This window comes from Paenibacillus sp. OK076 (assembly GCF_900110055.1).
Lineage (GTDB): Bacteria > Bacillota > Bacilli > Paenibacillales > Paenibacillaceae > Paenibacillus.
This window is the reverse complement of the sequence record NZ_FOCH01000007.1, coordinates 115,343-173,013: the sequence shown is the minus strand read 5'-3', so window position 1 is coordinate 173,013 and position 57,671 is coordinate 115,343. Positions and strand designations below refer to the sequence as shown.

At 47.3% G+C, this 57,671-nt stretch carries 52 protein-coding genes and 1 riboswitch (2 of these 53 running past the window's edge); of the genes, 43 read left to right on the top strand and 9 right to left on the bottom strand.

The features are described from left to right. Nucleotides 1-108: the start of an amidase family protein gene (locus BMY78_RS30125; RefSeq protein WP_090904918.1), read on the bottom strand. Its footprint begins 1,827 nt before the window's first position; only the first 108 of its 1,935 coding nucleotides appear in the window; its start codon is at nucleotides 106-108; its stop codon lies off the left edge, out of view. A gap of 385 nt (nucleotides 109-493) precedes the next feature. Here BMY78_RS30125 and BMY78_RS30120 point away from each other — a divergent pair, with 385 nt between their 5' ends. The 22 genes from BMY78_RS30120 to BMY78_RS30015 all read left to right on the top strand — a co-directional run bounded on the left by BMY78_RS30120 (nucleotide 494) and on the right by BMY78_RS30015 (nucleotide 26,518). After that, complete coding sequence (locus BMY78_RS30120) at nucleotides 494-2,623, top strand: DNA topoisomerase III (protein ID WP_090904916.1); 2,130 nt, start codon at nucleotides 494-496, stop codon at nucleotides 2,621-2,623. A 58-nt stretch (nucleotides 2,624-2,681) separates the two neighbouring features. Further along, nucleotides 2,682-2,819, top strand: coding sequence for a hypothetical protein (locus BMY78_RS33020; protein ID WP_175480788.1), 138 nt, complete (start codon nucleotides 2,682-2,684; stop codon nucleotides 2,817-2,819). A gap of 129 nt (nucleotides 2,820-2,948) precedes the next feature. Further along, nucleotides 2,949-3,212 carry a DUF1294 domain-containing protein gene (locus BMY78_RS30115; protein ID WP_063568208.1) on the top strand — a complete coding sequence of 88 codons (264 nt, stop codon included), beginning with the start codon at nucleotides 2,949-2,951 and terminating at the stop codon, nucleotides 3,210-3,212. A gap of 187 nt (nucleotides 3,213-3,399) precedes the next feature. Further along, a complete protein-coding gene (locus tag BMY78_RS30110; protein WP_024633549.1) occupies nucleotides 3,400-3,834 on the top strand; it encodes a universal stress protein in 435 nt (144 codons plus the stop codon). Nucleotides 3,835-4,104: 270 nt separating this feature from the next. Then, nucleotides 4,105-4,206, top strand: a riboswitch (purine riboswitch). Between the two features lie 195 nt (nucleotides 4,207-4,401). After that, complete coding sequence (gene purE / locus BMY78_RS30105) at nucleotides 4,402-4,887, top strand: 5-(carboxyamino)imidazole ribonucleotide mutase (RefSeq protein WP_090904914.1); 486 nt, start codon at nucleotides 4,402-4,404, stop codon at nucleotides 4,885-4,887. Then, nucleotides 4,884-6,086: a 5-(carboxyamino)imidazole ribonucleotide synthase gene (gene purK, locus BMY78_RS30100; RefSeq protein ID WP_090904911.1), complete on the top strand. Its 1,203-nt coding sequence runs from the start codon at nucleotides 4,884-4,886 to the stop codon at nucleotides 6,084-6,086. The genes purE and purK overlap by 4 nt, the downstream gene beginning before the upstream one ends. Next, nucleotides 6,083-7,381, top strand: a complete 1,299-nt coding sequence (purB, locus tag BMY78_RS30095) for an adenylosuccinate lyase (protein ID WP_090904909.1) — start codon at nucleotides 6,083-6,085, stop codon at nucleotides 7,379-7,381. The genes purK and purB overlap by 4 nt, the downstream gene beginning before the upstream one ends. Nucleotides 7,382-7,625: 244 nt before the next feature. Continuing rightward, entirely contained in the window at nucleotides 7,626-8,501 is an 876-nt protein-coding gene (locus BMY78_RS30090) for a phosphoribosylaminoimidazolesuccinocarboxamide synthase (RefSeq protein WP_090904907.1), read from the top strand. A gap of 595 nt (nucleotides 8,502-9,096) precedes the next feature. Beyond that, entirely contained in the window at nucleotides 9,097-9,342 is a 246-nt protein-coding gene (gene purS / locus BMY78_RS30080; RefSeq protein ID WP_090904903.1) for a phosphoribosylformylglycinamidine synthase subunit PurS, read from the top strand. A gap of 4 nt (nucleotides 9,343-9,346) precedes the next feature. Beyond that, the gene (purQ, locus tag BMY78_RS30075; RefSeq protein WP_090904901.1) at nucleotides 9,347-10,036 is read left to right on the top strand and encodes a phosphoribosylformylglycinamidine synthase subunit PurQ; all 690 of its coding nucleotides are present in this window, start codon (nucleotides 9,347-9,349) and stop codon (nucleotides 10,034-10,036) included. Next, nucleotides 10,014-12,257 (top strand): phosphoribosylformylglycinamidine synthase subunit PurL, encoded by a 2,244-nt coding sequence (purL, locus tag BMY78_RS30070; RefSeq protein ID WP_090904899.1) that lies wholly within the window; start codon nucleotides 10,014-10,016, stop codon nucleotides 12,255-12,257. The genes purQ and purL overlap by 23 nt, the downstream gene beginning before the upstream one ends. Continuing rightward, entirely contained in the window at nucleotides 12,242-13,720 is a 1,479-nt protein-coding gene (purF, locus tag BMY78_RS30065; RefSeq protein ID WP_090904897.1) for an amidophosphoribosyltransferase, read from the top strand. Before purL ends, purF begins: the two co-directional genes overlap by 16 nt. Before the next feature lie 536 nt (nucleotides 13,721-14,256). Next, nucleotides 14,257-15,297 carry a phosphoribosylformylglycinamidine cyclo-ligase gene (gene purM, locus BMY78_RS30060; RefSeq protein WP_090904895.1) on the top strand — a complete coding sequence of 347 codons (1,041 nt, stop codon included), beginning with the start codon at nucleotides 14,257-14,259 and terminating at the stop codon, nucleotides 15,295-15,297. Further along, nucleotides 15,297-15,914, top strand: a complete 618-nt coding sequence (purN, locus tag BMY78_RS30055) for a phosphoribosylglycinamide formyltransferase (protein WP_090904893.1) — start codon at nucleotides 15,297-15,299, stop codon at nucleotides 15,912-15,914. Before purM ends, purN begins: the two co-directional genes overlap by 1 nt. A 143-nt stretch (nucleotides 15,915-16,057) precedes the next feature. Further along, on the top strand, nucleotides 16,058-17,605 hold the full coding sequence (purH, locus tag BMY78_RS30050) for a bifunctional phosphoribosylaminoimidazolecarboxamide formyltransferase/IMP cyclohydrolase (RefSeq protein WP_090904892.1): 1,548 nt from the start codon (nucleotides 16,058-16,060) through the stop codon (nucleotides 17,603-17,605). 121 nt (nucleotides 17,606-17,726) lie between these two features. Next, the gene (gene purD, locus BMY78_RS30045) at nucleotides 17,727-18,992 is read left to right on the top strand and encodes a phosphoribosylamine--glycine ligase (RefSeq protein ID WP_090904890.1); all 1,266 of its coding nucleotides are present in this window, start codon (nucleotides 17,727-17,729) and stop codon (nucleotides 18,990-18,992) included. A 725-nt stretch (nucleotides 18,993-19,717) separates the two neighbouring features. After that, nucleotides 19,718-21,055: a hemolysin family protein gene (locus BMY78_RS30040; RefSeq protein ID WP_090904888.1), complete on the top strand. Its 1,338-nt coding sequence runs from the start codon at nucleotides 19,718-19,720 to the stop codon at nucleotides 21,053-21,055. Nucleotides 21,056-21,316: 261 nt separating this feature from the next. After that, nucleotides 21,317-22,399, top strand: coding sequence for a hemolysin family protein (locus BMY78_RS30035; RefSeq protein ID WP_090904886.1), 1,083 nt, complete (start codon nucleotides 21,317-21,319; stop codon nucleotides 22,397-22,399). Between the two features lie 302 nt (nucleotides 22,400-22,701). Continuing rightward, a complete protein-coding gene (locus BMY78_RS30030) occupies nucleotides 22,702-23,652 on the top strand; it encodes a ring-cleaving dioxygenase (protein ID WP_371129207.1) in 951 nt (316 codons plus the stop codon). Nucleotides 23,653-23,666: 14 nt separating this feature from the next. Next, nucleotides 23,667-24,272 carry an alpha/beta hydrolase gene (locus BMY78_RS30025; RefSeq protein WP_090904938.1) on the top strand — a complete coding sequence of 202 codons (606 nt, stop codon included), beginning with the start codon at nucleotides 23,667-23,669 and terminating at the stop codon, nucleotides 24,270-24,272. A gap of 351 nt (nucleotides 24,273-24,623) precedes the next feature. After that, on the top strand, nucleotides 24,624-25,916 hold the full coding sequence (ilvA, locus tag BMY78_RS30020; protein WP_090904885.1) for a threonine ammonia-lyase IlvA: 1,293 nt from the start codon (nucleotides 24,624-24,626) through the stop codon (nucleotides 25,914-25,916). Beyond that, entirely contained in the window at nucleotides 25,916-26,518 is a 603-nt protein-coding gene (locus BMY78_RS30015; protein WP_090904883.1) for a GNAT family N-acetyltransferase, read from the top strand. Before ilvA ends, BMY78_RS30015 begins: the two co-directional genes overlap by 1 nt. 132 nt (nucleotides 26,519-26,650) lie before the next feature. Here the strand turns inward: BMY78_RS30015 and BMY78_RS30010 are convergent, their stop codons facing one another. Further along, nucleotides 26,651-27,616: a hypothetical protein gene (locus tag BMY78_RS30010; protein ID WP_090904881.1), complete on the bottom strand. Its 966-nt coding sequence runs from the start codon at nucleotides 27,614-27,616 to the stop codon at nucleotides 26,651-26,653. 287 nt (nucleotides 27,617-27,903) lie between these two features. Here BMY78_RS30010 and BMY78_RS30005 point away from each other — a divergent pair, with 287 nt between their 5' ends. Together BMY78_RS30005 and BMY78_RS30000 are read left to right on the top strand one after the other, a co-directional pair. Further along, on the top strand, nucleotides 27,904-31,065 hold the full coding sequence (locus tag BMY78_RS30005) for a copper amine oxidase N-terminal domain-containing protein (protein WP_177185923.1): 3,162 nt from the start codon (nucleotides 27,904-27,906) through the stop codon (nucleotides 31,063-31,065). A 437-nt stretch (nucleotides 31,066-31,502) separates the two neighbouring features. After that, nucleotides 31,503-32,420 carry an AraC family transcriptional regulator gene (locus tag BMY78_RS30000; protein WP_090904878.1) on the top strand — a complete coding sequence of 306 codons (918 nt, stop codon included), beginning with the start codon at nucleotides 31,503-31,505 and terminating at the stop codon, nucleotides 32,418-32,420. A gap of 335 nt (nucleotides 32,421-32,755) precedes the next feature. Here the strand turns inward: BMY78_RS30000 and BMY78_RS29995 are convergent, their stop codons facing one another. Further along, nucleotides 32,756-33,598: a DUF1129 family protein gene (locus BMY78_RS29995; protein WP_090904877.1), complete on the bottom strand. Its 843-nt coding sequence runs from the start codon at nucleotides 33,596-33,598 to the stop codon at nucleotides 32,756-32,758. A gap of 413 nt (nucleotides 33,599-34,011) precedes the next feature. On the opposite strand from BMY78_RS29995, the gene BMY78_RS29990 reads away from it, so the two are divergent. The 3 genes from BMY78_RS29990 to BMY78_RS29980 all read left to right on the top strand — a co-directional run bounded on the left by BMY78_RS29990 (nucleotide 34,012) and on the right by BMY78_RS29980 (nucleotide 36,284). Beyond that, nucleotides 34,012-34,248 (top strand): hypothetical protein, encoded by a 237-nt coding sequence (locus BMY78_RS29990; protein WP_090904876.1) that lies wholly within the window; start codon nucleotides 34,012-34,014, stop codon nucleotides 34,246-34,248. Nucleotides 34,249-34,487: 239 nt separating this feature from the next. Beyond that, a complete protein-coding gene (locus BMY78_RS29985; RefSeq protein ID WP_090904875.1) occupies nucleotides 34,488-35,318 on the top strand; it encodes an alpha/beta hydrolase in 831 nt (276 codons plus the stop codon). Nucleotides 35,319-35,498: 180 nt separating this feature from the next. Beyond that, nucleotides 35,499-36,284, top strand: a complete 786-nt coding sequence (locus BMY78_RS29980; RefSeq protein WP_090904874.1) for a DODA-type extradiol aromatic ring-opening family dioxygenase — start codon at nucleotides 35,499-35,501, stop codon at nucleotides 36,282-36,284. Nucleotides 36,285-36,462: 178 nt separating this feature from the next. On the opposite strand, the gene BMY78_RS29975 is transcribed toward BMY78_RS29980, so the two are convergent. After that, on the bottom strand, nucleotides 36,463-36,675 hold the full coding sequence (locus tag BMY78_RS29975; RefSeq protein ID WP_076291601.1) for a hypothetical protein: 213 nt from the start codon (nucleotides 36,673-36,675) through the stop codon (nucleotides 36,463-36,465). Nucleotides 36,676-36,833: 158 nt separating this feature from the next. Then, nucleotides 36,834-37,373 (bottom strand): DoxX family protein, encoded by a 540-nt coding sequence (locus BMY78_RS29970; RefSeq protein ID WP_090904873.1) that lies wholly within the window; start codon nucleotides 37,371-37,373, stop codon nucleotides 36,834-36,836. 336 nt (nucleotides 37,374-37,709) lie between these two features. Here BMY78_RS29970 and BMY78_RS29965 point away from each other — a divergent pair, with 336 nt between their 5' ends. From BMY78_RS29965 to corA, 4 genes are all read left to right on the top strand, one after another. Next, nucleotides 37,710-38,777: a DUF3048 domain-containing protein gene (locus BMY78_RS29965; RefSeq protein WP_090904872.1), complete on the top strand. Its 1,068-nt coding sequence runs from the start codon at nucleotides 37,710-37,712 to the stop codon at nucleotides 38,775-38,777. Nucleotides 38,778-38,993: 216 nt separating this feature from the next. Continuing rightward, complete coding sequence (locus BMY78_RS29960; RefSeq protein ID WP_062327047.1) at nucleotides 38,994-39,611, top strand: DUF47 domain-containing protein; 618 nt, start codon at nucleotides 38,994-38,996, stop codon at nucleotides 39,609-39,611. 14 nt (nucleotides 39,612-39,625) lie between these two features. Beyond that, nucleotides 39,626-40,615, top strand: coding sequence for an inorganic phosphate transporter (locus BMY78_RS29955; protein WP_090904871.1), 990 nt, complete (start codon nucleotides 39,626-39,628; stop codon nucleotides 40,613-40,615). A gap of 352 nt (nucleotides 40,616-40,967) precedes the next feature. Beyond that, a complete protein-coding gene (gene corA / locus BMY78_RS29950) occupies nucleotides 40,968-41,927 on the top strand; it encodes a magnesium/cobalt transporter CorA (RefSeq protein WP_090904870.1) in 960 nt (319 codons plus the stop codon). A gap of 361 nt (nucleotides 41,928-42,288) precedes the next feature. Here corA and BMY78_RS29945 read toward each other — a convergent pair whose 3' ends face one another. After that, nucleotides 42,289-43,380 carry a DNA alkylation repair protein gene (locus BMY78_RS29945; protein WP_090904869.1) on the bottom strand — a complete coding sequence of 364 codons (1,092 nt, stop codon included), beginning with the start codon at nucleotides 43,378-43,380 and terminating at the stop codon, nucleotides 42,289-42,291. 182 nt (nucleotides 43,381-43,562) lie between these two features. Continuing rightward, a complete protein-coding gene (locus BMY78_RS29940; protein ID WP_090904868.1) occupies nucleotides 43,563-44,189 on the bottom strand; it encodes a hypothetical protein in 627 nt (208 codons plus the stop codon). A 448-nt stretch (nucleotides 44,190-44,637) separates the two neighbouring features. Here BMY78_RS29940 and BMY78_RS29935 point away from each other — a divergent pair, with 448 nt between their 5' ends. The 8 genes from BMY78_RS29935 to bioC all read left to right on the top strand — a co-directional run bounded on the left by BMY78_RS29935 (nucleotide 44,638) and on the right by bioC (nucleotide 51,962). Beyond that, nucleotides 44,638-44,928 (top strand): YerC/YecD family TrpR-related protein, encoded by a 291-nt coding sequence (locus tag BMY78_RS29935; protein ID WP_017690665.1) that lies wholly within the window; start codon nucleotides 44,638-44,640, stop codon nucleotides 44,926-44,928. A gap of 2 nt (nucleotides 44,929-44,930) precedes the next feature. Next, the gene (locus tag BMY78_RS29930; protein ID WP_090904867.1) at nucleotides 44,931-45,710 is read left to right on the top strand and encodes a sirohydrochlorin chelatase; all 780 of its coding nucleotides are present in this window, start codon (nucleotides 44,931-44,933) and stop codon (nucleotides 45,708-45,710) included. Between the two features lie 331 nt (nucleotides 45,711-46,041). Then, the gene (bioA, locus tag BMY78_RS29925) at nucleotides 46,042-47,400 is read left to right on the top strand and encodes an adenosylmethionine--8-amino-7-oxononanoate transaminase (RefSeq protein ID WP_090904866.1); all 1,359 of its coding nucleotides are present in this window, start codon (nucleotides 46,042-46,044) and stop codon (nucleotides 47,398-47,400) included. After that, nucleotides 47,397-48,131: a dethiobiotin synthase gene (gene bioD / locus BMY78_RS29920; protein ID WP_090904865.1), complete on the top strand. Its 735-nt coding sequence runs from the start codon at nucleotides 47,397-47,399 to the stop codon at nucleotides 48,129-48,131. Before bioA ends, bioD begins: the two co-directional genes overlap by 4 nt. 2 nt (nucleotides 48,132-48,133) lie before the next feature. After that, on the top strand, nucleotides 48,134-49,132 hold the full coding sequence (gene bioB, locus BMY78_RS29915) for a biotin synthase BioB (protein ID WP_079697194.1): 999 nt from the start codon (nucleotides 48,134-48,136) through the stop codon (nucleotides 49,130-49,132). Beyond that, nucleotides 49,122-50,324 carry an 8-amino-7-oxononanoate synthase gene (gene bioF, locus BMY78_RS29910; RefSeq protein ID WP_256222520.1) on the top strand — a complete coding sequence of 401 codons (1,203 nt, stop codon included), beginning with the start codon at nucleotides 49,122-49,124 and terminating at the stop codon, nucleotides 50,322-50,324. Before bioB ends, bioF begins: the two co-directional genes overlap by 11 nt. Further along, nucleotides 50,321-51,118: an alpha/beta hydrolase gene (locus tag BMY78_RS29905; RefSeq protein WP_256222519.1), complete on the top strand. Its 798-nt coding sequence runs from the start codon at nucleotides 50,321-50,323 to the stop codon at nucleotides 51,116-51,118. The genes bioF and BMY78_RS29905 overlap by 4 nt, the downstream gene beginning before the upstream one ends. Next, the gene (gene bioC, locus BMY78_RS29900; protein ID WP_090904863.1) at nucleotides 51,099-51,962 is read left to right on the top strand and encodes a malonyl-ACP O-methyltransferase BioC; all 864 of its coding nucleotides are present in this window, start codon (nucleotides 51,099-51,101) and stop codon (nucleotides 51,960-51,962) included. Before BMY78_RS29905 ends, bioC begins: the two co-directional genes overlap by 20 nt. 2 nt (nucleotides 51,963-51,964) lie before the next feature. Here bioC and BMY78_RS29895 read toward each other — a convergent pair whose 3' ends face one another. After that, nucleotides 51,965-52,525 carry a TetR/AcrR family transcriptional regulator gene (locus tag BMY78_RS29895; protein ID WP_090904862.1) on the bottom strand — a complete coding sequence of 187 codons (561 nt, stop codon included), beginning with the start codon at nucleotides 52,523-52,525 and terminating at the stop codon, nucleotides 51,965-51,967. Between the two features lie 168 nt (nucleotides 52,526-52,693). Between BMY78_RS29895 and BMY78_RS29890 the strand changes: the two genes are divergently transcribed. Both BMY78_RS29890 and BMY78_RS29885 read left to right on the top strand, forming a co-directional pair. Further along, nucleotides 52,694-53,617, top strand: coding sequence for a ketopantoate reductase family protein (locus BMY78_RS29890; protein ID WP_090904861.1), 924 nt, complete (start codon nucleotides 52,694-52,696; stop codon nucleotides 53,615-53,617). 89 nt (nucleotides 53,618-53,706) lie between these two features. Further along, nucleotides 53,707-54,123, top strand: a complete 417-nt coding sequence (locus BMY78_RS29885; RefSeq protein ID WP_090904933.1) for a DUF4395 domain-containing protein — start codon at nucleotides 53,707-53,709, stop codon at nucleotides 54,121-54,123. 175 nt (nucleotides 54,124-54,298) lie between these two features. On the opposite strand, the gene BMY78_RS29880 is transcribed toward BMY78_RS29885, so the two are convergent. Beyond that, nucleotides 54,299-55,015, bottom strand: coding sequence for an NPP1 family protein (locus BMY78_RS29880; protein WP_090904860.1), 717 nt, complete (start codon nucleotides 55,013-55,015; stop codon nucleotides 54,299-54,301). 608 nt (nucleotides 55,016-55,623) lie between these two features. On the opposite strand from BMY78_RS29880, the gene BMY78_RS29875 reads away from it, so the two are divergent. Next, nucleotides 55,624-56,505 carry a diacylglycerol kinase gene (locus tag BMY78_RS29875; protein WP_063568189.1) on the top strand — a complete coding sequence of 294 codons (882 nt, stop codon included), beginning with the start codon at nucleotides 55,624-55,626 and terminating at the stop codon, nucleotides 56,503-56,505. Nucleotides 56,506-56,613: 108 nt separating this feature from the next. After that, a protein-coding gene (gene rlmD / locus BMY78_RS29870; protein ID WP_090904931.1) for a 23S rRNA (uracil(1939)-C(5))-methyltransferase RlmD crosses the window boundary here: on the top strand, nucleotides 56,614-57,671 show its 5' portion. 592 nt of this gene lie beyond the right edge of the window; the window shows 1,058 of its 1,650 coding nt (coding positions 1-1,058); it begins with the start codon at nucleotides 56,614-56,616; the stop codon falls past the right edge of the window.

Here is a 57,671-nt window from a genome sequence, read left to right as displayed (position 1 = left end):
TGTTGCAGCTGAGGCTGAGGGAACCGTTCCTCCCCATGTTGTGGCAACAACTGCTCCGGCCAGTAACAAGGCCCCACTTTTTTTCAATACAGATCCATGATAAGTCATGCATCCACGCTCCCTTCCTGTGTATCAATGATGTGTGTTAGCGAATCTGATATAGTTGCTTTTGTCACATTCTAAATAGATGTAAGGTATTCTTACAATACTCATATATATTCAAAAAAACGTATACATACTATATTATCGCTATTGGACCTACCATTTTCTCTTAATTCCATTCACAGAAGAAAATTGTCGAAGAATATTGTGTTAATTAAACTGACATGAAAGTCGTGGGATAGGCACCATGAGGAAAATCGTTCTTTATGAAGCCAAAGCAAACCGATACCATGAAATGATATAATGGAAAGATAGAAGCAGAAGAATTCTTTTAATCAAACAATAGAAGCAGTGAGGGTCATAGGTTTCATCAAAGAAAGGAAGATATGGAGTGAAAACATTAGTACTCGCAGAAAAACCATCTGTGGCACGCGAAATAGCCAGAGTGATGGGGGCGCGTGATAAACATAAAAGTTATATGGAAGGCCCGAAATATATCGTGACCTGGGCGCTTGGGCATCTTGTTGGGTTGGCTGAGCCAGAGGACTATGACAAAAAGTATGCAACCTGGAATCTGGAGGATCTGCCGATTCTGCCCGATCGGACCAAGCTGAAGGTACTCAAAGAGACAAACCATCAATACAAAGCGGTACAGCAGCTGATGAAACGTCAGGATGTTGGTGAACTAGTCATTGCAACGGATGCAGCGCGTGAGGGAGAATTACTGGCTCGTTGGATTATGCAAATGGCCCAGTGGAAAAAGCCGTTCAAGCGGCTGTGGATATCATCCCAGACGGACAAGGCAATCAAGGATGGATTTGCATCACTGAAGCCAGGCAGCCAGTTTGATCGTCTTTATGAATCGGCACGTTGCCGGGCAGAAGCAGATTGGATGATCGGTCTTAACGTGACGCGTGCATTGACGGTTCGATTTAATGCACAATTGTCAGCTGGACGGGTACAGACCCCCACACTTGGCATGATTATGGACAGGGAAAATGAGATCAACGGTTTCCGTTCGCAGGAGTATGAGACGTTAACGGCCGATCTGGGAGGTTTTCAGGCGGTATGGCGAGCTGCAGGTGGGGATTCACGCATCTTCGATTCGCAAGAGACACAAGAACTGAAGAAACGTATAGAGGGTCGTAAGGGTACAATTGCCCAAGTGAAAAAAAGCGAAAAGGTTGAGCCGCATCCGCTGGCTTATGACCTGACGGAATTACAACGGGATGCCAACCGGAAATACGGTTTTTCTGCCAAGCAAACATCGAATGTGCTTCAGCGCCTTTATGAACAGCACAAGCTGGTAACCTACCCACGTACAGACAGCCGTTACCTGACATCGGATATGACGGGAACGCTGAAAGAACGACTGGATAGTGTTGCGATTGGCCCCTATGCGTCTTTGGCTCGTCCGTTGTTGCGTAAAAATCTGAATATCACCAAACGTATCGTGGATGACAGCAAGGTAACCGATCACCACGCGATCATTCCAACAGAACAGACGGTTCTCCTCAATCAGCTGAATCCAGAGGAACGTAAGTTATACGATCTGATCGTACGCCGTTTTATCAGCTTGTTCTATCCGGCTGCGAAGTACGACTCTGTTGCGATCACTGTTCAGGTGGGTAACGACTCCTTTCATGTGAAAGGCACAACGGTGAAAGAAAGCGGCTGGCGGGAAGTATACGGCGGAGATTATAGCGATGAGGATGATGATCGTGCTGACGATTCTTCGGATCATGAGCGTGCGCTTTTGCCAGATGTGCAGCAAGGTCAGTCCGTGACGGTTCAACGTTGTCATATCAAAAGTGGACGGACGATGCCGCCCAAACGGTATACCGAGGCAGCTTTGCTTTCCCAAATGGAGAAGTATGGACTGGGTACTCCGGCTACCCGTGCGGATATTATCGAGAAGCTGGTAAGTTCCGACACCATCGATCGTCAAGGAAACAGCATGCATCCAACGGGAAAAGGGAAGCAGTTAATTGAACTGGCTGCTCCTCAGCTGCGTACACCGGATTTAACAGCCCGCTGGGAAGCTGAACTGGAGCGTATTGCTCGTGGGCAAGGGAAGCCAGAGCCTTTCCTGGAAAGCATTCGTTCAATGGCGAAAGAGCTTGTGTCTACGGTAAAAGGAAGCAAAGCGGAGTATAAGCCGCATAATGTATCGAATAGTCACTGCCCGGATTGTAATGCACGCTTGCTTGAGAAGAAGGGTAAACGTGGCAAGTTCCTCGTATGTCCAACAGAGGATTGCGGATATCGTCGTTCGGCTGAAAAACGATTATCCAACCGTCGCTGTGCACAGTGTCACAAAAAGATGGAAATTAAAGAGGGTAAGGCAGGTTTGTACGTGCAATGTCTGCCTTGCGGCATAACGGAAACATTGGATAAAGACAAACAGCATGTGAACAAACGTGATCAGCAAAAGTTGGTCAAACAATATGCGAAACAGGAGTCGATCGGCTCCAATCTGGGAGAACTGTTGAAGGCAGCCATGGAGAAAAAGGGAGAGTAAGACTGTCGTATAAGATTCTCCTTTTTCAGGCAACGTAAGCCTAGGAGGTGATACGCAGATGCCACATAACAAACCAGAAAAGATTCATAATCAGCAGAACAAAGACAGCATTCAGGAAGAGAGTATCTCTGTACGTCCCGACAAAGCAGCAAAAAGAGCACCAAACCTGAATGGTATTCCTAAACAGGAGTCATAGGTTCGGTATTCGGGATTCATAGCTTCTAAATATCTTTGCGGTTCCCTTCTCGCGTTGATCATGTTCCTCTAGAGGACTATAATGGAGGTACAGGGAGATGTCCCGGGATAGGGGGACCGCTAAAAGTATATGCAAACCGGATTGATACTGTGGTTTTTATTTATCAATGTCGTAGGTTACCTGGTCATGTCGGATGACAAGAAACGTGCGCAGCGTCGTCGAGACCGTACACCTGAACGAACGTTGTTCCTGCTGGCCTTTATTGGTGGAGCATTGGGAGTATGGATTGCAATGTATCGTAAACGTCACAAGACCAAACATCCCAGTTTTACGATTGGCATTCCGTTGTTGTTATTCCTAAATGCGGTAATCTATGGGTATTTCCTGCAATAAGGTAAGGATTGAATGGTTGGGATCTGCTGTACTCCAGGTGAGTGGCTAGAATGATTATGTAAAATGTTTCTTATAAATGGTTCATTTTGACCTGGGGACGTTTAAGGAGTTACATGGTTCTTGTATTTTATGTCAGACCGAAGCTGGCTTCGAATGTTCTACATATAAAGGAAGGGACGGGATTTACATGTTATTCTCCAAAATATTAGTAGCATATGATGGTTCGAAAGCTTCAAATAAAGCACTTGATCGTGCAATTGAGTTAGCCAAAGTTTCTCCGGGTGCTGTTTTGGATGTTATCCATGCCTTTGACTTTCCGCGTGTATTCATCGGGGAAGGATTGGCACCTTTGCCACCTTCATTGAATAATGACTACTATAATCTGGCTGTGCAAACGACGGATGAAGCGAAAGAGCGGATTCAGGCTGCTGGCGTTACAGCGAACGTGGATCTGATTCAAGGTGCTGCTGCCGAGGTCCTTCTCGATTACGCCAAAGAGAACGGATCGGATATTATTATTATTGGTAGCCGTGGCCTTGGTGGAATCCGGGAATTTGTTTTGGGCAGCGTCAGTCACAATGTAGTGCAGCATGCTCAGGTTCCGGTACTTATCGTGAAATAATTATAGAATGTGTGTGTACACATGAAAGAGAAAAGCCGGCTGTCTTCGATAGGTTGAAGAGGGGTCGGCTTTCTTTTTTGGAATAAAAGGGATGCAGCATCTCCGAATGATCGGTTATTTCCGAACATTACATTTGTCAATATGTTAAATGTTCGTCTTTAAGTTGACATTAGCTGTAGGGGATTGTTAGAATGTTAGATGTGTCGATCAGTTATAATTAAGGTCGAGTAGGTTCGAAAGATGTGGAATCTTCAATATTATTGAAATAATTTGTTGAAATAGATATTTGCTCGTATAACGCCGGGAATAGGGCCCGGAAGTATCTACCCGGGAACCGTAAATTTCCGGACTACGAGGAGATACGGCTGAGAGACGCATGAAATCAGATGCGGACAGCAAGCCTGCCTTTGGCATGCCCAAATGCGGGATACGTATTTCTTGGAGTCCGGTGTCCGGAGAAAATGTGATGTTTTCGCGGGTAGCGGATTTTTTCATTTCACAATTAAACGAGAAACAACAGAACAACAGCATTAAACCAAAACGCTCAGACGGGAGTTGGATGTATTCATGTCAGTACAGGTAGCTGTAATTATGGGCAGTAAGTCGGATTGGGAAACGATGAAGTATGCTTGTGAGGTGCTGGACGAGCTGGAGATTGGTTATGAAAAAAAGGTCGTATCTGCGCATCGCACACCAGATTTGATGTTTGAATATGCGGAGCAAGCGATTGGCCGTGGATTCAAGGTTATCATTGCAGGTGCGGGCGGGGCAGCACATCTTCCCGGTATGGTCGCTTCCAAAACGATGCTTCCGGTCATTGGAGTTCCCGTGCAATCCAAGGCGCTAAATGGTCTCGATTCTTTACTGTCCATTGTCCAGATGCCTGGTGGCATTCCCGTCGCAACGGTAGCGATTGGCAAGGCTGGTGCAACGAATGCGGGATTGCTTGCGGCTCAGATCATCGGTGCTTTTGACCAGGATGTCCAACGTCGCAGCGAAGCCCGCAGAGAGCGAATCAAACAAGAAGTGCTCGAAAGCAGTGACGAAATATGACGAATACCAAAATTCAACCCGGATCAGCAGGCCAAGCAGAACGTGTCTTGCTCCCAGGAAAAACAACCATCGGTGTTCTCGGAGGCGGGCAGCTTGGACGGATGCTGACACTTGCCGGAACAGCGATGGGTTATCGGTTCGTTACACTTGATCCGGCAGCAGATGCTCCTTGTGGACAAATTGCCGATCAGATTGAAGCGGGATATGACGATGAAAAAGCTGCACTCGAACTGGCTCGGCAGTGTGATGTAATCACCTATGAGTTCGAGAATGTAGATGCAGATGTTGCTTCTCTCCTAGAACGGGAATCCTATGTACCGCAAGGAAGTGCGTTATTATACACAACCCAGCATCGTTTGCGTGAAAAACGAGCCATTGAGGCGGCCGGTGTACGTGTTGCCCCTTACCGGGAAATTACAAGCTCGGACACAATGAAGGCAGCAGTGAGTGAACTGGGTGTTCCGTGTGTACTGAAGACGGTGACCGGCGGATACGACGGCAAGGGTCAACGGGTTATTCGCGAAACCAATCAGGCGGTAGCTGCTTATGAAGAACTCGCAGCTACCGGTGCGGAACTAGTGTTGGAGCAATTTATCAAGTTTGACTGCGAGATTTCAGTCGTTGTTGCACGCAGCACGAATGGAGAAATTAAGACGTTCCCACCTGCGGAGAACATTCATGTGAACAACATTTTGCATGCTTCGATTGTACCCGCAAGAGTTGCGACTGAAACTCAGATTGAGGCACAAAAGTTGGCGGCGGCAGTGGCTCAGTCCATACAAGCTGTTGGATTGCTGGCAGTGGAGTTGTTTGTTGCGGCAGATGGAAGACTGTATGTGAATGAGCTGGCCCCTAGGCCGCATAATTCCGGCCACTATACGATGGAGGCCTGTGCTACATCACAATTTGAACAGCATATTCGCGCGATTTGCGGATTGCCGCTTGGAGATACTTCATTATTGAGCCCGGTTGTTATGGTCAATGTGCTTGGAGAACATCTGGAAGGTATTATTGCCAGAACGGGTCAGCCTGACGCAGAAGCGTTGGAACTCGGTGTGATTCCTAAGCTTCATATATATGGTAAAACCGAAGCGAAGACAGGACGGAAAATGGGGCATATCAATCTGCTCTGTCAGGATGTCGAAGAAGGATTACAATGGATTGAACAAACTAATCTTTGGAGGAATACAAATTTATGATCGAACGTTATAGCAGACCCGAAATGAGAGCAATCTGGACGGAAGAGAACAAATTCAAGTCATGGCTGGAAGTTGAAATTTGTGCATGTGAAGCTTGGGCAGAGCTTGGCGTCATTCCTAAGGAAGAAGCAGCATTGCTTCGTCAGAACGCTTCTTTTGACATCGACCGCATTTACGAGATTGAACAGGAAACACGTCATGACGTTATTGCTTTCACACGTACGGTATCTGAAAGTCTGGGTGCTGAGCGGAAATGGGTGCACTACGGACTGACTTCCACGGATGTCGTTGATACGGCTCTGGGATATGTACTGCGTCAAGCGAATGAGATTCTGGAAAAGGATATCGTGAATTTCATTGAAATTCTTCGGGAAAAAGCACTGACGTATCAGCACACACCAATGATGGGACGTACGCACGGGGTACATGCAGAGCCAACAACATTTGGACTGAAAATGGCGCTATGGCATGAAGAAATGAAACGGAATCTGGAGCGTTTCCGCCACGCGGCAGACAACGTACAATACGGTAAAATCTCTGGAGCAGTTGGCACATACGCAAACATCGATCCATTTGTTGAAGAGTTTGTCTGCGAGAAGCTGGGCACGAAGCCTGCACCAATCTCGACCCAAACGCTGCAACGTGACCGTCATGCAGAATACATGGCTACATTGGCATTGATCGCAACATCTCTGGACAAGTTCGCTACAGAAGTACGTGCGCTGCAAAAGAGTGAGTTCCGTGAAGTGGAAGAAGCATTCGCGAAAGGTCAAAAAGGATCTTCGGCAATGCCGCACAAACGTAACCCCATCGGCAGTGAAAATATCTCCGGTCTGTCCCGCGTCATTCGCGGACATATGGTATCGGCCTACGAGAACGTAACCCTGTGGCACGAGCGTGATATCTCGCACTCTTCCGTAGAGCGTATCATTTTGCCGGATGCAACGATGCTGCTGAATTACATGCTGAACCGTTTTGGTAACATCGTGAAGAACTTGACGGTATTCCCTGAAAATATGAAACGCAATATGGAGCGCACCTTCGGCGTTCCATTCTCCGGTCGCGTCATGACGAAGCTGATCGACAAAGGTTTCAGCCGCGAGCAGGCATACGATACCGTTCAACCACGTGCGATGCAAGCATGGGAAGAACAACACCAGTTCCAGGATATCGTGAAATCCACACCGGAAATCACGGAAGTGCTGAGCGAAGAGGAAATCGCAGATGCATTCAACCCATCATGGCACCTGAAGCACGTAGACACCATCTTCAAAAAGCTTGGTTTGAACGACTAATATAATACTCTCATAAGGCTAGAGAACAGAATGATGGGTCAGCAGGGAACGCAGAGGACAGAAATAAGCTGAAGAAGCGAATGCGTTCGCCTTTATCCCCGGGTTTCGACCGTGAAACGGTTCGGAATAATGAAAGAAACCTGGGGATAACAGCGATCGGAAGATTGTTCTGTCATCGGAGTGGAGTGTGCACCATCACGGTTCTGTTTATAGCCTTACATCTCCTGAAAGAAGGTGAGCCTCCATGGCGCTGTCCACTGCGGCAGATCTCGTTAAAGCTCCTTTGTTATATAAGGGAAAAGTACGTGAGTTGTACGATCTGGGTGAACATTTTCTTATCGTGGTTACGGACCGGATTTCGGCATTTGACTATGTGCTGGACCCAGCCGTCCCCGAGAAAGGCAATGTGCTTAATAAACTGAGCAGCTTCTGGTTTGAACTGACGAGCGACATGATGGATAACCACGTGGTGCATACGGATATAAACCAATTGGGCGATATCATAACTGATCCTGAACTGCTTAAAGACCGCATCATGGTGACCCGCAAAGCCGAGCGCATTGATATTGAATGTGTGGTGCGTGGATACATTACTGGAGGCGGATGGAGACAATATGAGAACAGCGGAGAGGTCAACGGCATCAAGCTGCCGGATGGACTTCGCAAAAACGCCAGGCTCGAAGTTCCCATCTTCACCCCGGCAGCCAAAAACGATGTGGGTCACGACGAAGACATCCCGATGGATCGAATGAAAGAAATTGTCGGAGATGCTCTCGCGATTGAACTTCAGGAAAAGAGCCTGCGTCTCTACGAATTCGCTCGCGACTATTGTGATCAGCGAGGTATCATTCTCGCAGACTGCAAATTCGAGTTCGGTATGGTCGATGGCAAAGTCATTCTAATCGATGAAATCTTCACGCCAGACGCTTCTCGCTTCTGGGCCAAAGAGAATTACGCACTCGACATCGAGATCGACAGCATGGATAAAGAACCAGTGCGCACCTATCTGGCAGGCAGCGATTGGGACAAGAACAGCAAACCTGACCCGCTGCCACAAGAGGTAGTGGAGGCCACAACCGCAAGATACGTCGATATTTATCACCGTTTAACTGATAAGTAAGTTTGAGTATGGGACGTTTGAGTGTAGGCTATGGGAAAGTTTTGAGGAGGCTAAAGTTTGAGCGGGCTACGGGAAAGTTTGGCTTTCGATCGCTGTTGCCCCCGGAATGTTTGGATAGGAATCCTTTTTTCAAAAGGAAACATTCCGGTTGCAAAGGCGAACGCTCCGCTTCTCCAGCTCAAATCTTTCCCTCCGCCAGTGTCAAACTGGGATGAGGCAATTAAACCAAGACTTCTATTAAACTGGAAGTTTATCAATATAAAAGAACAGTAAGGTTACTCATTAAACTCGAATACCATTTATTGTTTTAACGTAATGGTCAGGCTAGACCATTACCCACCGTGCAACGTAAAAGGTTTAGGCCTTTAAAAAAACGTCGCATGGACTAGCGGAGGGGCGGAATTGTTCTTAAAGGAGTGATAGCGTTCGCCTTTGTCCCCGGGTTTTGACCGCACAGCGGGCCAAAACAATCCAAAAAACCTGGGGACAACAAGCGACCGGAAAGAACAATCCGCCCCGGAGCAAGCTCCAAAGCCACCTTTTTAACAGCATAAAGCATTTATCCCGTTCATTACTGAGGAGGAACATAAGGATCATGATCAAAGCAACCGTATATGTCACTATTAAGCAAAGCGTACTCGACCCGCAAGGCGTAGCTGTTCAAGGAGCCCTGCATTCCATGGGATTCAACGAAGTGGAAAGTGTACGGATCGGTAAAGTCATGGAATTGAACCTGGATACAACAGATCGTGCGGAAGCGGAGAAACGATTGACAGTAATGTGTGAGAAGCTGCTGGCTAACACCGTTGTTGAAGATTACCGCTACGAATTGGAGGGTTAATCCCATGAAATTTGCAGTTCTTGTGTTTCCTGGCTCCAACTGCGACATCGACTGTTACAAAGCAGTAGAAGATGCGATTGGACAAGAGGTTGATTATGTATGGCACACGGCTACAGATCTTTCGGCGTATGATTGCATCCTTGTTCCAGGTGGTTTCTCTTATGGTGACTATCTGCGCTGCGGAGCGATCTCCCGTTTTGCACCCGTAATGAATGAGGTAGCTAAGGCTGCTGAACAAGGTAAATATATTCTCGGCATTTGCAACGGATTCCAGATCCTCACTGAGGCAGGATTGCTACCTGGTGCATTGATTCGTAATACATCTCTTAAATTCCGTTGTCACGATACGGTGCTGAAAGTAGTGAATGCAGATACACCGTTTACACGTGATTATGCAGCGGGTGAAGAGATTATTATTCCGATTGCTCACGGTGAAGGAAACTATTACTGTGACGAGGAAACGCTCGCGAGTTTGCAGGCAAACAACCAGATCGTCTTTACGTATGGCAGCAACCCGAATGGTTCCCTGGGTGATATCGCGGGAATCTGTAATGAGGGTGGAAACGTGGTTGGCATGATGCCGCATCCAGAGCGCGCGGTGGACTCACTGTTAGGTTCGGAAGACGGCAAACGTATGTTTACATCTATTTTGAAAGCATGGAGGGATCGGCATGACGCAGCAGCTATCCGCTAAGGAACCGACGGCAGAACAGGTCGCAGAACATAAACTTTACGCACAAATGGGCGTGTCTGACAGCGAGTATGAGCTGATCTGTGAGTTCATGGGGCGTAAGCCGAACTACACGGAGATTGGTGTTTTCAGTGTTATGTGGTCGGAGCACTGCGCATACAAAAACTCCAAGCCGTTACTGCGTCGATTCCCTACAAGTGGACCGCGTGTCCTGATGGGTCCAGGTGAAGGCGCCGGAATCGTGGATATCGGTGACAATCAGGCCGTTGTATTCAAAATTGAAAGCCATAACCATCCTTCCGCGGTTGAGCCTTACCAAGGTGCAGCAACAGGTGTAGGCGGCATTATCCGTGATATTTTCTCCATGGGTGCAAGACCGGTAGCATTGCTGAATTCCTTGCGTTTTGGCAAGCTGGAAAGTGACCGAGTGAAATATCTGTTCGAACATGTCGTATCGGGTATCGCTGGCTATGGTAACTGTATCGGAATTCCAACCGTGGCTGGTGAAGTCATGTTTGACGAAAGCTACGATGGTAACCCGCTCGTAAACGCGATGTGTGTAGGTCTGATCGATCATGACAAAATCCAGCGCGGTGTCGCTAAAGGTGTAGGTAACCCGGTGTATTATGTTGGACCGCCAACAGGTCGTGACGGAATTCACGGTGCAACCTTTGCTTCGGTGGAGCTGACGGAAGAATCCGAATCCAAACGGACTGCTGTTCAAGTGGGCGACCCGTTCATGGAAAAACTCGTAATGGAGTCTTGCCTCGAATTGATCGATACCGGTATTGTTCTTGGTATTCAGGATATGGGCGCAGCAGGTCTGACATGCTCCAGTGCGGAGATGGCAAGTAAGGCGGGCAATGGTCTGGAACTGTATCTGGATCAGGTGCCACAGCGTGAAGAAGGTATGACGCCTTATGAGATGATGCTGTCCGAGTCCCAGGAACGGATGCTGTTTGTCGTTGAGCCGAAGGATGAGGCACAAGCGATGGAGATCTTTGAACGTTGGGGCGTTATCTGTGCAAAAGTCGGAAAAGTAACGGACGATGGACGTCTGAAATTGATCCACCATGGCGAAGTGGTTGGAGACATGCCGGTAACGGCTTTGGTTGACGAATGTCCAGTGTATGACAAACCATCTTCTGTACCTGCTTACTACGAGCAAAGTGCTTCCATCGACACGCTTCGTTACGACGAAGTGTCGGATCTCGGCGGTGCATTGAAACAAGTGTTGGCTTCCCCAACAGTAGCGAGCAAGAAGTGGGTCTATGATCAATATGATTACATGGTGCGTACAAGCACTGCGGTTCGTCCAGGTTCGGATGCAGCGGTTGTAACGATTCGCGGGACACGTAAAGGTTTGGCGATGACAACAGACTGCAACGGACGTTATGTATATCTGGATCCAGAAGTAGGCGGACGGATCGCAGTCAGTGAAGCTGCCCGTAACATTGTATGTTCTGGTGCAGAGCCACTCGCGATTACGGACAACCTGAACTTTGGTAACCCGGAGAAGCCGGATATTTTCTGGCAAATGGAAAAAGCGGTAGACGGTATGGCGGAAGCTTGCCGCGTGCTGGATACACCAGTTATCGGTGGTAACGTGAGTCTGTACAACGAAAACGCCAAAGGCTCCATCTATCCAACACCAGTGGTTGGTATGGTTGGTCTTGTTCATGATACAGATCACATCACAACACAGGGCTTCAAAGCCGAAGGTGACGTCATTATCCTGCTCGGTGAAACGAAAGCTGAACTGGGGGGCAGTGAGCTGCAATATGCGGTTCATGGCAAAACGGAAGGCCGTCCACCACAGCTGGACCTCAACACGGAAAAAGCGTTGCTTAATACGGTACTGGAAGCGATCCAGTCCGGCCTCGTTCGCTCTGCGCATGACTTGTCTGAAGGCGGTCTGGCTGTAGCTTTGGCTGAGTCTTGCATCAGCGGTAACGTGGGTGCACAGATCAATGTAGAAACGGCATTGCGTGCAGACCATGCGCTGTTCAGTGAGAGCCAATCTCGTATTCTGTTGTCGGCTTCGCCGGAGCAAGCAGGTAAGCTGGAAGCTTTTGTACGTGAACGTGGTGTGCCTGTAGCTGTTATTGGACGTGTGGAAGGAAGTAACCTGACAATTGAATTGAACGGAACATCAGCCGTGAATGAACCTGTAGGAGGTTTAGCTCAGGTCTGGGAGGATGCGATTCCATGTCTCATGAACTGATGACAGGACCATTGTGGACAGGTGATTATTATAACGAAGGGTCCGGCAAGGAAGGACTCGACAAATTAAAGGAAGAATGCGGAGTATTCGGGGTGTTCAAACACCCTGACGCCGCATCACTATCCTATTATGGCCTGCATGCCCTTCAACACCGGGGGGAAGAAAGTGCAGGAATGTGTGTAAGTGACGGCAACGAGTTTCACTACCACCGTGGTATGGGTCTGGTGAAGGAAGTCTTCACCAAAGATCTGATGCAAACGTTGACCGGGGATATTTCCATTGGACATGTCCGTTATTCAACAAGTGGTGACAGTAAACTGACGAACGCACAGCCATTGGTATTTAAATACCGTGATGGCGATTTGGCAGTAGCAACCAACGGAAATATTGTAAATGCACCAACGATCCGGCGTGAGCTGGAGCAGAGTGGGTCCATTTTTCAAACGACCAGTGATACCGAAGTTATTGCCCATCTAATCGCGAGATCTTCCAAAGGATTGGTAGAAGCTGCGAAGGATGCGTTCCAACGGATTGTGGGTGGTTATGCATTTCTGATCATGACTAACGACAAATTGCTGGTTGCTTCTGATCCCCATGGTCTGCGTCCGCTCACAATGGGTAAATTGGGAGATGCGTATCTGTTTGCATCCGAGACATGTGCATTGGAGACGATTGGTGCAGAGTTGATTCGTGACATTGAACCCGGTGAACTGTTGGTGCTGGATGCGGATGGTCTTCACGAGGACCGCTTCGATCATCACAAACACCGCAAGGCACTGTGCGCAATGGAATATATCTACTTTGCCCGTCCGGATAGTGATATGAATGGAGCAAACCAGCACGCTGCGCGTAAACGGATGGGCAGCCGGATGGCGATTGAGTCATTTGTCGATGCCGATCTGGTGACAGGTGTACCGGACTCCAGTATTTCCGCGGCAATCGGCTACGCCGAGCAGACAGGGATTCCGTATGAGATGGGTATGATCAAAAACAAATACACCGGACGTACGTTTATCCAGCCAAGCCAGGAACTGCGGGAACAGGGCGTGAAGATGAAACTGAGCGCCGTGCGCCGTGTGGTGGAAGGCAAACGCGTGGTCATGATTGACGACTCCATTGTACGGGGAACCACTTCCCGCCGGATCGTGAACATGCTGCGTGATGCAGGAGCAACCGAAGTACATGTACGTATTACCTCACCACCGTTCAAAAACCCGTGCTTCTACGGCATCGATACGCCTGACAGTCGGGAATTGATTGCCTCACAGCTGTCGGTGGAAGAAATTTGCCGTGAAATCAACGCGGACTCTCTGTCGTTCCTCAGTCCGGACGGACTGATTGCATCGATTCAGGGAGATAATCAGGATGACTACAAAGGCGGGCTTTGCCTCGCATGCTTTGATAATGATTACCCAACCCGCCTCGACTTCGGCGGCGAAGAGAAATTCGGCTGCAGCTGCTAGCTGTTATCTGGCGGGACAAAACGTAACTCGCCGCGCCGAGCCCTTAAGCCCCGCCTTGCGGTGCAAGCAGCTGCCCTCCGGGCGCAGCCCGAGCCCTTAGCCCCGCCTTGCGGAGCAACAGGGGCACGGGCAGCAGTGCAAAGCAGCTGCCCTCCGGGCATAGCCCGAGCCCTTAAGCCCCGCCTTGCGGAGCAACAGGGGCCGGGCAGCAGTGCAAAGCAGCTGCCCTCCGGGCACAGCCCGAGCCCTTAGCCCCGCCTTGCGGAGCAACAGGGGCTCAGGCAGCCAGGCGAAGCAGCTTCCCCAGCGGGCTTGCCCCGCAGCGCAGCCGAGCGGGGTTCGCCGACCGATGGCCTTCGGCCAGCGGAATCGGCGAACAACCACGCGAGCACACGAACGAACCAACCATAGCAAGATCATACCAGCCACCCCTGCACCGCTTGTTTGGCGGGTGTCCAGAGGGCCTGCCAAGGTCCTATGGGGTCCTCCCGGGCGGGAGGATTTAGGAGGGGCGAAAAATAAGGAGCTGATTCCACTTGTCCGAAGCATACAAAAACGCCGGCGTCGATATCGCGGCAGGCAACGAAGCGGTTGAACGGATGAAAAAACACGTGAAGCGTACCTTCCGTCCGGAAGTGATGACAGATCTGGGAGGCTTTGGCGCCCTGTTCGGTTTGAACAAAGATAAATATGATGAGCCGGTGCTTGTATCCGGTACAGACGGTGTAGGAACCAAGCTGAAAATCGCATTTGCCATGGACCGTCATGATACCATCGGAATCGACGCAGTAGCCATGTGTGTGAACGACATTGTGGTACAAGGCGCAGAGCCGCTGTTCTTCCTCGACTATCTGGCATGTGACAAAGTCATCCCGGAGAAAATCGAAGCCATCGTTGCGGGAATCGCAGAAGGATGTCATCAGTCGGGCTGTGCGCTGATCGGTGGCGAAACGGCTGAAATGCCGGGCATGTACAGTGAGGGTGAATACGATATTGCCGGATTTACCGTAGGTATCGTGGACAAAGCGAAAATCATTAACGGTACAACGATCGCTTCTGGCGACACGGTGATCGGACTTGCATCCAGCGGAGTGCATAGTAACGGATTCTCCTTGGTACGCAAACTTTTGTTGGAACAAGCCGGATTGGGCTTGCAGGATGAAGTCGCTGAACTGGGTGGTAAGCTGGGTGACGCACTTCTGGAACCAACGAAAATCTATGTGAAACCACTTCTGTCCCTGCTTGAAAAGGTAAAAGTAAAAGGCATGGCGCACATTACAGGTGGCGGCTTCATCGAGAATATCCCACGTATGTTGCCAAACAACGTGAATGTGGATATTGATTACGGCTCTTGGCCGATTCTGCCAATCTTTAATCTGTTGCAAGAAAAGGGCTCCGTTTCGAACCGCGACATGTTCACCACATTTAATATGGGGATCGGACTTGTGCTGGTTGTGAATGAAGCAGATGCAGGTGAAGCATTGGAACAACTGAAAGCATCCGGTGAAGAAGCGTACATCATTGGACGTGTGACCGAAGGAGATGCGCGAGTAACCTTCACGGGAGCGGATGTTTAATGGTTAACTACCGTATTGCTGTATTTGCCTCTGGTGAAGGGTCGAACTTTCAGGCATTGGTGGATGCAGTGCGGAGCGGAGAAGTAGGTGCATCCATAGATCTGCTGGTATGTGACAAACCGTCTGCACGTGTGGTGCAGCGGGCGCAGGATGCAGGCGTGGAATGCCATCTGTTTACTCCTAAAAATTATGATTCCCGCGAAGCCTACGAGGCTGAGATCGTAGAAGTGCTTGAATCCAAAGACATTGACCTGGTTGTTCTTGCCGGATATATGAGATTGTTGACTTCGGTTGTTGTGGATCGCTATGCAGGACGGCTGATCAATATTCATCCGTCCTTGTTGCCAGCGTTTGCAGGCAAAGATGCCATAGGACAGGCACTGGAATACGGCGTTAAAATTACCGGGGTTACCGTCCACTTTGTGGATGGGGGCATGGATACAGGGCCGATTATTGCCCAGCATCCTGTTCCGATTTTGCCAGAGGACACGGCTGAGTCCGTCAGTCGGTCCATCCATGCTGCCGAACAGCAGCTGTACCCTCAGGTTGTATCCTGGTTTGCTCAGGGATGGGTCCAGCTCGAAGGCCGCCAAGTTACTGTAAAGAAAGCGGACTGAAGCCGATTCGGGCAGGAACTGTCGTTTGAAACAAGTATGATCGTCGAAAATTGGTACGCATTTTGTGATATTTCTCGGGAAATAAATCGGTTGTGTTTCGCCATGAAGCGCGAAGCCATGGGACATTAAAGGAGGAGCATATTGTGAGTATCAAAAGAGCGCTGGTCAGCGTATGGGATAAAACAGGCATCGTGGATTTTTGCCGCGAGCTGTCGCAAATGGGTGTGGAGATTATTTCGACAGGAGGTACAAGCAGTCTGTTGTCGAAGGAAGGCGTACCTGTCATCGGAATTTCGGATGTGACCGGATTCCCGGAGATTATGGACGGACGTGTGAAAACATTGCATCCGGGAGTTCATGGTGGTTTATTAGCTGTTCGTGACAGCGAAGAGCACAAGCGCCAGATGGAAGAGAATGGACTGGACTATATCGACCTCGTTGTTGTAAACCTGTATCCGTTCCAAGACACCATCGCCAAACCGGATGTAACGTATGAGGACGCAATCGAGAACATCGATATTGGTGGTCCAACCATGCTTCGTTCTGCTGCCAAAAACCATGCTTATGTTAGTGTTGTTGTAGACACAGCAGATTACGGCAAGGTGCTTGAAGAAGTCCGCAGCAATGGGGACACCACACTCGAGACACGCAAACGGCTTGCGGCAAAAGTGTTCCGCCATACAGCGGCATACGATGCAGTTATTTCCGATTATCTCTCCAACCTGAACGGTGATCCACTGCCAGAGCGTCTGACGGTTACTTACGAAAAACTCCAGGATTTGCGCTATGGCGAAAATCCACATCAGCAGGCGGCATTCTACCGCAAACCGCTGGCAGCCCAAGATACGTTGACAACAGCTGAGCAATTGCATGGCAAAGAGTTGTCCTACAATAATATCAACGATGCGAACGCAGCATTGCAGATTGTGAAAGAATTCGAAGAACCGGCAGTTGTGGCGGTTAAACATATGAATCCTTGCGGCGTGGGTATTGGCGAAAGCATCTACGAAGCTTATGGCAAAGCTTATGCGGCTGATCCAACTTCTATCTTTGGTGGAATCGTGGCAGCCAATCGCATAATCGATAGCGATACAGCGGCTAAACTGAGTGAGATTTTCCTGGAAATCGTACTGGCTCCTGATTTTACACAAGAGGCACTCGACATCCTGACCAAAAAGAAAAATATTCGTTTGCTCAAAACGGGTGAACTGAACGCTGCCCGCAATCGGGAGAGTAAGTTCGTAGTAACTTCAATCGACGGCGGCATGATCGTGCAGCAAAGCGATGTACATTCCATTGAAGCGAGCGAGCTCAAGGTAGTTACTGATCGTGCACCATCCGAAGAAGAACTGAAACAGCTGTTGTTTGGCTGGAAAGTGGTTAAGCACGTGAAATCCAATGCGATCGTGCTTGCAGCAAACGACATGACTGTAGGTGTAGGCGCAGGGCAAATGAACCGTGTGGGCGCAGCCAAGATTGCTATTGAACAAGCTGGAGAACTAGCCAAAGGAGCCATTCTGGCATCCGATGCTTTCTTCCCAATGGGCGATACACTGGAACTTGCAGCGAAAGCTGGAGTTACAGCCGTTATTCAACCAGGTGGTTCGATCAAGGACGAAGAGTCCATCAAAGTTGCGAATGAATACGGTATTGCCATGGTGTTCACAGGCGTTCGTCACTTCAAACACTAAACGACAACTATAATGCTTCCAAACGATGAACAAGCGAATAGGCTTGTTCATCCTCTTTTTCAGCTTTTTTGCCAAGAGAATAGAAAAAAATCCTGAAATTTATGGAGGGGGAACAGCGCTAATGGATATTCTGGTAGTGGGCGGCGGTGGCCGGGAACACGCAATCATATGGGCACTGGCGAAAAGCCCGAAGGCAGGCAAGATTCATTGTGCTCCGGGAAATGCGGGCATTGCACAGCTCGCCGAGTGTCATCCGATCGCGGTTAATGAATTCGATAAACTGACGGCACTTGCCGTGGAGCTTAACGTGGGATTGGTTGTTATTGGGCCAGACGATCCGCTTGCAGACGGCATCGTAGACGCTTTTGATAAAACAGGCATTCCGGTATTTGGACCACGCCGCAATGCAGCAGAGATTGAAGGCAGCAAAACGTTCATGAAAGACTTGCTGCATAAATACAATATTCCGACTGCAGCTTATGAGAAGTTCGACAATTACGAGCAAGCGCAGGCTTATCTGAATGAGCAGGCCATCCCTGTCGTAATCAAGGCCGATGGGCTGGCAGCTGGAAAAGGAGTTACCGTAGCCTATTCACGTGATGAGGCTGATCAGGCACTCCGCAGCATTATGGTGGACAAAGTATTTGGTGAAGCAGGAGCCAAAGTCATCATCGAAGAATTCCTCGCAGGTCAGGAAATGTCGATTTTGGCGTTTGTCGATGGGGAGACCGTTCGTCCGATGGCCGCAGCACAAGATCACAAACCGGTATTCGACAATGATCAGGGGCCAAACACGGGAGGTATGGGTACATACTCACCATTGCCACATATTCAGGCCTCGATCATTGAAGAAGCGGTAGAGACGATAATTAAACCAACAGCCAAAGCGATGGTATCCGAAGGGCGTCCGTTCCAAGGTGTATTGTTTGCCGGGCTGATGATTTCACCAGATGGTAAACCCAAAACGATTGAGTTCAACGCCCGTTTCGGTGATCCTGAAACGCAGGTTGTGTTGCCGCGCTTGAAGAGTGATCTGCTCGACATTTTCCGGGCAACCGTGCACGGGAAATTGGCGGATATCGAGATTGAATGGAGTGACGAAGCCGCTGTATGTGTGGTGCTTGCTTCTGGAGGATATCCTGGTCCGTATTCAAAAGGTGTAGTTATTGAAGGACTGGATCAAGTCGATGAAGCAGTAGTATTCCACGCTGGAACGGCACGCACTGAATCTGGAGAATGGGTCACCAATGGTGGACGAATTCTAGGCGTTGTGGGTCTTGGTTCTGATATTGCCGAGGCCAGAAACAAAGCCTACGCTCAAGCAGAACGCATCCATTTTGACGGTAAACATCAAAGGTCTGATATTGCTGCTAAAGCGTTGGTATAACTAATTCTAATTAATTGTAACTTGATAAAGTGAAGCCTAAGGGCCCGTAAAGATGTACACCGAAAAAAGGTGTTTGCATCCTGCGGGCCCTTTTCAACGTATACATGATTATGGTGTCATTGCTGGACGTGTCATAGTCCGGATACGGCAAAGAAGAATGGTTGTAAATAAAGGCCTGTATCAGGTTTAATCGACTAGAGTAAAGGGTACCATTTCTATAAAATGGTCTATACTAATCTTGTGAACCATATCACATTAAATGAACTGTAGATGCGAGAAAGACCACATACATAAAAGTTTATTTTGTGAACTCATTTTATAATCTACATTCCAAACCATAACGTGCAACTGGATGGTTTGGCGTAGAACATGTTATACTTTTCTGAAACAGGAATGAACAAGAGGGGAGGTGGATATCTATTGGGAAGGCGATATTGTAAACTGTCCAAATGGAGAATTTTGGTGGAGTAAATCGAGAAACAATGACAGCATGAGGGGGAACCCTGTTTTTAGTGAAGTAGTTTCTATAAGTGATTGACTTCATCCTGAATTCCTGTTTTGCAATTTTACAAGGTCAAAGTATAACCTATACACACTTTATCTTTTCGATTTCATATAAGGCATACGCCATATTGAACGTCAATCAGCTGTTGAATGGTTAACCAAATTAACCGATGACGCTGTAACTATCTCTGGAGGTGAATCCCTGAGAAGCGGGGAAATCATTGGACATAATCACCATATTAAATATTGTATTACTCATTATCTTGATTGCATTAACCGCATTTTTCGTTGCATCTGAGTTCGCTGTGGTTAAGATTCGTACATCAAGAGTGGATCAACTGGTTGCCGAGGGGAATAAAAAAGCCATATTGGCCAAGAAAGTAGTCTCGGACCTCGATTATTATTTGTCAGCCTGTCAGCTTGGTATTACCGTAACTGCCCTTGGATTGGGAGCGCTCGGTAAGCCAACCGTTGAAAGGTTGTTATACCCCGTATTTAATTATCTGGACGTATCAGCTTCCATATCGGCGGTTGCTTCCTATGCGATTGCCTTTATCCTTGTCACGTTCCTGCACGTTGTGGTTGGGGAGATGGCTCCCAAAACGATGGCGATTCAATTTTCGGAAAAATTGACGCTGTTGCTCTCGCCGCCGCTATATTGGTTCGGAAAAATTATGTATCCCTTCATTTGGGCGCTGAACGGTGCGTCTCGGGTAATTCTTCGGGCATTTGGCGTAAAGCCTGCCGGACATGAACAGGCCTACTCGGAAGATGAGATCAAAATCATCATGAACCAGAGTTATGAAGGAGACGAGAACAACAAGACCAAGCTTTCGTATCTGGAAAACGTATTCGTGTTCGATGAGCGTGATGCCAAAGACATCATGGTTCCGAGGACAGAGCTTGTGACACTGAATCAGAATATGACTTACGACGATATCATTCCGATATTGGATGAGCATAATTATTCACGTTATCCCGTCATCGAGGATGGGGACAAGGACCGAATTGTCGGTGTAGTGAATGTGAAAAAGATTTTGCCCGACATGGTTGCCCTTAGGGAGCACCAACTTATCGATTTTGTTCGGGAGATTCCTTTCGTATCTGAAGTTACAAGTATCCAGGATGCCATGATCAAGATGCAGCAGGAACGCGTGCACATGGCTGTGGTCGTGGATGAATACGGAGGTACTTCGGGAATCATTACAATGGAGGATATTCTGGAGGAGCTTGTCGGCGAGATTCGGGATGAGTTTGATGCCGATGAAGTTGCTGACATTCAGGTAACCGGAGAGAACCAATATCTCATTAACGGCCGGGTGCTGCTGGATGAGTTGGAGCGACAGTTTGGGCTTGTCTTTGAAGGCAATGAAGAGATGGATACCGTGGCCGGATGGATTCAGTTCCAGAAGGGTGTCGGTGTGGAACAAGGCGATACGGTAGAACACGGTGATTACGTCTGGACCGTTGTGGACGCAGAAAATTTTCACATTAAGCAGGTTCTGCTTGAACGTGTAAACGGAGCTCAGATCGATGAATCTTCCAGTGACCTGGCGTGATCTGATTAGTCTAAAATTGCTTTCTTCACTGCTACTGCCCTCATTATATTTTAACGATATGGCAGCGTAACAGTGAAGGGGGCGGAATCAATTCTGAAGAAGCGAAGCGCTCGCGTTTGTAAACAAATTTTAACCATTGAAAACTATAATCAGAGAAATTTGGAGACAATGGCGATCGGAAGAATGATCCGTATCCGGAGCGTCTCTCGTGCATCACTTAAATAAAACTTGGAGGTGAATCCCTCATTTTGAGGGAAATCATTGGACGGAATAATAGCCTTAAACTTATTTTTAGTAGCCGTATTTATAGGTCTGACCGCCTTTTTCGTTGGAGCGGAATTTGCAATTCTGAAAGTACGGATGTCCCGAATAGATCAGTTGATCTTGGAAGGGAACAAAAAAGCGGTATTGGCCAAAAAAGTGGCTCACAATCTGGATTATTATCTATCTGCGTGTCAATTGGGTATCACGATCACAGCGCTGGTATTGGGCGCATTGGGTGAACCCACTGTTGAGAAAATGCTGCATCCGTTGTTTGAGCGACTGGAAGTCCCAGCGGCGTTGTCTACGGTACTTTCGTACGGGATTGCCTTGGCAATCATTACGTTTCTGCATGTGGTTATCGGTGAATTGGCACCGAAAACACTGGCGATCCAGTTTGCAGAGAAGATGACACTATTGCTTGCACCACCGCTGTACTGGTTCGGTAAGATCATGAATCCGTTCATCTATGCCCTGAATGGGGCTGCTCGTCTATTGCTTGGAATTTTCGGTATAAAACCTGCCGGTCACGATACAGTTCACTCCGAGGAGGAACTGAAGCTGATTATGGCACAGAGTTATGAGAGTGGAGAAATTAATCAGACAGAGCTGGACTACCTCAAAAACATTTTTGCTTTTGATGAGCGTTTGCTTCAGGAGATTATGATCCGCAAAGAAAAAATCGTTACGTTGGACAAAGAAATGCCGCTGGATCGTATGATCGAGGTTCTAAAGCAGCATGAATATACACGTTTCCCGGTGATCGAAAAAGGAAATCAGGATCAATTCATTGGATTTATCCATACAAAGGAAATGCTTACGAGTGTTGCAGCAGGCCGGGAATTCAATATGGATACGTTTGTACACGACATGTTAAAATTTTCGGAGTTATCGCCGATTAAGGATGTCTTGGTCCAGATGCAGCAAAGTCGTTCCCATATCGCTACAGTTCATAATGCAGAAGGGGAAACAGTTGGTCTGGTTACGATGGAGGATATTCTTGAAGAAATTGTCGGGGATATCAAGGACGAGTATGATGGCAAAGATCTGGTTCAACCGACTAAGCGATTAAAATTAACCTAAAAGTAATGCGAGATTATAAGGATCGATGTTGTGCGGCGGCAATTGAATAAGTTTCAAGGAAGACAGGTTTCCGAGTGATCGGGGCCTGTTTTTTTGCCCATCCGAGTATACTCAAGCGGCATTCAGCAGGTTAAAGTCCAGCAATATCTTAACTTTAAAACAAAAGCTTGCAAATCGTGGCTTAATGGATTAATATAAATTTAAAGAATCTTAATTTAAAGATAAAAAACAAAAAGCAAAGCAATGTATAACGAACTGCTAAATATAACAATGATACAAATAAAACCAAGGGAGTGGAGATTATGTTCAGAACTTCAGGAATCCATCACGTAACGGCTTTTGTAGATGATGCACAGAAAAACGTTGATTTTTACGCAGGTGTATTGGCACTGAGAATGGTGAAAAAAACAATTAACTTTGATGCACCGGATGTGTACCATCTGTATTATGGCAATGAGGATGGCGCTCCTGGCACTATTATCACCTTCTTCCCGCAGCAGAATGCTAGAAGAGGTGTCATCGGCGCAGGACAGACTGGAGTAACCGTATATGCGATTCCGGTGGGCAGTCTACCATTCTGGAAAGAACGTCTGGCATCCTTCGATATTCCATTTGAAAATAAAACAAGATTTGGCGAGCAATACATTCGTTTCTTCGATAAAGGCGGTCTGTTGCTCGAGTTGGTCGAGCGTGAAGGAGGTCAGCCAAGTCAGTGGTCATTCAACGGCGTACCCTCTGAACATGCCATCAAAGGTTTTGGTGGAGCTGTTTTATTCAGCCATGTACCTGACAAAACAACGGATGTACTGACAACGATGCTCGGTCTCGAGCAGGTAGGAGAAGAGGATGGAATCATTCGTCTGCAGGCGAGTGGTGACATCGGTCAACTGATCGACATTCAATCCACTGGAATCCAACGGGGAATTGGCGGAGCAGGGACGGTTCACCATATTGCATGGCGCGCAAAAGATTATGTCGAGCACGAACAAATGCAGCAGGAGCTTCAAAAAGCCGGATATCATCCAACTCCGGTCATTGACCGCCAGTACTTTAACGCCGTGTATTTCCGGGAACCGGGAGGTATACTGTTTGAACTGGCTACTGATCCTCCAGGATTTGCACGGGATGAACCACAGGAGAGCATGGGCCAAAAGCTGATGCTGCCTGAATGGTACGAACCACAGCGTGAGCAGATTGAACAGCTGCTGCCACCTATTCAAGTACGTGAATGGAAAGGAGAGTCCAAATCATGAGTACTACTAATACAATGAAACATATCTATAAAGCAGGTTCTCAGCCAACTGCTCCCACCCTTTTGTTACTGCACGGGACAGGTGGAACGGAGAACGATCTGGTAGGTCTGGCCGAGATGATTGCCCCAGGAGCAGGTATTCTGGGGGTGCGTGGTAACGTATCCGAAAATGGAATGCCTCGTTTCTTCCGCCGTTTGGCGGAAGGGGTGTTCGATGAAGAGGATCTCATTGCACGGACAGCGGAACTGGGTTCTTTTGTGGATGCAGCCGCTGTGGAGTATGGCTTTGATCGTGCCAATGTCTTCGCACTGGGCTATTCCAACGGAGCAAACATCGCAGCAAGTCTGATCTTCCATCAGGCTGACGTTTTTAAAGGAGCGATTCTGCACCATCCGATGGTACCGCTTCGCGGTCTGCAATTGCCAGAACTGAAGGGGCTGCCTGTATTCATCGGAGCAGGAGAGAACGATCCAATTGTGCCGAAACGAGAAACGGATGAACTCGCCTCACTGCTTAGTGGAGCAGGCGCAGCCGTGCACATGCACTGGGAGCGTCAGGGACATCAGTTGACTCGTACCGAGGCGGAAGCTGCTGAGGCGTGGTTTAAGACTCAGGCTTAAAAATTGACTAGTTGCTTTAAATACTTCTTTTAAAAGGGATGTCCCATAGGTCATGAAAATGACGGGGATACCCCTTTTTTGCCGTTTATACGGTTTAAGGAACCGAGCAGCATGCTACTCGTGCAATTTCAATGATCCACTTTTTAATGAATCAGAGCGACGCTATGCCTTGTCCTAAAGTATGGAATAATCTATAATCAAGTAATTGATAATGATTTTCAATTAGATACGGTTTGTTTGCGAATGGTAAATGATGCGAGCTCAGGCGCAAGAACAGTGCAAAAGTGATACAATAAAAAGAAAAAGCAATGCTTGCATTGCCAACCAAGATAAGCGGAGTGTGGATAAGAGATGAAACCAGTGGAACAAGAACCAACGGGAACTGCCAATCCCGGCCGTACCGGTGTTGGCATGGAAGATATCGTGCGCGCACATCATGTGCTGCGTGAAGTCATTGTAAGAACGCCATTGCAGCGGGATGCTGTATTGTCGGCCAAATATAACTGTAATGTGTATCTTAAACGGGAAGACCTGCAGGTGGTACGTTCGTTTAAAATTCGTGGAGCTTACAACATGATTCGTAGTCTGACTCCTGCTGAACTGGAGAAAGGCATTGTCTGCGCGAGCGCGGGTAACCATGCGCAGGGAGTTGCTTTTTCCTGTAACGCGCTTAGCATCCACGGCAAAATTTTTATGCCGAGCACAACTCCTAACCAGAAGGTGAAACAGGTACGTCGATTTGGTGGAGATAATGTTGAAGTGGTGCTGACAGGTGATACGTATGATGATGCTTATGAAGAAGCTATGCGTGCGTGTAATGAACAGGGCATGACGTTTATCCATCCGTTCGATCAGCCGAAGATCATTGCGGGTAATGGTACGGTAGCGATGGAAATCATGGAGAGTCTGGATGAAAAAGCGGATTATGTATTCGTCACAATCGGTGGTGGCGGTCTGGCTGCTGGTGTTGGAACCTACATGAAGACGGTTAGCCCGGAAACCCGCATCATTGGCGTAGAACCACTTGGCGCGGCTTCCATGAGTGAGGCCATGTTCCGCAAGCAGGTTGTCACGTTGGATAATATTGATAAATTCGTGGATGGTGCTGCGGTGAAACGCGTTGGTGACCTGACCTTCGACATCTGTAGCAGCACGTTGGATGATATTGTGAAGGTGCCTGAAGGCAAAGCCTGTACAACCATTTTGGAGCTATATAATGAAAATGCGATTGTTGTGGAGCCTGCTGGTTCTTTGGCGGTTGCTGCACTCGAGCAGTATCGCGAACAGATTGCGGGCAAGACGGTTGTCTGTGTGATCAGCGGCGGCAACAATGATATCGATCGGATGCAGGAAATCAAGGAACGTTCGTTGATCTATGAAGGTCTGAAATATTATTTCATGGTCAATTTCCCACAACGTGCGGGAGCCTTGCGTGAATTCCTTGTGGAAGTATTGGGACCCAATGACGACATTGCCCGTTTTGAATATACGAAGAAGCATGATAAGGAAAATGGACCGGCCTTGGTGGGCATCGAGCTGATGTACAAGGAAGATTACCAGCCGCTGATTGAACGTATGAATCGTAAAGGCCTCGCGTATACCGAGCTGAACAAAAATCTCAATCTGTTCAACATGTTAATCTGATGAATCATTCCAATGTGAAGTCGGATCGTAGTGAGGCGCAGCCTTTGTTGAGACCTGCTCGCAAAGAAGATGCGGCACAGGTCATTCCTCTGCTTTATCAGGCGATTGGTGATATTGCCTATGCTTTGGCAGGTGAAGGTGAGCATGAGAAAGCAATGCAGATTTTGCAACAATTTTACGTGCAGGAAGACAATAGGATCAGTTATCGTAATATAACGGTAATGGAGCAGGACGAACAGGTCGCTGGAATCCTGGTAGCGTATGATGGCGGTGAAGCAGATCTTCTGGATCAGCCGATTCTGGATCGGCCTGGTCGGAGTACAGATGAGAAATATACGTTGGTCAAAGAAACCCGTCCCGGGGAGTATTATCTGGATACTTTATCCGTAAGCGAAGCGTATCAGGGGCAGGGCATCGGCAAGGCATTGATGGCTGCTTTTGAGCAGCAGGGAAGGGAACTCGGACACTCCCAGGTGTCCCTCATTGTTGAACGGGACAATGGCCGGGCCTTGATGCTGTACGAACGGCAGGGCTATATCAAGGATGAAGTCATTGTCATTGGTGGACATGAGTATAACCATATGGTCAAGCCAATTCTGTAGTTACTAACTCTGAGTTAGCCTCAAGTAGGAGATTCATTTCATCGATAAAACCAAAAAGAAAACCGACATGGGAGCGAATCCTATGTCGGTTCTTTTGCATTCATTAGGTAGGTGATTAATACCATGAATTATTTAATAGCCGGCATCCGCCCCGGTCGGAACATTCTGTTCCAGCCATTTCTCCACCGCAGCTGTTTTCTCATACTTTGCTTCCTTAACCACATCCATAAAGGCATCCAGCTTGGTGAGAAATTCACTATCCACGGATGCAAGACGCTGCAAGACGCCGTTGTAACCTCTTTGGGCGTTCGCAACCATTTTGTTCGTTTCATAATCAAACAGCGGTGTATTGTTCAGCCCATAAAAGGTATACAGGGTATAACTGTTCAACAGATCCTGTACCTGCTTGGCCCGATTCGATTTCGGATGCAGCTCCAGGAATCTTTCCTGGCTGAGTGCTCGAAGGAGAATTTCCTGGTAACCAATGACCAGAGCTCCGTCATCCGCAGGCAGGTTTTTCGTTTCCTTCGTCATGATATTGATGTAGCTTGAGATATCCTCTGTAATATCAGAGGTATATTTCACGAATGCCGCATAATTCATAATGGGATAGAGGGAGCCTTCGAGCATGACGAGGCGATAGCCGCTGTCACGGGCTTCTTTTAAAAGTACACGCAGATCGGAATCCTGGGTACGCTCCATGAGTTTGGTGAAGCTGTCGTTCGTTTGGTATGCCTTGAGCATCTTGTCCTGAACGTTAGGAACGAGCAAGCGGTCCGTCATGGAGGTTAGGGCCTTCAGACGTGTATTCTCCAATTGAAGGACCATCAGGGTGGCGTGATGCTTTGTTACTTTTTTGATATTGGATTCCAGATAGGTGTCAGCGGCGGGTAAGGCGTTCTTTTTTTTGAGCATGGACTGAAATGTTTTATATATAGCGGTTGAACTGCTGGTGGTTACTTTGGTATCCAGGCTTGAAGGAGCGGCAGTAGCAGCTCCGGATGTAGCTGGGGTTCCTGTAAAGATTGCAGCAATGGTAACGACTGTGATGAAGAATCGCATCCTTTTGCGTTGACCAGATAAATACGATGATGTCATCTGTGTGAACCTCCCGTAATTATAAAGATAATAGGTTGTTATTCACTATACATTAAACGAAATTGGGAAAGATGTTGTTGCGGAATAATGACAAATTCTTCTGTTATTTTTAACCTTTGGAGGGTAGATGGTGCAAGGACATTTCTGCGAAAATATTTTTTGTGGGATTGGAAACTTTTACTCATGTTCATACGTCTTAGATGTGCACAGGAAATTACAGGAATAAATTGAAATTCATCAACGATCACATTTTAACTTAAATATTGAAGAGAATGGGGATATTGGATATGAGAAAAGCGGGAGGACGTCAAGTGAAAAAGGTGATGTCAGCACTGGCCGTATCGGCCATGTTGATGTCTGCACTTCCAACGTCAGTTATGGATGCAGCGGCAAGAATCAGTATTTATATTAACGATGCGGAGTTATCCTCTGCACAGGCTCCTGTGATGAAAGGTGGACGTGTACTGGTTCCATTACGCTCTATTTTCGAAGGCTTGGATGCCACGGTAAAGTACACCAATAAAACCAAAACGATCACGGCGAACCGGGGAGATCAGGAAGTATCGCTGAAACTGGGTTCTAAAACGGCTTACATCAACGGAGAAGCGGTAGCGCTAGATGTACCTGCAAATACCATCAAGGGAAACACAATGGTTCCAATTCGTTTTGTTAGTGAAGCTTTTGGGGAGAAAGTGTTCTGGAATTCCCGCAATCAGCGTGTAGATATCAAAACAACGTCTACTCCTCCTGTGGATGAGACACAATATGCAGCATGGAACATTTACGGTGCTGTGTCAGGAAGCAATGGGGATGGTCGAGATCTGACCGTAAGTTTCACACGTCCGACGTCTGAGAAGGCTGTATCCGCATATCGGATTATGTTGGTAAAAACGCGTGATGTGAACAGTTTCAATGAGTCTGCGGCAACGGCAGTACCATCTAGTAATTACACTTCCATTTCTCCAAATGGCACCGATCCAAGATTGACATTGAATGCTCAGACACGTGACGTGAACGGGGATCTGTTGAATTCAAATGAAACCTATCGATTGTATGTACTTACGGTGGGGAACAGCAACAACAGCTACAAAAATCAGCTGGCCTGGTCTACCCAGTCCATAAAACTAAACAATGTGAAAACGACGGTGCAGCCTGTCACAGGCCTGCGGATCGCAGATATCAGCGACTACGGAGATGGACGTGATCTGGAAATTAACTTCACACAGCCGAGCACCACATCGAATATTACGTATTACCGTGCTTTTGTAGTTAAGGCGAAAGACGCTTCTTCATTCAATCTAACTACGGCCAATAATGTGTCCAGTTCGAATTCAACCATTATTTACAAAGGTAACAGCGCAGCGGTCAAAACCCAGCTCAGTTCCTCGACGCGTGATACATCCGGGGAATTGATCAAAAACGGCACATCTTATGTCGTTTACATTGTATCCGTGAGCTCCAATGCGGCAACAGCAGACAATAAACTGTCCACAGTATCATCTTCACTTACGCTGGGCGTAAACACAGCAACAGCGCCAGTCATCACGCAAGTAAAAGACAATTCGGATTATGGAGACGGTCGTGACATTCAGGTGAGCTTCAACCGTTCATCCGATGAGTCCAAAGTTGCTAATTATCGAATTTTTGTAGTGCGGAACTCGGTATCCAGCAGCTTTAATCTGACTACGGCGAGCAATCTGTCTTCCAGCTTGTACTATAACGTGAACAAAACAGGCAACAACATTACAACAACACTGCCATCCTCCATGAAGGACACAAGTGGTTATAACGTAACGAATCTGCAAGATTATCGAATCTACGTTATGGCTGTAGGCAACCAGCAGAATGGATATACTAATGCGCTGTCTTCGTCGTCAACGCTGTTGAGACTGACAACGAATAGTAATGCTGGAGTCGCAAGTAACATTGGGGTTGCTGATGTGAGTGACTACAACGATGGACGTGACCTGAAAGTTTCGTTTAATAGAGCTTCGGATGAATCTAACGTTTCCGCGTATCGGGTATATGTGGTACGTTCTGCTTATGCAGGCAGCTTCACACTGAGCGCGGCTAATGCATCGAACAATTATTATCAGGTGAGCAAAACGGGTGGAAATCAGTCATTTACTCTTCCGAGCAGCGCGGTAGATACTAATGGATCTCGAATCTCTAATGGTGTTTCTTATCGTGTGTTCGTCCTGTCGGTAAGCAATAGCGGCAATTCCAGCCAGAATGCATTGTCATCTTATTCTTCACAAATTACGCTAGTACAGAACTCGACTGTGGCCGCTCCGACCTACGTGAATGCAGCGGACATCGGAGATAATGGAGACGGTAGTGATTTGCAGGTGACATTTAATAGATCGTCTAATGAGACGAATGTTTATCATTATCGTGTTTTCGCAGTCAAAACGGCGAATTTGGGTGGGTTCGATTTGGCCGAAGCAAATCGGAACTCAAACTATAAGGTTGTAAATAAAGCTAGCGGAAGCGGAAATTATACTTTGACTTTAAAGGATGTAAAAGCAACAGATGGTACAGATATTCGCAATGATGAGAACTATCGTATATTTGTGCTTGCAGTAAGCAATACCAGCAACTCTTCCAATGTGCTGTCCACGGCGTATGCTGATATTAAATTGTCTGTAACAAGTGCCGTTGGAAAAGTTAAAATCACTGATGTAGAAGTTAAAAATGAAGAGCAAGCTGCTGGCGATGCAACGGATGTAACTTTGAGATATACGGAACCAGCTTCAAAAGTAGGGATCAGTCGTTATGTTGTAATGATTGCCCCGACTGGAAGCGGATTTAATCTTAATTTGGCGAAAGCTATTGCAAAAGAAAACAATTCTAACGTGATCAAGTCAGTGGACACGACAGGGGGCTATTCCATACTTCCGAATGCACTGAATGATATCAACGGCCAACCTATTGTACCGGGCAAGTCGTACACGGCTTACATTTTATCAGAATCCTCCGACAGCAAACGTGAATCAAACATAGATTCAGCTACTTTCAGAATTAATGCTAAAAAACAGTCACCAACATCTGTAGAGAAGGTAGCAGATGTGAAGGCAACGGCAACCGATACTTCGATTAGTGTAAGTTTCACCAAGCCTGGCAATGAAACAGGAATTTCTCGTTATGATGTGTACGTTGTTAAAGCTAAGAGTGGTTCAGGTGATACTGGAAAAGCTTTAGAAAGAGTGAATATTGGTAGTAACCCAAGAACAGCAACTGTGAATATTGGAGTTTCCTCCAATGATTCTGACGGTTCAGTTTTTGAAGCGGGAGAATACAAAGTTCTGGTAGTTTCTGTGGCTAGTGATAATACTAAGTATAAAAACAATTCAGAAGTAGCTACATTTCCAATTTCGGTAGCTCCTACGGGTACAGACCAAGGGAGCAACAATACACCAGCACCAGCTGGAGATACACCATCTTCATAATAATAAAGTAAGATTAACGTTAAACAAGGTAAGTAGTTCGTTTTGAGCTCCAGAAGTAGTGGAGGGGACGGAATCGATTCTGAAGAAGCGGTAGCGCTCGCCTTTGTCTCCGAATTTAAACCTTATAGAGGTTGAATCAAAAAAAATTTGGAGACAACAGCGATCGAAAGAACGATCCGTAACCGGAACGGCCACTCCAAGAACCAACAATCTTATCTTTCAGTTATGTTAACACTCAGCCTCCCTTTCCAAATGAGAAGGGGAGTTTTTTTATTTATCATCTTAAAAGTTGTTGTGTCATCGCAGTAGATTTTGTGAATCGTATGTAATCCATTTTAAAAATCCTGTCACCAAAAAGGTTCCTTTGACCGTTGCTGCAACGAGTCAACCGATGGATAATAGGAGGAAGAAGAGCATGATCCGAAAGGAATGATGGAATGCTTGCATTTCGCTTGACCGGCCTGCCAGATTCCCGGTTGCCTCTGTATCTGTATTGTGTGGGAACACAAGAAGAGAAGGTCCAGTTCAGACCGGATGGATTTCCGGTGTATCAGCTTTTTTTGTTACGCAGTGGCAAGGGGGAATTTAAGGTACCAGGTGAAGGAGCGTGGACAGTGTCGGCGGGTGAACTGTTCGTGATGGAACCAGGGGTGGCCCATGAGTATATACCACATTCCAGAACACACGGAGAGCTTGGATATATCGGCATTGGTGGAGAGGCGGCGGGGGCGGTGCTTCGATCGGCAGGACTGCTGCCGATGGGGCAACGGCGTTTGTCCGAATTTGAACACTTCTGGTCAAGATTGACGGACATCTGGCACTCGCTGGACGATGGAATGACTGAAATGTGGAACAGCTCAACGATCATCTACCAGCTTATTCTGGACATGTCCCGTTACATCCTCCCGCTGTATGATGAGACAGAAGAGCGAGAAGCAAGGCGTAGGTCGTTAACACGTTCTGAGCGCGAGTCGGAATCGGCAAATGAAGCATTCACTCGAGCAGTGTCGCTGATGCATACACACTACCAGGATGATCTGCTGCTGAAGCATGTAGCTGAAGCTGTTGGTTATTCAGTGCAGCACCTGAACCGATTATTTCACCAGAGACATGGGGTGACGGGACATCAGTACATGCAGCGATTACGTCTGCACAAGGCATCGGAATGGCTGGACAAGCACCCACGAGCAAGTGTAAGAGAGGCTGCGGAGACGGTTGGTATGGAAGTGAACTACTTTATCCGCATGTATAAGCGAGAATTCGGAGAGACCCCGGGCAAGGAAATCAAACATCGCATTCAGCTCAAAATGGAGAGAGACTCTACGGGTTCTGTGGATCATCTATATGAAGTATGATAAGCCCTTCCTTTCGGGAGGCGGGATCAGCTTCATACGAGCTACTGACTGTATGTAAGGTTACTCATAAGGTGTGGCACATGATCACCTTTACCTCTGATAGATAAAGAGCATTATGAGCTTTTTCTGAACGGTTTGAAAATAAAAATAGCTGTCGAGAATTTCTCAACAGCTGGCCAGGGGCCATTATGGCCCCTTTTTGGACACTCGATAATCTATCTCATCACCGAATGTCGTACTTCAAATGTCGTACTTCATTCGTACTTTAATCTTCGCACACCACATTACTGTACGATATACCCAATGCTACTGCCCCACCAAGGGCATCAGCATCCTTATGCTTTCTTTTGTCCAAAGAGTGGTCTCAACGTAGCCAAGCCCACAATACCGATCACAAGACTTATCCACGGAGCCAGCGTAAATACGGGAAGGCTGTCACGCAGCGGATATCCTACAAATAAGACAAGCACAACGATAACGATATAGATGGCGATCCCACGAAGGTTGATCTGTGGTCTGGCCGTCTTGTCTGCTCCCTGATCATCTGGACGCTCAGCGAGGCGACGAAGCATTTCAACCAGTGCAATACCTCCAACCGCCGCAACGATGAGGGAGAACAGGCTGATATGGCTAAATGGTTCCGTATCTCCACCCGTCCAGCCAATAAATAGCCCAACTGCACCTTGAATCAGCATGACAAAAGACAAAGCTGCCCAAGAGATCATGAAGTACCATTTAGGCGTCCGTTTCACTTGATCCGGAGTCTCCGCGGGTTCCACTTCAACCGCTGCTGTCTTTTTGGCTGAGGTACTGGTTGTTTTATTGGATTTGCTTCCGGAGCTCTTTACAGCCTTACTTGAAGCTCTGGATGAGTCCATATGAATTTCGCCAGCAGTTGCAGCCGGATTATTATCATCTGCTACTCCTAGTTGTGAATAGATATGTTGTTCCAGATTAGGTCCATATAACTCGCGAGCAGGCTTACCGTCACGCTGAGCTTGTACGATGGCTCTTCCAGCCGAGAGAATCCATTCTTCCTGCGTTCTCTCATCGGCAGGTGCTTGGCGCGCAATGGTGCTGATCTGATCAAACAGTTTTACATGCTCCGGTGTCATTTTACTCATTTCGGTCATTTGCCGATTCTGTATTTCTTTCAACTTTTTATAGGAAATCCCCAATGATTGCTCCCCCTGTCTACACACGTTCTGATCCCCGTTGATCTGGAGACCCTGACGGTATTTTAGTATACGGGAAGGGCTCTCGTTTCGCAAAGTCATTCCTTATAAAACAACTGTTTACGATTCGACCATAGCCCTGCACAGGCCAGAATGACACAGGTGCATAACAGCACCAGTTTTCCGTGACTACGAATCCATTCCAAGATGTGTTCCATGAATTCAACCCTTTCGCCAGAAGGAATCAGAGGCAAATGTTGGCTATAATATTTTGCTTAGGTTCTCCGTGATTCGCCATTAATATGCGTAAGTGCTCGTCAAGTTCTAACGATTGTGTGAAGAATGAATAAAGTACAGCCGATTCCACCACAATAGTAGCATTTCCAACAGAAACCAGGGATTGGAGTGTGGCAGGTATGGATCAACAAACGGATAAACTAACAAGGAAGCTGCTGCTGAATAGCAACTCCCGTGGAGTAACGGATGAGGTTGTGCCAATGGAGGAGACGTTGGAGGATGTTGAATATGCGGAAGAGTATACAGATGGAACCTTTCAGTCAGGGAGCTTCTGGGGGAGCTCGAATTCGGTTCATGAACATGAATGGCAGGGTCGAGTGGAGACTCATGAGATGTTCCGTCGCAGTTATGAGTAGTGACTTTAAGTATTAGAAATAATTCGAGTCAGCTGTGGTCAGCTTGGCTCATTTTTTTTGCGAAATTACCGATAAAATGTAGACAAGGTACGTCTGGAAATGGACATTTCCTCACGTTGACTTGAGGTTCACAGGATGATAATATACTAATATCATCTTAATACACATTAAACTTATCGGTTTTATATATAATTAACAAATTGAACATGAGCAGGGAAGAATGGAAAGGGGAAATGGGCATGGAGCGTCAGATCAGTATTCGTCATGGGCAAGAAGAATTAACAGCCACGATTCATTATCCTGTCGTCAAAGACATCAAGGAGGGAAATCACCAACAGCGCGTGCCTCTTGCTATCATCTGCCATGGATTCGTAGGAAGTCGGATCGGTGTAGATCGTCTGTTTGTGAAGACCGCCCGTGAGCTGGCCGAAGATGGGTATTTGGTGCTGCGCTTCGATTATATCGGCTGCGGGGAGAGCAGTGGTGAGTACGGAGCTGAAGGACTGGAATCCATGATTACCCAAACACGTTCTGTGCTGGACTATGCGGTAAACTGCAGTGATGTAGATCCAAGCCGTGTAACGCTGATCGGACATAGTCTGGGTGGAGCTGTTGCGCTGCTGACTGCTGTCCGTGACAAACGGGTCAAGAATCTTGTGATGTGGTCATCTGTGGGATACCCGTTCAATGATATTGTGAAAATTACGGGACGTGATGTGTACGATGAAGGGGTGAAACTTGGGGCTGCTGATTATCTCGGCTACAAGTTTACACCAACATTCTTTGAATCACTGGCTGAACATCAGCCATTCCAGGAAGCCGTTAAATTTAACGGGGATGTGCTGGTGGTGCACGGTACGTCGGATGAGATCATTCCTGTCGATTACGCATTCCTGTATCAAAAGGTATTCTGGATGCGCCAGGAAGGCCGCTGCGACAAGGAGATTATTTTCCAGGGCGATCATACCTTCTCTTCCGGTAAAGAGCGTGAACAGCTGATTACGCGTACGAGAGAATGGCTGGGAGAACGTCAGAAGATTGAACAGGATTGGCAGCACTGGATGATCTAAGAGGGGTTATATAGCAATCTTTATCTTTAAGCTTGAACATTCTATATCCAACATGGATTGTTCTATAAGGCCACATGCGCGTCCAGATTGCATCTGATTGGGATGTTAGCTTGGAAAAGCGCCTTCTTCGGGGTAAAATAGAAGGGTAAGCATCCTATCCGTGTCTGGAGGTTGGCAGCAATGACATTACCCGCACTATTCATTGCGCATGGTTCTCCCGCTCTGGCGGTGGAGAGCAATGATTACACTCACTTTTTGAACCAGCTTGGAGACAGGCTGCCGGCTCCGAAAGCCATTGTTGTATTTACGGCGCATTGGGATCGTCCCGAACCGTCCGTGACAATGGATGATACACATCAGACCTTGCATGATTTTTACGGATTTCCCTCTAATATGTATACAATGAATTACCCCGCGCCTGGTCAGCCAGACCTTGCGAATGAGATCTGCGCTCTGTTCACTCGTAGTAATCTTCCACATCAACCGGTTCGAGGCCGGGGATTGGATCACGGTGTATGGGTACCGCTGTTACACATGTATCCAGAGGCCAATATTCCTGTAATTGCGGTATCTGTCGATTCGCTGCGTTCCCCGCAGGAACAGTATGATATTGGTCGGATGCTGGAGCAGTTGCGTCATGATAATGTGCTGATTATTGGCAGCGGTGGAACCGTTCATAACTTGCGTATGCTTGGCAGTAATGATGAGCCGCAAGACTGGGCAGTGGAATTCGATAACTGGATTGGCGAGCGGCTGGAGCAGTGGAATACGAGAGAGCTGTTTCAATATGACAAAAAAGCGCCCCATGCCCGCACAGCAGTTCCATCTTATGGAACGGAGCACTTTGCGCCTTTGTTCTATGCCATGGGTACGGCCGATATGTCACGATCTGCAAAACGTCTATTCCAGTCGTATCCTTACGGTACGCTCAGTTTGAACTGCTGGCAGTTTGGTGACGGCGCATAACTTGGAACAGACAAGAGGATGTGAACAGGTCCGCGGGTTGTATTTTGCAAAAACACGCAGTTCTTTGACCAGATAGAGCTAGGTTATGAATGAGCTGAACCAAAAAGGTTTCTGCGGCCAGCGTAATGGGCCTCAGGAACCTTTTTCTATAACTTGACCATTCTGCAAATGAGTATATTCACTTCCGAATCTCGAAAAGCTCACATGCTGTACGCGAGTGATATGCCAGTTCACTTACACTGGACTGAACCACAACGGTATTGCTGTCAAAACGGATAATGACGCCACCGGAATCAATCTGGTGATTATCTTTAAAAACACGAACTTTATGCTTCATTTCCATGGCTTCCTGGAAGTCGGCATCGGTCTCAAGACGGCGCTGGGTTGGCATGTCATGTACTCCTTTGATTATAATCGATCGATATGTTCATCATAATACGTGTTTCTGTCGATGGGCAAGTCGGATGACCTAGAAGCATAAATAAAAATACAAAAAAGTCCTGCTCTCCAGGGGGAGGGGAGCAGGACCGGATCATGTCTATTTACGATTTAGGCTGTTTTGTGCGTAGGGTTTATCGTTGGTGTTTCTTTGGGCTGGCTTCCTTTGTTGCGAGTGAACAATCCGCGAAGGTAAGGCATTACCCAACGATCCAGACCAATTTTACCAGCGTTCGCACCTGCAACGACAAGGAAGATTTCCATCAGAACTAATTGAGCATTCGTGCTTACTGTTCCCGAGAAGAGGAACGCGAAGTTCATAACCATTGCCATCAGTGCTGCCAGTGTTGTGAAGCATCCGAGAATGAGACCCAGACCTACAAGGAATTCACCCAGCGGGATGATGAAGTCGAACAGTCCTGCATTTGGTACCGCGAATTTCTCAAGGAAGGTTGCCCACCAAGCTTGCACCGCAGGGTGATCACCAGTTGCTTTTTCTACAGCGCCTGCAAGGAATCCGCCAGCTTCGAATCCACCTGTTAATTTGCCCCAGCCGTGTGTCATCCAGTCGTAACCGATATACACCCGAAGTACTGTCAAAATCCACATTGCCACTTTGTTTTCTCTAAGCCATTGGTTGAAGCTGAACATATAAACCACTCCTTCATGGAATCTAGTGTGTGTTGTTTTTGTTTTTCTAAGTGATCACCTTTGATGTCTTTATTGTATAGTTCAAAAGTCATCTTGTTTGTGATTATTATCACAATCTAGTTCAAATTTTAAGTAAGGTTTGAGAAGTTCACATTTAGGACATATTTTTCATCCTGACTCAGGTTTCAAATGTAAAATGCAGGGTAGAAAATACGCTCTCTATCGAAGACAAATGGTGCTGTGTGTGATTAAATGGAAAGAAATACGTGAAATGGTCACCTTCATAAGAGCAACTACAGCCTAGATTTCAGCCATATCGTTCAGGAGGTACATATATTGAAGCAATTGAAATGGAACAAGATGGTTTCTGCGGCATCAGTGCTTATTCTGGCCTCAAGTCTGGTTGCTTGCCAGAGTAAGGAGATGGTTCAAATTCCAAAGCCGGAGTCCGTTCCTACACCCGTACAGGAAGAACAAGAGACGGAAGAGCCTGCTACGTCGCTCTATACAGCCCCATTGACGGGTCTGCCTGTTGATGAAGCCATTACGCGCCGCCCATTGGCGGTTATGATTAACAATGCTCCTGCAGCACGGCCCCAATCCGGTCTGAGTGCGGCAGATATTATGATCGAAGTGCTCGCTGAGGGAGGCATCACCCGTTTTATTGCCATCTTCCAAAGCGAAGGCGGGGCAGAGACGGTTGGGCCCGTGCGCAGTATCCGTCCGTATCTGATCGAGCTTGGTGAGAGTTATGATGGGGTATTGGTTCATGCGGGTGGCAGCCCGGATGCCTATTCCATTTTGCAAAAGCAGCAGAAACAGCATATGGATGAGATATCGAATAGCGGCCCTTATTTCTGGCGTTCCTCCGATCGTAAAGCACCGCACAATCTGTACACGTCGGCGGACAAGCTGAGAGAAGGCGCGGACACCAAAGGGTATAGTCACGACTTCAAATCCCCTGTATATACGTATAACGAGGAGGGAGCCACGTCTAGCGGGGAGTTGGCCAAGCAGTTCGATATTCATTATTTATTGGAGAGCTACCGGGTCACGTATGATTATGATGAAGTTAGCGGACGATATATGAGATTGGTGAACGGAAAGGCAGATCAGGATCTGGATAACGGCAATCCGATCGGAGCGTCCAACATTATTGTAGCGGGTGCGGATCATAAGGTGCTCGATAATGTGGGCAGATTGTCCGTTAATCTGGAGCAGGGCGGTGAAGCCATGCTGTTTCAGAGAGGCAAAATGATTCGAGGACAGTGGGTCAAAAAACCGGGTGATATTATTCGATTTGTACAAAATGGGACCGAAGTTGCTCTTGTTCCTGGCAAGACTTTTATCAGTATCGTTCCGAATCAGCCAGACTTTGCAGGACATGTCGAAATTGAAAATTAATCCAATTTGAAGAGAAATGTAAACGCAGTGTAAAATTTCATCATCATTTTTCCAGCCATTCCAAATAATTAAGATTCATTTCAGATTTATGTGATAAGAATATAAAAAAGGATCATGCCTTATGTACAAACCGTGAAACATTTATGATAAGATATCAAAGGTTGTCATTTCATGTTTCATCGGTTATCGGCAATTTCTCGTAAAGGGGATAGAGCTATGAAGCTTAAGAAGAAGAAGGATATATTTTTTGAGACACTAGAGAACATGGCAGATACGGTCGTGCAAGCGGCTGATTATTTCTCCCAACATGTTTCCAACCTTCAGGATGTGACTCTTTTTGCCAATGAAATGAAGAAGTACGAGTCCCAGTGTGATGATTATGTTCATACCATCATTACAGAGCTCAACAAGACATTTATCACGCCGATCGAACGCGATGATATTATGGAACTGACAACGACACTTGATGACGTATTGGACGGACTCGAAGCAACGGCTTCCCGTTTCTATATGTACCAACTGACTGACCCGGACGAATATATCGTTCAATTCGCTGAAATTTTGCGCCAATCGGCTTACGAAATTCAGAAGGCCATTCATTTGCTGTCTCAGAAAAAATTGCTGGCGATCCGCGAGTACACGATTCGTCTGAACGATCTGGAAAACCAGGGCGACGAAGTGCTGCGCAACTGTATCAAGAACCTTTTCGCTACTGTGCCTGATCCGATTGAACTGATCAAACGCAAAGAAATTTACGAACGTCTTGAGACAACAACGGATGCTTGTGAACACGTAGCGAATGTGCTCGAATCCATCATCATGCGTAATTCTTAAGGAGCCAGAGAATAATGGAAACAACGATTTGGGTATTGGGTATAGTCGTCTTCCTTGCACTGGCGTTTGACTTCATCAACGGATTCCACGATACGGCGAATGCCATTGCAACTTCGGTCTCGACACGAGCACTGACTCCTCGCCGGGCAATCCTTATGGCTGCCGTGATGAACTTTGTCGGTGCCATGATGTTTACTGGAGTAGCGAAGACGATCGGGGGGAGTGTAACAGACCCCACCAAGCTGGATAACGGGATTGAGGTCGTCATAGTCACCTTAATCGCCGCGATTATCTGGAATCTCGTTACATGGTGGTTCGGAATTCCTTCTTCATCCTCGCATGCATTGATTGGTGCTCTTGCTGGTGCTGTACTTGTTGGCGCAGGGGCTGATAAAGTCAAATGGAGTGGATTTATTGACATCGTCGGAGGGTTGTTATTATCACCTCTGATCGCATTTGCCATCGGGTATGTGGTCATGACCATTCTCAAATATATTTTTGCCAAACGCAGTCCGCATAACGTGAACAAAGGTTTCCGTACGGTACAGATTTTCACAGCAGCACTCCAGGCGTTTACGCATGGTACCAATGATGCACAGAAGGCAATGGGGATCATTACCTTTGCACTCGTTGCAGCAGGCGTACAGGATCATCTGGAAGTTCCGTTGTGGGTTAAAATCTCTGCGGCAACAGCGATGGCTCTTGGTACTTCCATCGGTGGTTGGAAAATCATCAAAACGATGGGAACCAAAATTTTTAAAATTGAACCGATTAACGGATTTGCAGCAGATCTGTCAGCCGCATCTGTTATTTTCACAGCAACCTTGCTCCACCTGCCGGTGAGTACAACTCACGCAATCACATCTGCCATTCTGGGTGTTGGTTCCGCGAAACGTTTCTCAGCCGTGAAATGGGGACTAGCTGGACGTATCATTATTACGTGGTTCATTACAATTCCGATTACCGGGGCGCTGGCAGGATTGTTGTACTGGATCATTTTCTAATTCGAAAAAGTGTTCCAGAACAAATTCTGGATTTCAGACAAACTGTTCATAACGTTGTGAATATCGGGATATGTGGACAATTAAACAACCAAAAAGAAGAGACGCCTGTGCATGAACGTGTGGACAGGCTGGATATGTGGATAGCCATCCGTGGAATGATAAACCAAAAGAAGATATTCCTGTGGATACAGGAGACTGTGGATAGGGAAATGAGAGAAGCCAACAGGGTTGGCTTTTTTTGTTGTCGCGTTTGCAGGATAACGTGTGTATAATGGGCTGTTGCAGGGGACGGTTCAATGGTTAAAGTTGTGCAATAGCGTAAAGGATACAAGACAAGGACGTGGTCTAATTTATGATTCGTACACTCGCCATCTCACGGGATCATCAGGTATCTGTAAATGTACCGCTGACACAGCTGGATCTGCAGGATTACGCCTGGGTATGGGCAGATTTCAATCAGCCTTCCGAAGAGGAAAGCAAGTTACTGGATACATATTTTCATTTTCATCCATTAGCTATTGAGGATTGTATGCATGTGTTGCAGCGACCCAAGCTCGATTATTATGACAATTTGCAGTTCCTCGTGCTGCATGCATTGAATCCGACCACATTGGAAGCGGAAGAGGTGGACCTGTTTCTGGGTGCAAACTTCCTGGTATCCTATCATCACGGGGCCCTGGAGGAAGTCGATGAAGCTTGGGAGCGATTGCTGCATCATGCGCATGAACGAACCATTTGGGCCCGAGGCCCGGTGGCAGCGGCGTATACGGTGATGGACAAGTTGGTCGATCATTATTTCCCGTCTCTATTTGCCATTGAGGATGAGCTGGCTGAACTGGAGAACCGGGGCGGCAAGGAGTCGGTGGAAGACCTGATGAATCAGGTGTTCGACTTGCGCAGTCGATTGCTGAAGCTTAGACGGACGGTAGTGCCCATGCGGGATCTGCTCTATCGGGTAGTCAATTCTCAGCATGTGCAGCGAACTGGGGAGCATACCGTTTATTTTACCGATATCTATGATCATTTGTTGAAGCTGACAGACATGATTGAAGCTGATCGGGAAATGACGGCTGACCTGCGTGACAGTTACATTTCGCTGAATTCCAACCGTATGAACCAGATTATGAAGACCCTCACCGTAATTACAACAGTCTTTATGCCACTGACACTGATCGCGGGGATCTATGGCATGAACTTTGCTTATATGCCTGAGCTGCAATGGAAGTTTGGGTATGGAGCTGTGCTGCTGCTGATGTTTGTTCTGGGCGGAAGCATGGTGGCCTGGTTTGTGAAGCGGGGCTGGTTTAAATAAGAAAGACTAGCAATTGGATAGCAAGTGAAGAGTTAGCGATCTGCACAGATCGCTTCTTTAGCCTGTGTACGATGTGCATAAGAGGGCAAATAGGAGTACATATAGATTCGTTTTCGGAATAGATGTCCACATGTGGATAAGATAAATGAAGAAGCAACATGTGCATAACTTTATTTTGAAGGATATTTGGCTGCTACGAACAGAGTGAAAATAGTAAAAGGCATCTTCAGTAGTGAAGACGCCTTGGGAAATCTCTCGAGCAATGGGTTCCATGAGCTGAATTTGAACAAGGGATGCATATCATAAAATGAACCGTACTACGTTTTCATAACAAGTTGGATGGCTGCATGCATAGTGTAGGTTACTCTGCTTGCTCCAATACAAATGTGGTCTTAGCGGCAGGTTGTCCATTAACGACAATCGTTAGCGTATGCAAACCAGCGTAATGCTTTCTCGTCGTAATGATTTTGAACGATTGCTTCGTTGCAACCTTGGTTCTCCCGGTAGGGAAGGTTTTGTCAGAGCATTTGAACCGCTTGGGTGCCTGCTTACCATTGGCTTTCATATATCCGATTTCATATTCGATTCGCAGCATCTGTGACTGACCACTTTCATTTACCACATCAAAAGAGAAATGAAGATCTTCCCCGATGGCTACGGTATCTCTTGCAAGCTGAAGAAGCTCGATATGTGTCGCATCCTGCTCGACATAACCAAAGAGGCTCAGCGCCTTCGGATGTCCCTTTTTCAGCAAAGAGCGGCTTGCATGACGAACGATCCAATCCGTATGCTCATGTTGTCCGTACCAGCTGGAGGCCAAATCCAGGACCAGTTCAGGGTGGTCTTTCGAGATGTCATTCAGGTGGTTGGCTACACTTTTTCGGACATACAGGGATTCGTCCTGCTTCAATTCATGCAGAATGGGAAGTACGGGTGTTGGATCGGTGATGAACCCCCGAAGTTTGGAACCCCATGGAAGACGTGGACGGCTGCCTTCACTGGCAAGCCTGCGTATATGTTCATTCGGACTGCCCGTCCATTCCATCATGCGTTTCATCGTTTCGATCGGGTATCGTTCAATAAAAGGGCGTACCGCGAACTCGGAACTGGAATAAGGTGTGAAGAGGGTCAAGTACTTCATGGATAGTTCGTAGTTTTCCGGCGCAAGTCCGTTGACTTCAATAAAATCGGGAACGAACAGATACTCGACCCCTCGCATCTGTGGTGCTGCCTGCTCAATCACGTGTAATGCCTCTTCATAGTTGTCAGGGAGAACTTCGGTCAATGCCGACGTAATGCGGCGGATACGAGCTTTGAATTCCAGCTCTCCCCAGCCTTCGGCAAATACAAGTTCACGAAATTGCTGCTTGTCCAACTTGGGGTAGAATTGGTGTAACCATTCCCCTGTCCGGTCGATTAATGCGGGAGTATATTTGTCTTTGAACAGTTCCATAATCCGCCTCCTTTATCTATAACTCAGTATACCTCAATTTACGGGAATAAGAACATAGGTTCTTAAAAAATGGTTAGGAATATTCTCTTATATTAAAGAATGAGTGAATTGATGGGGAGAATAGATGGAAGTGGATTAAGGCACCCCCTTATGTAAGAGGGCGCCTGGGAAAAATGTTAGAGTTATTTGCTTTTTTTGGGACGACGTTTGGTGGAATTGGATTTATTCCGGCCCGTTTTACTACTCGTGTTCCGTTTGCGAGGAGCAGAGGTCGTTTTTTTACGACGTTTGCGTGAGCGAGGTGGCGAATACTCTTCATAATCTTTATCCGCAAGACTGCTGCTCTTTTTTCCTTTTCCAAAGGGCAGAATCCCCATCACCAGTTTCATCATGGGTGCCATCTGTTGGAAGCCGCCAACGACCTTTTGCATTTTGCCGATTCCGTTCATGATGCCATCAATTCCACCGAAGCGGTCGATCATTCCTTTCAGTTCCCCGATGTTGGCCAGGGAAAAGCCTGAGGAAGACGCAGGCGCTTCCACCGGAACAGGGGGAGCAACAGGAGCTCCCCCGCCGAAAAAGTTTCCACCAGGTCCCCCCGGACCACCTGGACTATAAGGTACAAGTCCGGATGCTTCAACCTCTTGGAATTGAGGGTAGTAAGGCTCTACTCCAGGATACATGGGTTGAACCTGAGCTTCATTCAATGCCCGTGGCGGCATATAGGCAGAAGAATGGGCCTGCCGTTGCGTATGGGAAGACGGACGCTGCCGTGGAGCGGGCTGGCGGTGATAATAATGCTGTGGCATGAACTATCACGTTCCTTCTATGTTGGATTTCGGAATTGCGTTCCTTCAGCTGCTGGACGTGCATAACAGACCGAGTCGGAACTCCCTTTTGCTATACTGTATGTCATTAGCGGAGAGACGGCGTAGGCGAGTATCCCGTAAAACGGGATATTTGCGGATTTGGGCGCAGAGAGGATGTCAGCTTCACAGTGGAATTATATTTTTACGACACAAAATTGTCACATTTTAAATTTGATAATTCCTACATAATTAATAGGAAATATACGCGGAAAAAGAGGGAAAATCGTAAGAAAGAGGAGGATTGTGCGCGCACGGAGGACATTCATGCTATATGAAAGCGGTAACATGTATTTTTATTCTGTAGTGCGTGAAATCGTTAACGCTTGAAATACCAACTCAGGCTGGGTACAATGAAGGTACACAGTAACCGCTAGGGGATGATGATGAAATGCAGCTGAAGAAGCTAAATGATAAAAGCATTGAACAATTATTTGAGGCTATTTTGACTCTGAAAGATATTGAAGAGTGTTATGTGTTTTTTGATGACCTCTGCACGGTAAACGAGATTCAATCCATGTCCCAGCGGCTGGAAGTAGCACGTATGCTTGGCAAAGGAAATACCTATAACCAGATTGAAGCGGAGACAGGTGCAAGCACAGCCACGATCTCTCGTGTAAAACGCTGCCTGAACTACGGTAATGACGGTTATAAAATGACGCTGGAACGCCTGGGACGATAAGGATGAAGAAACCGGGTGTACTCATCATTAGTCACGGTTCTCAGGAGAAGACCTGGGTAGAATCCGTCGATGACGCGGTCTCCCGGTTGAATCTGCCTGAATCATTGCCCGTTGAAGCCGGGTTTCTTGAACTGGTGGAAGGACGCCTGATCCAGGACGGTATCAACCGACTGGAAGCACAGGGCGTAACTGATATATTGGTCGTACCTCTGTTCGTATCGTCCGGTAGTACACATGTGGATGAGATTGAGTATGCCATCGGTGCCAAAGACGCTCCGGAGCGTGAGACGGATCTGGAACCCTTTGAGGTGAAAGCACAAGTCCACTTCGGCTATCCTGTGGATAACGACCCGGATATTGCGGTCATGGTCTGGGACAAGGTAAAGGCCCTGTCGCAGCAGCCAGAACAGGAGACGATTCTGCTAGTCGGACATGGGAGTATTCACGATGGATTCCGTCAGCGCTGGGAAGCGGGTATTTCTTCACTCGCACAGCGGGTGCAGGAAGTCAGCGGTGTTGCTCATACCGATTATGCGCTGCTAAATCCGGACAGTGTGTACAGCAAGGCGAAATACTGGAGTGAAGAGCGGGGGAGCCGGGTTATTGTGGCGCCGTTGTTTTTGAGTGCCGGTTATTTCACTATGAAAGTGATTCCGAGCCGACTGAAGGAGCTGGATTACGCGTATAGTGGTGAGACGCTGCTTCCACATCCGCTATTAGGGACGTGGCTGGAGCGCCAAATTCAACGTTTACTGGAAAGATGTAATGAGGGTAAGGTTTAGGATAGGGAAAGCAGGTTGCTGCTAGCGATTATTCCCGTTCTCTCTAACAATAGGTTAAACACAAACGGCAGAGATGCCGTTTTTTTGTTTTTGTATGTACTTTAGACCAAACACGCCGAATCAGGCGTGTTTTTTTGTATTAGGCAAAACCCTCTACGAGGCGAAATTTCGGGTTCAATCCGCGGAGACAGATTGGAGGGTGAGGATTCTAACTCTGAAATGATTCTCTTTACAGGAAAGTTTTTGTCTGATAAGATGTCAACATTCAATTGTTAACCTAAATAATATTTTTGGTTAACAATTGAAATGCTCTTACGGAAGGTGATATCTTGTGACACATTATGAACGGCTTGCAGCCAAAAATAAGGCTCATTTATGGAACCCTTTTACGCAAATGAAAGATTACAATAACTCTGATCCTCTCATCATTGAACGAGGCGAAGGCGTCATGCTGTATGACGTCCAGGGACGTGCTTATTATGATGGCTTCTCCTCGGTTTGGCTTAATGTTCACGGACATAACATACCCGAGCTGAACCAAGCTATAACGGATCAGTTGGAACGTGTTGCACATTCTACGTTACTCGGAATGGCTAATGTGCCAGCTATTGAACTTGCTGAGAAACTAGTAGAGATTTCCCCAGAGGGATTAAATAAAGTATTTTATTCCGATTCGGGAGCAACCGGTGTCGAGATCGCAGTGAAAATGGCGTTTCAATACTGGAAGAACCGAGGAGAAATCGGTAAAACGAATTTTATCACGATGAATCAAGCCTATCACGGAGATACGATTGGTGCGGTGAGTGTCGGGGCAATTCCGTTGTACCATGATGTGTTCCGTCCCATGCTGTTTCCTACTCATGTCATCCCATATCCTTACGTTTATCGACATGAGGATGGCGAGCGGGAAGCCATGGATGCTACGTTAACCGCATTACGTAATGTACTTGAAACGAGTGCAGATGAAATCGCGGCTATTATCGTGGAGCCGATTGTGCAAGGAGCTAGCGGCATCCTGATTATGCCAGAGGGCTGTCTCCGCGAGATGGCAGCACTTTGCCGTACATATGACGTACTATTCATCGCCGATGAGGTGGCGACAGGTTTCGGTAGAACAGGTGCTATGTTTGCTTGTGATCTCGAAGAAGTGTCACCTGACTTGATGGTGATAGGCAAAGGCCTTACAGGCGGCTACTTACCTGTGGCAGCGACACTGGCAACAGATGAGGTGTACAGCGCATTTTATGCCGATTATGAGGAGCAAAAAACATTTTTTCACGGTCATTCCTTCACAGGTAACCCGCTCGGCTGCGCTGTTGCTTTGGCTAACTTGAAACGATTTGAAGAGCGCAATCTGGTGGAAGGTGTAAGAGCAAAGGCGGCTTTTGTAGAGCAGAAGCTCTCAGCACTTAAAGATTCTCCACACGTCGGGGATATCAGGCAAAAGGGACTGATGTTAGGAATTGAGCTTGTACGAGATAAAGCAACTCGGGAACCGTACGATTGGGCCGAACGAATCGGTGTTCGGGTAACGGAGCGGGCCAGAGATCTTGGCATGCTTACGAGACCCCTTGGCAATGTTGTTGTGTTCATGCCTCCTCTCGCTAGCACAGAAGCTGAGCTTGAAGCAATGATTGATATCTTGATGCAATCTATTTTTGACGTCACCGAAGGTGGTTTGGAATCATGAATGTAATTCCCGGATTATTCGTAACAGGTACGGACACAGGGGTTGGAAAAACAATCGTTACAGGGGCTCTTGTTGCTGCTCTTCGTGCTGAAAAGCGGAATATAGGCGTCTGGAAGCCCGTGCAATCCGGTGCACTTCTTGGCAGCGGAGAAACCGACGCGGAACGCCTGTTGCAATACACCGGAATTGATGAGCGTGCCGAGCATGTGGCGCCATTTACATTCGAAGCTCCTCTTACTCCGATGCTCGCTGCCAAGCAGGATGGGGTGGAAATTACGTTACAGGAGATTATCAACGCGGGTCAGTCCCTGGCAAATCGATACGAATCAGTACTCATTGAAGGGGCAGGGGGCGTCGCTGTTCCACTGACCGAAGACTCTCTTGTAGTAGATTTGATCTCGGAGCTTCGAACACCGACCCTGATCGTAGCGCGGACAGGTCTAGGTACGATTAATCATACACTTCTTACAGTGTCATACCTGCAGCAGCATGGGATTAAGATCGTAGGTTTTATTCTGAACGATGGTGAATCTGACGAGATTTATAACGACTCCAGCATCACAACAAACGCAGAATTGATTGAACGTTATTGCGGCATACCCTTTCTTGGACGTTTTCCCCGCTTAATGGACGAAATAAATACAGAATTGTTGATCCAGGTCATTCGAGAGACGATCCAGTTAACACCGATCAGACAGGCATTAACAGTTCAATCCATGGAGGAGGAATGAAGTTGAAAACAACGGTAACTAATCTAGAATGGTCGTCGCTTGCGAATCGATCGTTGAATGGCGAATGTTTAACAATGGAAGAGGGACTTGCCGTGCTTGAAGCAAGCGACGATGAGGTACTGCCGCTAATGCAAGCGGCTTTTCAAGTGAGGCAATATTTTTACGGCAAAAAAGTGAAGCTGAATATGATCATCAACGCCAAAAGCGGCTTTTGTCCCGAAGACTGTGGTTATTGCTCACAATCCATCGTATCCACCGCGCCCATCCAAAAATACAGCTTGCTCGACAAAGAAACGCTGCTTGCAGGTGCACATGAAGCTATGGCGCGTAAAGCAGGAACCTATTGCATTGTAGCTTCAGGCAAAGGTCCCACGAATAAAGAGCTGGATCAAGTGGTAGAAGCGGTAAAAGAAATCCGTGAAACGATGCCACTTAAAATCTGTGCGTGTCTAGGAATCTTGAAGGACGGTCAAGCAGAACGTTTGGCTGAGGCAGGTGTGCACCGATACAATCACAACTTGAACACAAGTAAGGCCAATTATCCATCGATAACCACAACGCATACCTATGACCAGCGAATTGAAACCGTGGAAAAGGTAAAAGCATACGGCATGTCTCCCTGTTCCGGTGTCATTATCGGTATGGGTGAGAGTAATCAGGAAATTGTTGAGATGGCTTTCGCGCTCCGTAAGCTTGATGCGGATTCAATTCCGATTAATTTCCTGAATGCAATACCGGGGACCCCTCTGGAAGGAGCAGGACGCACTCCGGCTATGAAGGCGCTTAAGGTACTGGCACTATTTCGGCTCATCTGTCCATCTAAAGAGATTCGTGTTGCGGGTGGACGCGAGATTAACCTCCGTACATTGCAACCTTTGTCCCTGTATGCTGCTAATTCACTCTTTGTAGGTGATTATTTAACGACAGCAGGTCAGGAAATATCAAATGATCATCAAATGATTGAAGATTTGGGTTTTGAGATTGAGTTAAATGCACTATAAGGCGGTACGAACTACGAACTGGATGGAAAAAGAACTTGCGTTATTGGCTGATGTCTCCAATGAACGTTACTTACGTGACAGTGCTGCGGTTCCAGATTGTCCTGGTTATACGTGGAGAGGAGACCGAGTGCTCCTCAACCTGGCCTCCAATGACTACCTGGGACTTGCGCAACATCCCGCTATCATCGATACCATTCGCGAGGCGCTTCTTACTGAAGGAGGAGGCTCGGGCGCATCTCGTCTTGTTACTGGGAATCGACCGCCTTATGGCCGTCTGGAAGAAGCGCTGGCCACTTGGCAGCATAGTGAAGCTGCGCTTGTTTTTGCAAATGGTTATATGGCTAATTCTGGTGTCATTCGTGCACTCGTGGGCCGGGGTGATGTCGTTTTTAGTGATCAATTAAACCATGCCAGCATCGTGGACGGTATTGTGCTGAGCCGCGCGGAACATGCCCGGTATCGACATAATGATATGGAACATCTGAAGCTATTAATGAACAAACATCGGGATAAACGGCGTAAGCTGATTGTTACGGATGCCGTCTTTTCAATGGATGGTGATCAAGCACACTTGGAAGAGCTCGTTGCGCTCAAACAAGAGTACGGGGCAATGCTGATGGTGGATGAGGCGCACAGCGGAGGCATCTACGGGAAACGGGGGGAAGGACTTTGCTTTAAGCTTGGTCTGCATCATGATGTGGATGTGCATATGGGGACGTTTAGCAAATCATTCGGTTTATATGGAGCTTATATCTGCGGCAGCCGAAAATTAATCCGGTTTCTCGTTAACAAAGCAAGACCACTTATCTATTCAACGGCATTGCCGCCTTCTCTCGTAGCTGGTATTTCAACAGCGTTAACTTTGGTACAAGCGGATCATTGGCGCCGCGAACGCCTCTACTCGGCAAGTCAATTATTTCGTTCTTCGCTTAGTGATGCCGGATTTAACGTTGGAACCGGGGAATCCCCTATTGTGCCGATAATTGTCGGTGATAACGAAAGGGCTCTTCGTTTCAGTGAGGCACTTGAAGCAGGCGGTATTGCTGGGATTGCCATCCGACCGCCTACCGTTCCTGATGGCACAGCGCGAATCCGCTTCTCCTTATCGGCCGGTCATACCCCTAAGGAACTGAATGATGCCAGCGCACAAATCTGCAAAATCGGACTGCAGTTAGGAGTGCTGAGCTCATGAGTGCCTTGGATAATAATCCGCTACAAATTGAGCAAGAGAAAAATGGAACTATATTATGGTTAACGGGATGGAGCATGCCTGATGCGGTGTTTGACCGTCTTCGCCTGTTATTGCCTGATTTTCGACATATTTCTGTAGATTATAATGCTGCGGATTCTCCAGAGGAAATGCTGTGTTTAACTGAAACAGCAGTTAAGGACATGTTAGATATTGAAGGAACAGCTTTCAGGGAGAGAGTTTCCCAAGGTCCGCTTCTAATATCAGGTTGGTCGCTTGGAGGTTTACTGGCGCTCAGACTAGCGGCTAAAGGTTACGCGGATGGCCTTGTGCTGTTCGGGGCAACGGCTCGTTTTACCCGTTCAAAAGAAGAGTTTGACCGCGGCTTGGCAGATGCATATGTTAGGCAGATGATCAAAGGGATTTTAAAGGATCAACACGCAGTGGAAACGAATTTTCGAAAGGTGATGTTTACGGAGCAAGAATGGGAGGCGGGTCTTGCTGAACGTCTCCCTCATACAGGTAGCTGGACAACGCAATCACTACTGGCAGGCCTTCAGATTTTACGAAGCGAGGAATGCTTGTCTCAATTGCCCCATATCGATTGTCCGGTTCTTCTTATTCATGGGACTGAGGATAGGATATGTCCTTACGGTGCTGGATTGGAGCTTACAGCTCATTTACCTCAAGCCAAGTTAATTACATTAACAGGCTGCGGGCATGCACCCTTTTTGGGAAAGGAAGTACACATCGCTGATGAATGGAGGAGATGGTGGCATGACCATTGGAAGAAGTAGTGCTGTTCAACGCCAATTTAATCGTAGTGCCACTTCTTATGATGCACATGCTCATATTCAGCGTTCTATGGCTGAGCAGCTAGCAAGATCCCTCGCAGAATGGAAAAACAAAGGGGTCTTAAGTGATCCGAGCATTCTCGAAATCGGTTGTGGAACAGGGGCTTTGACTCAAATCCTAGTAAATGAATGGCCTAGTGCAAATATTACTGCAATTGATATTGCACCCGAGATGATCGAAGTGGCTTCAAAACGGTTCCGATCAGTAGAGCATCCAGGTACTGCGGATTGTACAACGGATAATTTACGTTTTCTACAGGCAGATATCGAAATGTGGGCTGTAAATGCTCCGGAGTCCTCAGTAGATATCATCGTCTCTAACGCCTGTTTTCAATGGCTAAGTTCGCCACAGGAAACACTGGGTCACCTGCGGCGAATGCTGCGCCCGGGTGGCTTGCTCATCTTTACGACCTTCGGGCCTGATACATTTCGTGAGATGCATGAGGCATTTGATGAAGTTTATCGAGCCAACGGGATGGAATCACAGCGGCATGGACTTTCGTTTCATTCACCTGCTCAATGGGAAATTATGCTTCAGGAATCCGGGTATTCTAGTTTCCATTGTGAGCGTTCGATTCATACAGAAAAGTATGCTTCCGCAAGAGATTTCCTGTATTCGGTTAAAGGAATGGGAGCCAGCACTTCAGAAGCAGCACTGATTCCTGGGTACAGTTTACGACGTTTGTTCACCAACATGTATAAGGAGTATGAGGACAAGTTCAGCATAAAGGGAGGAGTCTCTGCGACATATGATCTCCTGTTCATTCAATCCGTAGCTCCTTATTAACCCTATACCTGAGAAGGAAGAATCAGATGAAGCTCCAGCAAAGACATTAATTCTTCAACAATTTCTTCGGCTGGATAAGGCATGGAATTCATGATCCACCATTCCAGCAGGCCTGCGGAGGCACAGGCCAGAAATTGTACAGTGATTTCCCGGTTGATACCTTTGTGAATGCCGCACGCATCAATCTGTTCTTCCACTCCCTGAACCAGGAGCGTCATCATCCGATTCCGGAAGGCGGGAATGCCTTTTTGGGTTAATAGCGTGGTATACACGGGGGCGTGCTGCTCCAGGTAACGGAAGGTTCGGAGCAATGCCTCCTTGACAGTCATGGGCGTGGTAGGACTCTCCACCATACAGCTCTCCACCAGCTGCTGCAAATACATCTCGATGCTTTGATCCAGCAGATCGAACTTGTCCGTGTAGTGCAAATAGACGGTACCGCGGTTCACATCGGCCCGATCAGCAATGTCATTAATCGTAATTTGCTCAAAATCCTGCTCTTTCAACAGCCCGATCAAGGCCTCGGTTATGGCTTTTCTTGTCTTGACAACTCGTCTGTCCATGGCTCCTCCTTTGATGTTTTCAACAATATGGGTTCATTCGTTGATTATTCAACAAAAACGGATATTTTAGCGATTGAAGCGCTGCAGATGCTTTGTTACTCTTATTTTATCAACAAATGTTGATAAAGCAACGAATATCTATAAAATTTTGAAATAGAGGGATAACTAATGAACATATTAGTGTATGGTGCAGGCGTCTTGGGCAGTCAGTTGGCGCAGGTTCTGGTACGTGGGGGAAATGACGTCACCATTCTGGCTAGAGGGAAGCGGGCAGAGGAACTGGAGAGGGATGGCATTGTCATTCGTCATGTGTTCCAGTTTAGAACGACCGTTGACCCGGTGCGGGTAACAAGAACGTTGGAAGAGAATGATCACTATGATCTTATTTTTGTGGTTATGAAATATAACGATTTTCCATCAGTGCTGCCTATTTTGGCGGCCAATCAGAGCAGGAATGTGGTGATTGTCGGTAACAATGCAGATGCACGAAGCATGCAACTCTTTTTGGAGGAAAACAGCAGAGTGGAAAAGAAAGTCGCATTTGGTTTTCATATCAGCGGCGGGCGGCGGCAAGAAGACCGGATGTTATCCATTGGTGGAGCAAGCGGGCAAATGGTGATTGGTGGGCTGGATAGCGAGATTGCCTTTAAATCCATACTGGATCAAGCTTTTGAGAAGACGAAATACAAGTTGAATTACCTGGATGATATTGATGCCTGGCTGAAAAGCCATATTGTGCCCATTCTGATGCTTAATGCAGTGAGCTTTAATGAGAAGCGTGAGATGATCAGGCTGGACGGGAACAGAAAGCAAATCCAGCATATGATTGGGGCGATGGATGAGGGCTTTCGCGTGCTTGAGGCCATGGGCATAACGATTATACCGGAGATTCAGGCTAAACTGATTCGCAAACATCAACGGATGTTTTACCTTCTATTGAAGATATATAGTATGCTTCCGGTTTATAAACTGGTTGCGGGTTCTTTTGGGGAGATCGAGGCGTTAGATCATGCATTTACTGATTGGAAAAAGGCCACAGGTGTACCAACACCGCATTGGGAGATCTTGAAAAGGGACTATTCCATCTTATAAGCATGATCAAAGCAACTTCCTATTGCTCTTACCTCATTTACAGACTACAATTAAACCAACTAATAAAATGGGGATAAGGTGATATGCAGATGCGGGAAGTGTCTATGCGCTATGTCAAAGCGAACCAGATTGGGATTGTGCTATTTGTTGTCCTGTCATTTCTGTTCAACCAGCCGTTAATTCTGGGAGCGTTATGGATCATCCAAGTTGTCGGCCTGGTATCGGGAGGCAAGCTTAATCTGTTTGTACAGATTGGGAGGGCCGTGTTAACGGGAAAAGGGACAGAGACACAGGCAGTGGAACTGCAACGCTTCAACAATGTTCTGGCCGTATTGTTTCTCACGTTGGCACTTGTCTCATTCGGCCTTGATTGGCAGGTAGCGGGTTATATTTTCTCGTCGATGCTTCTCCTCGCTGCAAGTGCCGCATTGCTCGGTTACTGTGTGGGCTGCACCGTATATTTTTGGTATAAACAGCTCCGAGCTGGCAGAAAGATTGGCTTCTAAAGTATATGTGATTGCGCAAACAATCCCCTCCAAGTTCTGTGTCTACTTGAAGGGGATTTTACTTTTTTTCAAAAGAGGATGGCGGTTAATTCTGTTCTCTGCACGAAACATGTATTCAAATGGAGAGAGAAAGACCTTTTTGTGACAACTCCCATGCCTAAAGGCAGAGGAGTTGTCACCTAAACCAGGCCTTGTTTAAATTGTTGATAAAATTACTATCGTTCAAAGGAACATTGGCACTGCCAAAATCGGTTGTATTCAGCGCATTGCGGGCCGCAGACGTCAGATCATCCCAACCGATCAAAGGCTGCATTCCACCGACGGTTCCAGTAACACCAAGCTCATGGTTTAGAGGCCAGGTACTGTTGTAACTAATCAAAGGATTCGTACCGTTCAGGTTCGTATTACTTGGTGCAACATTCGTGAACTGCCCATGTCCTGAATAGGCGATGGAGAGAATTTGAGGATTTGGTGCTGCGGGATTGTCTACCCATACAACGATACCTTCCCAGTCATGACGATGGCCGAGGCCGGAGGAAGGGGAGTCTTTCGGGAAGTACCATGCGTACATAATAGCCCATACGCCATTATGCCATGCCGAACGGGAGTACACTTGGCCTGTGCTTGAGCTGCAATTTCCACTAGGTGAACCGGAGGTCTGCAAGCCTGCATTGGTATTGCCCTGTTGATCCACGGCGGGGAATGGAACACATCCATGGTAGACTTTTAGGTAGGGTTGGAAACGCTTGGCTGCGATTTGGGTGACTGTGACGGGACTTACTTCCTGGAATCCGACAACCTGATCATGGTTAATGACTGCGGCTTCAACGGCTGTAATAAAGGGAAAACAGGCTAAGATCGATATCATGAGCAATAAAACGAGTTTTTTCATTCGGTGATCTCCTTCATGGATATGGTATTGGAATGTGTTGAGGATGCACTAAGACTATATTGGAAAAGGTTTCATTTTATTTGTCATCTCATTCAGGTTATTGTAAATTTTTTGCAGGATATGTGTTCTCATGATTTGAGAGGGTATAAGACTATTTCCGGCCCAAGCGGGCAGAATGGTGATGAATGGTTATAATTTACAGCAAATCCATAGGATTAGATTCAAGAGGAGTGCCAGAGGTTTATTTTGTAAAGGATAGGCAAGCTCGGAAGTGAACAGAAAGTATGTTGTCATTGCTGGAATGAGGTAATTCTTGAGGGTTTATCGTTATTGTTATCCAGATGTAAAATTTCACTATAGTATATATGAAAATAATTACTTATGTATCACAGGCTAGGACATCTTCACATTTGATGATATGATAGTACATAAAGGCTTTGGAATGAGACGGAATTCCTTATGCATATATATAAGTAGAGAAAAGTGTTGGGGCAGGATTAACGGACGTGAGTCATTGTGTAAAATGATGCCGACTGCGATCACTCTCAGATAGTAAGAAAATGAGGTCGTTCAGACTCATGGATAATGTGGAATAGGTGGCGTATGAGATGAAAAAAGCTCGCTTGATATATAATCCGACCTCAGGCCGGGAAGAAATGAAGAAACGTCTGGCTGATATTTTGCAGCGTTTGGATCAAGGTGGTATCGAAGCCTCGTGTCACGCAACAACGGGTGAAGGAGATGCAACCCGGGAAGCGGAGCTGGCGATTGAACGCGGATATGACATGATTATTGCCGCTGGCGGCGATGGTACATTGTATGAAGTCATTAACGGTATGGCCGAGCGGGAGAATCGTCCTCCGCTGGGTGTATTTCCGTTGGGAACGACCAATGATTTTGCGCGTGCGCTGGGTATTCCGAGGCAGTGGGAAGATTACGTGGATCTGGTCATCAACCAGCAGCTTCGTCCGCTCGATCTGGGCAAGGCGAATGATAAATATTTTATCAATATTGCAGGCGGGGGTTCGTTAACCGAACTGACCTATGAGGTGCCAAGCCGTCTGAAAACGATGATTGGGCAACTGGCCTACTATATGAAAGGTATTGAGAAAATGGCGAGCCTGTCTCCGCAGGAGCTGGTTATCCGTGCCGCGGGTCAGGAAGAAATTCATGATGAATTCATGCTGTTTCTCATTGCCAATACGAACTCCGTCGGGGGCTTCGAGAAGCTGGCTCCGGGTGCGACCATAGATGATGGCTTGTTCGATGTGATCGGTGTGCGCAAATGTAATCTGGCTGACATGATTCGCCTCGTAACCCTTGCGCTGCGTGGTGAACATCTGAATGACAAGAAGGTCGTTCATTTCCAAACGGATTATATGGAAGTAACGTCTCCGGGCTATGTGCAGTTGAACCTGGATGGTGAGCTGGGCGGTACATTGCCTGCGACATTCAAGAACTTGCGCCATCACCTGATGTTGTATCGTTAAGCATAGTATGGATCGGGGAGGAAATGTGATTTCCTGTTGCCGTGGGCATTGGGATCACGTATAATCTCAGGGTGCCTGAAAATGAATGGAATCTCCCTTGTACAAGGGATGAACATATATGAAGAAAGAAGTGAATGTACGTTGTCTAATACGAACCGCAGCGGTCGTGGAAAAAACCGCCGGAATTCGGCTGCCTCTCAGGGGCAAGGGAATGCTTCAGTGTCCCGTCAGCCAAGTCAAACATCTCGTCCATCTACACGTCAGCAAGGAAAAGAGGTGCGGCCACAAGGCGCATCTCTTTCTGCCGTTCGTCCAAAGGAGAGAGCGCGTGAATCTGCACCAATCGAAGGGCTGCCCGTTAGTAAAAATGAAGAAACCGTCATCGATATCATTGGCATGAACCATGACGGTGAAGGTGTCGGCCGTGCCAATGGATACACGCTCTTTGTGCAGGGTGCGCTTCCCGGTGAAACTGTGCGTGTGCGCGTGATGAAAACCAAAAAGCAGTACGGCTACGCCAAACTGCTGGAGATTGTGAAGGCCAGCCCGGATCGTGTATCCGCGCCTTGCCCGATCTATGATCAATGCGGCGGATGCCAGATTCAGCATATGAGTTACGCCGGACAGCTTGCGTGGAAACGCCAGCTGGTGGTGGACAATTTGCAGCGGATCGGCAAGCTGAATGTGCTGGTGGAGGATGCGGAAGGTGCCGAGCAACAAGGCATTCGTGTGCTGCCTACCATGGGCATGGACGAGCCATGGCGTTATCGCAACAAGGCACAGGTGCCTATCGGTGCAGCCGATGGAGGCTTAGTGGGTGGTTTTTACGCCAAAGGAAGTCATCGGATCATCGACATGGACATCTGCTTGATTCAGCATGAGCATAACGATGAAGTGGTGGCCAAGGTCAAGGAACTAGGAAGCCATCTCGGCATTAGCGCATACAATGAAGAAACAGGTCGCGGTCTGCTGCGTCATGTGGTCGTGAAGAAGGCATTCCGTACAGGCGAGATGATGCTCGTTCTCGTCACCAATGGCCGTGACATTCCACACAAGGATGCATGGATCGGTAGTATCCGTGAAGCGATTCCGCATGTGGCGAGCATCTGCCAGAACGTGAACAAGAAGCAGACCAACGTCATCTTTGGCGATGAGACCCGCGTCCT

What these genes read in the sequence shown, in the direction of transcription:
- bioD (WP_090904865.1), top strand. Translation starts at nt 47,397, where the DNA reads ATGAATGTAATTCCCGGATTATTCGTAACAGGTACGGACACAGGGGTT.
- BMY78_RS29940 (WP_090904868.1), bottom strand. Translation starts at nt 44,189, where the DNA reads ATGCCACAGCATTATTATCACCGCCAGCCCGCTCCACGGCAGCGTCCG.
- BMY78_RS30090 (WP_090904907.1), top strand. Translation starts at nt 7,626, where the DNA reads ATGGCGCTGTCCACTGCGGCAGATCTCGTTAAAGCTCCTTTGTTATAT.
- purF (WP_090904897.1), top strand. Translation starts at nt 12,242, where the DNA reads ATGTCTCATGAACTGATGACAGGACCATTGTGGACAGGTGATTATTAT.
- BMY78_RS30000 (WP_090904878.1), top strand. Translation starts at nt 31,503, where the DNA reads ATGCTTGCATTTCGCTTGACCGGCCTGCCAGATTCCCGGTTGCCTCTG.
- purD (WP_090904890.1), top strand. Translation starts at nt 17,727, where the DNA reads ATGGATATTCTGGTAGTGGGCGGCGGTGGCCGGGAACACGCAATCATA.
- BMY78_RS29885 (WP_090904933.1), top strand. Translation starts at nt 53,707, where the DNA reads ATGCGGGAAGTGTCTATGCGCTATGTCAAAGCGAACCAGATTGGGATT.
- BMY78_RS29875 (WP_063568189.1), top strand. Translation starts at nt 55,624, where the DNA reads ATGAAAAAAGCTCGCTTGATATATAATCCGACCTCAGGCCGGGAAGAA.
- BMY78_RS29905 (WP_256222519.1), top strand. Translation starts at nt 50,321, where the DNA reads ATGAGTGCCTTGGATAATAATCCGCTACAAATTGAGCAAGAGAAAAAT.
- BMY78_RS29890 (WP_090904861.1), top strand. Translation starts at nt 52,694, where the DNA reads ATGAACATATTAGTGTATGGTGCAGGCGTCTTGGGCAGTCAGTTGGCG.
- bioF (WP_256222520.1), top strand. Translation starts at nt 49,122, where the DNA reads ATGCACTATAAGGCGGTACGAACTACGAACTGGATGGAAAAAGAACTT.
- BMY78_RS29935 (WP_017690665.1), top strand. Translation starts at nt 44,638, where the DNA reads ATGCAGCTGAAGAAGCTAAATGATAAAAGCATTGAACAATTATTTGAG.
- BMY78_RS29880 (WP_090904860.1), bottom strand. Translation starts at nt 55,015, where the DNA reads ATGAAAAAACTCGTTTTATTGCTCATGATATCGATCTTAGCCTGTTTT.
- purS (WP_090904903.1), top strand. Translation starts at nt 9,097, where the DNA reads ATGATCAAAGCAACCGTATATGTCACTATTAAGCAAAGCGTACTCGAC.
- BMY78_RS29980 (WP_090904874.1), top strand. Translation starts at nt 35,499, where the DNA reads ATGACATTACCCGCACTATTCATTGCGCATGGTTCTCCCGCTCTGGCG.
- purQ (WP_090904901.1), top strand. Translation starts at nt 9,347, where the DNA reads ATGAAATTTGCAGTTCTTGTGTTTCCTGGCTCCAACTGCGACATCGAC.
- BMY78_RS29990 (WP_090904876.1), top strand. Translation starts at nt 34,012, where the DNA reads ATGGATCAACAAACGGATAAACTAACAAGGAAGCTGCTGCTGAATAGC.
- BMY78_RS30015 (WP_090904883.1), top strand. Translation starts at nt 25,916, where the DNA reads ATGAATCATTCCAATGTGAAGTCGGATCGTAGTGAGGCGCAGCCTTTG.
- purB (WP_090904909.1), top strand. Translation starts at nt 6,083, where the DNA reads ATGATCGAACGTTATAGCAGACCCGAAATGAGAGCAATCTGGACGGAA.
- BMY78_RS30110 (WP_024633549.1), top strand. Translation starts at nt 3,400, where the DNA reads ATGTTATTCTCCAAAATATTAGTAGCATATGATGGTTCGAAAGCTTCA.
- corA (WP_090904870.1), top strand. Translation starts at nt 40,968, where the DNA reads ATGATTCGTACACTCGCCATCTCACGGGATCATCAGGTATCTGTAAAT.
- BMY78_RS30010 (WP_090904881.1), bottom strand. Translation starts at nt 27,616, where the DNA reads ATGACATCATCGTATTTATCTGGTCAACGCAAAAGGATGCGATTCTTC.
- BMY78_RS29895 (WP_090904862.1), bottom strand. Translation starts at nt 52,525, where the DNA reads ATGGACAGACGAGTTGTCAAGACAAGAAAAGCCATAACCGAGGCCTTG.
- BMY78_RS29985 (WP_090904875.1), top strand. Translation starts at nt 34,488, where the DNA reads ATGGAGCGTCAGATCAGTATTCGTCATGGGCAAGAAGAATTAACAGCC.
- BMY78_RS29970 (WP_090904873.1), bottom strand. Translation starts at nt 37,373, where the DNA reads ATGTTCAGCTTCAACCAATGGCTTAGAGAAAACAAAGTGGCAATGTGG.
- BMY78_RS29955 (WP_090904871.1), top strand. Translation starts at nt 39,626, where the DNA reads ATGGAAACAACGATTTGGGTATTGGGTATAGTCGTCTTCCTTGCACTG.
- ilvA (WP_090904885.1), top strand. Translation starts at nt 24,624, where the DNA reads ATGAAACCAGTGGAACAAGAACCAACGGGAACTGCCAATCCCGGCCGT.
- BMY78_RS30025 (WP_090904938.1), top strand. Translation starts at nt 23,667, where the DNA reads ATGAAACATATCTATAAAGCAGGTTCTCAGCCAACTGCTCCCACCCTT.
- BMY78_RS30030 (WP_371129207.1), top strand. Translation starts at nt 22,702, where the DNA reads ATGTTCAGAACTTCAGGAATCCATCACGTAACGGCTTTTGTAGATGAT.
- BMY78_RS30005 (WP_177185923.1), top strand. Translation starts at nt 27,904, where the DNA reads ATGAGAAAAGCGGGAGGACGTCAAGTGAAAAAGGTGATGTCAGCACTG.
- purN (WP_090904893.1), top strand. Translation starts at nt 15,297, where the DNA reads ATGGTTAACTACCGTATTGCTGTATTTGCCTCTGGTGAAGGGTCGAAC.
- BMY78_RS29960 (WP_062327047.1), top strand. Translation starts at nt 38,994, where the DNA reads ATGAAGCTTAAGAAGAAGAAGGATATATTTTTTGAGACACTAGAGAAC.
- BMY78_RS33020 (WP_175480788.1), top strand. Translation starts at nt 2,682, where the DNA reads ATGCCACATAACAAACCAGAAAAGATTCATAATCAGCAGAACAAAGAC.
- purE (WP_090904914.1), top strand. Translation starts at nt 4,402, where the DNA reads ATGTCAGTACAGGTAGCTGTAATTATGGGCAGTAAGTCGGATTGGGAA.
- bioC (WP_090904863.1), top strand. Translation starts at nt 51,099, where the DNA reads ATGACCATTGGAAGAAGTAGTGCTGTTCAACGCCAATTTAATCGTAGT.
- BMY78_RS30115 (WP_063568208.1), top strand. Translation starts at nt 2,949, where the DNA reads ATGCAAACCGGATTGATACTGTGGTTTTTATTTATCAATGTCGTAGGT.
- purK (WP_090904911.1), top strand. Translation starts at nt 4,884, where the DNA reads ATGACGAATACCAAAATTCAACCCGGATCAGCAGGCCAAGCAGAACGT.
- BMY78_RS29945 (WP_090904869.1), bottom strand. Translation starts at nt 43,380, where the DNA reads ATGGAACTGTTCAAAGACAAATATACTCCCGCATTAATCGACCGGACA.
- BMY78_RS29930 (WP_090904867.1), top strand. Translation starts at nt 44,931, where the DNA reads ATGAAGAAACCGGGTGTACTCATCATTAGTCACGGTTCTCAGGAGAAG.
- BMY78_RS29975 (WP_076291601.1), bottom strand. Translation starts at nt 36,675, where the DNA reads ATGCCAACCCAGCGCCGTCTTGAGACCGATGCCGACTTCCAGGAAGCC.
- purL (WP_090904899.1), top strand. Translation starts at nt 10,014, where the DNA reads ATGACGCAGCAGCTATCCGCTAAGGAACCGACGGCAGAACAGGTCGCA.